Origin of the sequence: Amycolatopsis circi (assembly GCF_003385235.1) — a bacterium.
Lineage (GTDB): Bacteria > Actinomycetota > Actinomycetes > Mycobacteriales > Pseudonocardiaceae > Amycolatopsis > Amycolatopsis circi.
This window is the reverse complement of sequence record NZ_PQIA01000075.1, coordinates 1-45,594: the sequence shown is the minus strand read 5'-3', so window position 1 is coordinate 45,594 and position 45,594 is coordinate 1. Positions and strand designations below refer to the sequence as shown.

The window sequence follows — 45,594 nt, the reverse complement described above, 5'->3', positions numbered from 1 at the left end:
GGGTCGGGCTGTGGGTCAGCTCGGTGCTGATCTACGCGTGGATCCTGCTCGGGGCTTGGCAGACTGTGGCACCGGGGGTGCTGGACCGGGCGCTCGGCGTGGCGTACGACTTCGAGGCGACCTGGGGCGTTTCGCGGCTGACGTTTGAGCTGTTCACAGCCGGGACGTTGGCGGTGCTGATCGGGTTCGGGCTCGTCGGCTACCTCATCGCCCGCAAGCAACCCGCGCCGGTCGCGGAGGTTCGGCAACCGGCTGCTGAGTCAGCTCAGACCTGAGCTGCCCGCGGATCCGGCCCACGGCAAACGGCCGCGCTGAGGGTGCTCGCCCCCAGCCCTCAGCGCGGCCGTTTACCAGACTGACCTTCGAGCCGTTCACCGCCGGAACGTTGGCGGTACTGATCAGGCTCGTCGGCTACTTCATCGCCCGCGCCGGTCGCGGACCTCCCGCAACCGGCCGCCACGACGTAGCCGTCAGACCTTCCGGCCGACCACGCCCGCGACACAGCGGGCCGCGTCGCTCAGCGGCTTCAGCCGAGGACCGTCCTGCCACCATTCGTCGGCGACCGACAAACCGGGGCCGTCCGTGCGGCTCGGCGGGAGCAGCTCCAGGCCGGGCAGCATCGCCTCGATCTCCGCCCGCGTGCGGAACCGGCCCGCGCCGAGCGGTCCGGACACCAGGATCTCCTCGATCCGCTTCGCGACCGCGGTCAGCTCCGGCACCTCGGGGTCGTAGAAATGCGCCATGGCGACGTACGAACCGGGCGCGAGGGCGTCGATGTACTCGCGCATCACCTCGACCGCGCCGTCGCCCTCGTAGTGGTGCATCGTGCCGATGTGCAGCAGCGCGATCGGCTCGGAGAAGTCGAGGCACTCGCGCACCGTTTCGTTCTGCAGCACGGCCTGCGGCTGGAAGATGTCGGCCTCGACCATGTGCGTGAAGTCGTTGTCCTCCAGCAGCGCGCGCCCGTGCGCGAGCACGACCGGGTCGTTGTCGACGTACACCACGTGCGCGTCGCGGTGGTAGCGCTGCACGATCTGATGGGTGTTCTCCGCGGTCGGCAGGCCGGAACCGCAGTCGAGGAACTGCCGGATGTCGGTCTGGCTCGCCAGCATCCGCAGCACGCGGTTGTGGAAACCGCGGTTGCCGCGGGCGATGTGCACCGCCTCGGGGACCGCGGTGCTGATCTTCTCCATCACCGCGCGGTCCACCTCGTAGTGGTGGCTTCCGCCGAGGAACCCGTCGTAGATCCGCGCGATGCTCGGGCGGTCGGGGTCCACCCCCACCGGCACCTGGCTGGGCGACAAGGAGGACGGCGAGCCGGTCATGGACACCTCGCGGAGCAGTCGGTCGGCAGTGACCTACTCAGAGTAGTACTCCGGTGCGTCAGCCGTGCCAGCGGCGAAGGCGCACCGGTCCTGTGCGTGCACGGCGGCCCCGGCGGAGGCGGCACCAGCTTCGGCCGCACGGGCTTCGACCCGGCGAAATTCCGCGTCGTGGTGTTCGACCAACGCGGCTGCGGACGGAGCACGCCGAACGTCGCGGACCCGGCGGTCAGCCTGGAGCACCAGACGACCGGGCACTTGATCGCCGACATGGAGAAGCTGCGCGTCCGCCTCGGCATCGAAAAATGGCTGCTCTACGGCGGTTCCTGGGGTGCGACGCTCGCGCTCGCCTACGCGCAGCGGCATCCGGAACGGGTCAGCGGCATCCTGCTGGTCGCCGCGTTCACGTCGTCGCCGGACGAGATCGATTGGCTCTACCGCGGCGTCCGGCGGCTGCTGCCCGCGCAATGGGAAGCGTTCCGAGCGGGCGCGCCCGACCCGGACGGCGACCTTCTCGCCGGGTACTCGCAGCTCCTCGCCAGCCCGGACCGTGCCGTCCAGCTTCGCGCCGCGCGGGATTGGTGCGCGTGGGAAGACGCGGTGATCTCGCACGAATGGGTCGGCGGCCGCACCGGCCAGTTCAGCGAGGGCACGGACGACGAGCTGATCACGCTCGCACGTCTCTGTGCGCACTACTACGGCCACCACGCCTGGCTCGAAGACGACCAACTGCTGCGCGACATCCGTCTGCTGCACGGGATCCCGGCAGTGCTCATCCACGGCCGGGCCGACCTCAGCGCGCCACTGCGGAAAGCATGGCAGCTCGCCCAGGCCTGGCCGGACGCCGAACTGATCGTGATCGACGACGCAGGACACACCGGAAGTCCCTCGATGGGAACCGCGGTGCTGGAAGCGATCACCCGGTTCGAAGATCGCTGACGCTCAGCGCACCACGCGATACCGAAGACTCGTCCCCAGCTGCACCAGCGACCCCATCCGTCTGCTGCACGGCATTCCGGCAGCGCTCGTCCACGGCCGGGCCGACCTGAGCGCGCCGCTGCGGAAAGCATGGCAGCTCGCCCAGGCTTGGCCGGATGCCGAACTGGTCGTGATCGACGACGCAGGCCACACCGGAAGTCCCTCGATGGGAACCTCGGTGCTGGAAGCGATCACCCGGTTCGAAGATCGCTGACGCTCAACGCACCACGCGATACCGAAGACTCGTCCCCTGCTGCGCCAGCAACTCCAGCCGCACCGGCGGGCCTGGCCGCTCGAACAACCGCACCCCGCCACCGAGCAGCACCGGCATCACCATCACCGCGACCTCGTCCAGCAAACCAGCGTCCACACAAGCCCGCCCGACCGAAGCGCCCAGCACGTTCACCGTCTTCTCCCCCGCCGCCGCCCGCGCAGCCGCGACGCCTTCCTCGAGAGACGAGCAGAACGTCACCCCAGGCACCGCTGCCGGAGCGGCCTGCCGGGTCAGCACCACCTGCGGCCCGTCCCACAAGCCGCCGAAAGCCTTGCCCTCGGCCTCGGTGCCGCGATAAGGGTCGTCGCCGGAGAAGGTCCGGCGGCCGACCAGCAGCGCGCCGACCGGCGCGGCCAGCTCGTCCGCCGCCGCGTCCTCGGTGTAGGGCGCGAGCCAGCCCATGTCCCCGCCGGGTCCGGCGATGAATCCGTCCAGCGACATCGCGGCAGAGTACAGCAGCTTTCCCATGTCATGCCTTCCGTGTCGGTTTCCGAGGTACCGACTCCCGGCGCCCCGAAAACTCATCGGTCAGCCGGACAGCGCGCGCCAAGCCTCCCGGCGTTCCCGCTGCCGTTCCGGGTCCGCGACCGGCGCCGCCGCGACCAGCCGTCGCGTGTAGTCCTCCCGCGGCGAGCCCAGCACCGACGCCACCGGGCCCTCCTCGACCACCTTGCCGTGATGCAGCACGACGACCCGGTCCGCGACCCGCTCCACCACCGCCAGGTCATGGCTGATGAACAGGCACGCGAACGCCAGTTCCCGCTGCAGGTCCGCCAGCAAGTCGAGCACCGAAGCCTGCACCGAGACGTCCAGCGCGCTCGTCGGCTCGTCCGCGATCAGCAGTCGCGGCCGAAGCGCCAGCGCCCGCGCGATGCCGACCCGCTGCCGCTGCCCGCCGGACAGCTCGTGCGGGTACCGGCCGCTCCAGCCCGGATCCAGGCGCACGGCGGCGAGCAGTTCCGCGACCCGCTCCCGGTGCTCGCCGCGTTCGCCGTGCACCACCAGCGGTTCGGCGATGCTCGCGCCGATCGTCGCGCGCGGGTTGAGCGCGGAGGCCGGGTTCTGGAAGACGATCCCGATCTGCCGCCGGATGTCCCGCCGCTGCCGGGCCGACGCTCGCGCGATGTCCACGCCGTCGACTTGCACCGTGCCTCCCGACGGCGCGACCAAACCGGTCAGCACCGACGAGATCGTGCTCTTGCCCGAACCGGATTCGCCGACGAGGCCGAGCACCTCGTCGGTCCCGATCGTCAGGGACACACCGTCGACCGCGCGCACTGGCGGAGCGCCGCCGCCGACCCGGTAGGTCACCGCCAGATCCGTCACCGAGACCAGAGGAGCGGACGTCGGCCGCACCGCGCCAGCAGGAGCGGAACCCAGTGACAGCACCGAATCCAGCAGTTCCCGCGTGTATTCAGCCTGCGGCGAAGCGAACAGCCCGGCGGCGGTGTTCTGCTCGACCACCTGGCCGTCGCGCAGCACCACGACCCGGTCCGCGACGTCCGCGACCACGCCCATGTCGTGCGTCACCAGCAGAATCGCCGTGCCGAGCCGGTCCCGCAGCGACCGCAGCAGCTGCAGGATCCCGGCTTGCACGGTGACGTCCAGCGCGGTCGTCGGCTCGTCCGCAATCAGCAGCTTCGGATCGTGGATCAACGCGATCGCGATGACCACCCGCTGCAACTGCCCGCCGGACAGCTCGTGCGGGTAGGCGCGCAGCACGCGCCGCGCGTCCAGTTCCACGAGTTCCAGCAACTCCCGGGCCCGTTCCCGCGCGGCCGCCCGCGACACCTTGCGATGCGCCCGGACCGCGTCCACGAGCTGAGTGCCGATCCGGAACACCGGGTTCAGCGCGCTCATCGGCTCCTGGAACACCATGCCGATCTCGCCGCCGCGCACCTTGCGCAGCGCCGGACCGTCCACTGTGTACAGATCGCGGCCGTCGAGCACCGCGGACCCGGTCACCGTCGCGGTGCCCGGCAGCAGGCCGAGCAGCGACAGCGCGGTGACCGACTTGCCGGAACCGGATTCCCCGACGAGGGCGACGACCTCGCCGGGGTGCACCTCGAAGCTCACCTCGCGAACCGCGGCAGTGTCGCCGAACCGGATCGAGACGTCGCGCAGGGACAGCAGCTGCTCGGACACGGGATTACTTCGCCAGGCCCATCTGGAGGTAGTTCGGGTACGCCGGGAACGCGCCGATCGCGAAATTGCCGACCTTCGCGCCGTGCAGGAACGAATTGCGCGTGTAGATCAGCGGGACCACCGGCGAGTCCTGCATGATCCGCTTGTCCGCCTTCGCCCACAGCTTCCCGGCCGCGGCCGGGTCGACCGTGCCCTGCGCCTCGGCGATCAGCGCGTCGACCTCGGGCACCGAGTAGCGCGCCTCGTTGTACCCGCCGTTGCCGATCTCCGAGGTGCCGAACAGCGGCTCGATGTTGGCGTTGGCGCTCGGGAAGTCCGGCTGCCACGAACCCAGGGTCAGGTCGTAGGTGCCGTCGTTGCCGGTGACCAGCGTGGTCCACGCCTCGTCGTCGAGCGGGCGCAGCTTCGTGCGGATGCCCGCGCGCTGCAGCGCGGCCTGGATCGCCTGTGCCTTGTCCGCCTCGTTGTTCGCCGTCGACACCGGGAAGTCCAGGTTGTCGATGCCGTTCGGGAAACCCGCCTCGGCGAGCAGTTGCTTCGCCTTCGCGACGTCGCCGGACGGCGGGGCCGGGTAGAGGTCGTACACCTCGCGCCCGGCGATGCCCTCGGTGATCAACGTCGTGGCGATCGGACCGGCGAGATCCGCGCTGCCCGCGGCGGCGACCTGGTAGGCGGTCTTGTCCACGGCGTACTGGAACGCCTGGCGCACCTTGGGATTCGCCAGCGGGCCGCGCTTGGTGTTCAGCGCGAGGTAGGCCAGCGCGCCGGACTTCGACGTGACGAGCTGGTTCTTCGCCGCCGGGTTCGTGCGGATCTGCGCCAGCTGCGCCGGGTTCACGAACGACGAGCCGAACGCGAACGCGTCGTTGCCCTGGCTCGCCAGCAGCCGCTTCGCGACGACGCCGGTGTCCTGGCCCATCTGGATCACGACCGCGTCCGGCAGGCCGGTGCGCGCGAGGTCGGTCTTGGCGTCCCAGTTCGGGTTCCGGACGAACTTGACCTGCACGCCCTTCTGGTACGACTCGACCTGGTACGGGCCGGACGCGACCGGCTTCGTGTCGTAGGTCGCGTCGGTGCCCTTGCCCTTCGGCACCGGGGCGAACGCGGGCATGCTGGCGATCCACGGCCAGTCGCCGTACGGGCGGGCCAGGTGGAACACGACGGTCTTCGGGTCCGGGGTCTCGATCGACGCCAGTTCGCCGCCCTTGAACGGGCCCTTGTAGTCGGGTCCGCCGGCGAGCAGGTTCTTGTGGTAGCCCAGCCCGCCGGAGAACGCCGAATCGAACGACCGCTCGATGCCGTACTTGATCTCGGCGCTGGTGATCGGCGTGCCGTCGGCCATCTTCAGGCCGTCCTTGAGCGTGTACGTCCAGGTCTTGCCGTCCGCGCTCGCCCTGCCGGTGTCGGTCGCGAGGTCCGGCACCACGGTGGCCGGGCCGTCCGCGGAGGTCTTCCACGCGGTGAGCCGCCGGTGGATCAGGCTGATCGTGGTGATCGCCAGGTTCTGGCTCTTCGCCGGGTCGAGGTGCTGCGACGTGGTGTCGCTGAGGATGTAGAGCGTCCCGCCGGACGCCACCGCGACCGCGCCCCCGCCGCCGGACTGCTCGTTCGCGTTGCACGCGGCGAGGAACGCCCCTGCCCCGGTGACCGTGGCGGTGATGCCCAGCGCCTTCAGGAAGCCCCTGCGATCCATGGTTTTTCCGTTCCCTTTCCTGCGAACCGAGACTAAGAACCGAGCCGAGCGCGGGGATCCAGCACCCCGTAGAGCACGTCCACCGCGAAGTTCGCGAGGACGACGAAAAAGGCGGCGAACAGGCTGACGCCCATCAGCACCGGCAGGTCCACCTGGTGCACCGCGTCGACGAGCAGCCCGCCGAGGCCGGGCAGCGCGAACACGCGCTCGGTGATCACCGCGCCGCCGAGCAGCGCGCCGAGGTCGACCGCGAACACCGTCACGACCGGCAGCAACACGTTGCGCAGCGCGTATTTTCCGACGACGGTCCGCTCCGGCAGGCCGACCGCCCGCGCGGTGCGGATGAAGTCCTCGCCCATGATTTCGAGCATCTGGCCGCGCGAGAGCCTCGCGTACACCGCGGCGTTGATGAACGCCAGCACCAGCCACGGCAGCACGAGATGCCACGCCCAGTCGACCGGGCTTTGCGCGAACGTCACGTAACCGCTCACCGGAACCACGTCGAGTGTGAAGCCGAACAGCAGAATTCCCAGCAGCCCCACCAGGTACGCGGGCGCGGACACCCCGGCCAGCGTCACCGTCATCGCGGCCCGGTCGGCGAACTTCCCGCGGCGCAGCGCGGAGAACACGCCGGTCGCGACGCCGGCGATCAGCCAGATCACCGACGCGCCGATCGCCAGCGAAACCGTGATCGGCAGCCGGTCGCCGATGAGCGCCAGCACCGGTTCGTTCTGCTGGAACGAATAGCCGAAGCAGGGTGCCGAGCAGACGATCGCCGTCACGCCGGTCCCGAACGTGCGGCCGGTGAAGATGCCGCCCAGGAAGTCGAAGTACTGCTGGATCCACGGCTTGTCGAAGCCCATGAACTCCCGGGCCAGCGCCAGGTTCTCCGGCGTGCACGGCTTGCCGCACGACATGTACGCCGGGTCGGTGGGCAGCAGGTAGAACACCGCGAAGGTGCCGAAGCTGACCACGAGCAGCACGCCGAGCATGCCCAGCAGGCGGATGCCCACGAAACGCAGGGTGCGGTTCACCGGCGCACCGCCGTCTTCGGGTCGAGCGCGTCGCGCAGCCCGTCGCCGAGCATGTTGAACGCCAGCGTCGCGATGAACAGCGCGGCGCCGGGGAAAATGAGGAACATCGGATCGGTCTGCACCCAGTTGATCGCGTCGCTGATGGAACGGCCCCAGCTCGGCGTGGGCGGCGGAATGCCGACGCCGAGGAACGACAGCGCGGCTTCCAGGCCGATGTTGGCCGGGATGCTCACCGTCGCCAGCACGATGACCGGCGCCCACAGGTTCGGCAGCAGCTCGCGGCGGAACACGTGCGCGCCGCCCGCGCCGAGCGCCCGGGCCGCCTTGACGAAGTCGCGGTTGCGCAGGCTCAGCGTCTGCGCGCGAACCACCCGGGCCACGCGCGGCCAGCCGAACAGGCCGATCACCGCGATCAGCAGCAGCGGCCGCGGGATCGACTGCGGGGCGACCGCGCCGAGCGCGATCATGAAGATCAGCTGCGGGAACCCGAGCAGCACGTCGGTCACCCGGCTCACCACGGTGTCCCACCAGCCGCCGACGTACCCGGCGCTCGCCCCGAGCAGCACGCCCAGCAGCATCGACACCGCGGTCGCGGCGAGTCCGATCAGGAACGACGTGCGCGCGCCGTACGCGACGACCGCGAAGAGGTCCCGTCCGGTCAGCGGTTCGACGCCGAACCAGTGGCTTCCGCTGATGCCGCCGAGGAATCCCGCGCCGGTGCCGTCGGCCGGATTGAGCAGTTCAGTGTGGTACGTGTACGGATCCTGGCCCTCGATCAGGGCGAGCAGAGGAGCCGCGAGAGCGGTGATGACCACCAGCACGATGACGACCGCGCTGGCCTGGGCCCAGCGGTCGTGCCGCAGCGCGCGCCACAGGTTCCGGGAGGCCGGAACGGCCGCCGGAACCGGAGCGCCGCCCGGCGACAGGATGTCGGACAACGGTTCCCTATGCAGATCAGCGTTACTTGACGACGTGACAGTAAAGAACCCGAAGGAAATTCACCACGACGGCGGCGCCCTTCCCGGATCGTGAGACATCGCCGACGTCACACCTCCCCCGGGAGTTCGTGCTGTTCGCGCAGGTCACCGGCGGCCGCGCGGCTCGGGCCAGTCTGCCGTGCGGACAGGCGTCCGGCCAGTGTTGTTTTCACCCGTTCGGAGGCAGTCCCGGGCCAGCAGGCTGACTCCGTTTGTGCCGCCCGCCGCTCGGCATTGGACTGGGCCGCACCTAGCCAGTCTCATGTGGACGGAAGGACCTGCCGATGTCTCGCTGCTCGCGCCGCAAGCTGACCGGAGTGCTGATCGCCGCGATCGCGGCCGCCTTGCTGGTCAGCCCGGCCGCCTCCGCAACGCCCTCGGCGGTCACCGCGGCGGTGAACGGCGGCGACGCGATGTACACCGTGTCACCGGGACCTGGCCGCGAGCCGTATTACTGCTCGGCGGGGTTCGCGATCCTCGTCAAGGACGTCCGGTACCTCCTCACCGCCGGGCACTGCACCGAACACGGGCTCGACTGGAAAGACATCGGCCGCAACGTGGACAGCCACTTCCCGGTGACCGACTACGGCCGCGTCGAGGACCCGTCGGGTTCCGGGCACAGCCGGGTCGACCTCTACGACGGCGGCACCCAGCGGATTCTGCGCGCGGGAACCCCGCAGGTGGGGCAGCTGGTGTGCCGGAGCGGCATGACCACGAAGAAGACGTGCGGGAAAGTCCTCGGCCTCAACCAGACCGTGAACTTCGGCGACGGCAAGCAGGTCGTCGGGACGATCGCCACCGACATCCCGGTCGGGGCGGGCGACAGCGGCGGGCCGTTGTTCTACGCCGGAGTCGGGTACGGGGTGCTGTCCGGCGGGAACGACCAGGTCAGCTTCTTCCAGCCGCTGCCACCCGTGCTCGCCGCTTACGGGGCGACGCTCGCTTGATCGTCGGTCCGTGAAGGAGCACTGAGGGACTCTGAGTCCGTGAAGCTTCCCCTCACCGACTTGCCGAAAGCCGAGTGAGACCGCGGCATTCCAGCCTCGCAGCGGGTGGCTCCGCTGGCGGATCGAGGCGAAGCTGTCACCGGCCGACGGCACGAGGTCCGGCACGGCGACTGTCCGTGAGGGGAACCCTGAGGGACTCAGATTCCCCCAGGGTTCCCCTCACGGACAACCACTGCGCCTCGGCAGCACAGCATCGGGCCATGGCACCGCGGGTGAGGGGCCCAGAACGTCACCCCTGCGCCAGTCCGGCGTGTCCTTCCCGCAGCGCGCGCTTGACGATCTTCCCGCTCGGGTTCTTCGGCAGCGCGTCCACGAACACCACGTACTTCGGGCACTTGTAGCCCGCCAGGTGTCCGCGGGCGTGCGCGAGAATCTCGTCCTCGGTGAGCGTGACGCCCTCGCGCGGCACGATCGCCGCGGTCACCGCCTCGATCCAGTGCGGGTGCGTGACTCCGAACACCGCGACCTCGGCGATCCCGTCGAGCAGGTACAGTGCTTCCTCGACCTCGCGGCTCGCGACGTTCTCGCCGCCGGTCTTGATCATGTCCTTCTTCCGGTCCACCACCGACAGATAGCCCTCGTCGTCGAGCACGCCGAGGTCGCCGGAGTGGAACCAGCCGCCTTTGAAGGCCGCTGCGGTTTTCTCCTCGTCCTCGTAGTAGCCGAGCGTCGCGTGCGGGCTGCGGTGCACGATCTCGCCGACCTCGCCGGGCGGCAGCTCGCGGCCGTCCTCGTCGACGATCCTGGTCTCGACGTTGATCGACGCCCGTCCCGCCGAACCCGCCTTCGCGAGCTGTTCGTGCGGACGCAGGATCGTGGCGAGCGGAGCCATTTCGGTCTGGCCGTAGAAGTTCCACAGCTGCACGTCCGGCAACCGGCGCGAGAGTTCGCGCAGCACTTCGGCGGGCATCGGCGACGCGCCGTAATAGCCCTTCCGCAGGCTGGACAGATCCGTCGTGTCGAACGCCGGGTGCCGCAGCAGCGAGATCCACACCGTCGGCGGCGCGAACAGCTTCGTCGCGCGTTCGCGTTCCACCGCGGCCAGCAGCGCCGCCGGGTCCGGGCCGGGCAGGATCACGCTCGTCGCGCCGAGATAGACGTCGACCGACAGGAAACAGTCCAGCTGCGCGCAGTGGTAGAGCGGCAGCGAATGCACCTCGATGTCGTCGCCGGTCATGCTGCCGTCGATCGCGCACGACACATATTGGGCGATCAAGGACCGGCTCGAAAGCAGCACGCCCTTCGGCCGCGATTCGGTGCCGGAGGTGTACATCAGCCGCAGCGGATCGTCGTCCGCGACGAGCACTGCCGGGGCGGTTTCGTCGCCGGGCTGATCGATCCAGTCCGCGACGCTCTCCCAGTCGCCCTCGCCGCCGATCCGCCCGCGCAGGACATCAGTGCGACCCGAGCGCTTCAACGCCTCGGCCGCGGTGTCGAGCAGCGCGTCCTCGGCGATCAGCCCGGACACTCCGGCGTGGCCGAGGATGAACGCGACTTCTTCCGCGCCGAGCATGAAGTTCACCGGCACCAGCACCACGCCCAGTTTGGCCGTGGCGAACACCAGCACCGCGTACTCCCAGCAGTTGCGGCTGAGCAGCGCGAGCCGGTCGCCCTTCGCGAGGCCGCGTTCGGCGAGCCGGTGCGCGCAGCGGTTGACCGCCGCGTCGAACTCGCGATAGGTCGCGCGGCGCTCCCCGGAGACGATCGCGAGCTTGTCCGGCAGGCGCAACGCGGTGCGCCGCAGGAGATCCCCGACGGAATGCTGGCGGGCGTGCTGGATCGCTTCCGCCGTTTCGGCGCTGAACGGGCTCGGCATAGCGGGAGTCTCATCCACCGGCGCGGCGTGCGCAAGCAGGACCGGCAGCGGCTTGACCTCGGCGCGGTGCGGGCCGACGGCTTGCGCTGTCCCAAGTGGACAGACGACCGGCCAGTCGCGCATCGCGGCACTGCCCGGACAAGCGATCCCCGCCGGAAATCCGCTCAGCCGTCCTTCGCCCACACCCGCACGGCGACCGCGACGGCGATCCCGACGACGCCGAGCACGAGGCCCGCGACCAGCAGTCCGGACGCGATCAGCCCGAGTGCGGCCACCGCGAACAGCCCGAACTCCAGGAAAAACCGCGTCGGCTCCGGGCTGCGCCGCTTGGCCCGCGGCGCGATCACGAGACCCCAGATCGCCGCCGCCAGCGCCGGCCACAGCACGGCGGCCAGGATGTCGAGGAACACGTTCCCGCCGAGCCGCGCGCCGGCGACCGCGAGACCGGCGAGCAGCGCCAGTTCGGTCAGGAAGCGGATGACGAGCACCGCGCCGGGGAAACCGCGCAATTCGGGTCGAGTGGTGGTCACGCCGGGAGCCTAACGGCCGGGCCCGCGCTCCGTGCGCGGAGTCGCGGACCCGGCCGGAATCAGCGTCGCGCCACCATCCGCGACAGGGTCATCAGGATCGCGCCGAACACCAGCAGCGCCGCACCGAACACGGCGAGCCGCGGGGTGCTCACCCCGGTTTTCGCCAGTGCCTGCTGCTTTGGCTGGCTTGCCTCCGGCGCGGAGGTCTGCGTCGGCTGGCTGGTCGTGACCTTCTGCGGGGCCGAGACCCCCGGCGTCACCTTCGCGACTTCGTGGACGCGGGCGGTGAGCGAGTCGGCGTGCTTGGCGTCCGACAGAGATCCCGGCGGGTTCGCCTGCTTGCCGCCCGCCCAGACGAGACCGCTGATGTCCTTCTTCGGCGTGGTCGAAGAAGTCGACGCCGGCGGCTTCGTCGCCGACGAGGTCGGGCTGCTCGAGGAAGTCGGGCTGCTCGAAGTCGTCGTACTCGTCGGCGGCGACGTGGTGGCCGAACTCGTCGGCGTCTTGGTCGGAGTCTTGGTCGCCGAGGAGTTCGGCGGCGCGCTCGTGGTCGGTGTGCTCGACGTCGGCGGCTTCGTCGAGGTGGTCGGCTTAGGCGGCGCCGGTGCCTCGCTCTTCGGGGCCTCGCCGCCGGCGAACTTGATCAACTGCTCCATCGAACCGTTGAACGAGTCCTGGTCACCGGGCTTGTTGCCGGAGTCCGAGTACTGCCAGACCGTGTAGTACCGCCAGCCCGAGGGCATGGGGCCCGCGCTCTGCGCGTACCGGGCGATGAACAGCGGATGCGTGTCGCCGAACGCGTTCGAGTTGCCGGTGCAGGTCTTCCACCAGTCGGTGGTGGTGTAGAGCATCGGCCAGCGCGACGTTTTCGCGTGCAGCCGCTCGGAGAACGACCGCACCCACGACACCATCGCCGACTGCGACAGGCCGAAGCAGGTCGAGCCGTACGGGTTGTATTCGATGTCCAGCATCGGCGGCATGGTGCGGCCGTCCGCGGACCAGCCGCCGCCGTGCGCGACGAAGTAGTCCGCCTGCGTCGCGCCGTCGGACACGTCCGGGCGCGCGAAGTGGTACGCGCCGCGGATCATCCCGACATCGTACGAGCCGTTGTACTGCTGCGCGAAGTACGGGTTTCGGTACCCAGTGCCCTCGGTCGCCTTGACGTACGCGAAGCGCGCGCCGGCGTTCCAGGCGCCCTTCCAGTCCACATTGCCCTGGTGCCCGGACACGTCCATGCCCGGCACCTCGGCAGGCGCTGCGGCCGCCTGGGGCGCGTGCAGCAGCCCCAATGCTCCGACAGCAGCTATCGCTGCCGCCGCCACGACCGCACCCGCCCGAGCCGCTATCCGCCCGGAGCCCGTCATCCTCTACTCCCTCTTCTTTTCCCGCCCTGGGAGCGCTCCGGCCGTCCGCCTCTCTTCCCCAAGAGCGGCACCGGATCACCTGGGCGAGCCCCAGTGTGTGTGACACGCGGGACGCCTGTAAACCACTGGGAGTGATGTGACGCGTGGTACACAAGAGGTTTTCCGAGGTCACCGGGGGTACGACCCTTCCCGGCCGGGATGAAACTCACCCACCCCGGGTCACTCTCGGCAGCAGGCCCGGCACTCGTCGCAGCGGGTGATCAGGCCGCCGGAGCAACGCCGGGAGCCGAACGGCGGACGCCGGGGCCCGCCGCTTTTGTCATCGCGCAAGGGCCGAAAGTCGGTCGGTCGCCGCCCACCGCGACGCGCCCGGGCCGCGCGACACGCCCGGCGCGGCGATCCGTTCACGAACAACTCCCCCGCACCGGAAACCCTTGCCCGCACTGCGGAAACCGGGCGCTACCAGCGCTTTCCGCCCGCTCGCCGGTAATCGCCCGGCCACGCAGCGTCAATCGGGCGGACGTCTTCGCAACATCTTGGCAACCGGCTTGACACCGGCTGTGGTCCGGACCACTCTGCTGGACATTGGTCTACACCATTTGTCATTCAGCCCCGGTCGCCGACGACCGGGCACCGAAAGGACGAGACACGTGAAGCGCTGGCTCATGCTGGCGGCGGGAGCCGCCGCCATCACGCTCGCCACGGCCGGGTGTGCCGGCTCCGGCGGGAGTGAGAACGCCTCGAGCGCTGGGGGCGCGCAAGACGGCAAGCTGACGGTCTGGCTGATGACCGGCTCCGCGCCGGACAGCCTGACCGCCGCCCTGAACAAGGAATTCGAGGCCGCCCACCCCGGCGTCAAGGTCGACTACCAGATCCAGCAGTGGAACGGCATCCAGCAGAAGCTGACCACCGCGCTGGCGAGCGACACGCCGCCGGACGTCATCGAGGTCGGCAACACCCAGACCCCCGCGTTCGCCGCGCAGGGCGTGCTGGCCGACCTTTCCGGCGACGTCAACAACCTCAACGGCGGGCAGTGGCTCGCCGGGCTCAAGGCGTCCGGCCAGTACGACGGCAAAACCGTCGGCGTGCCGTTCTACGCCGCGAACCGCGTCGTCATGTACCGCAAGGACATGTTCGAGCAGGCCGGCATCGCCCAGCCGCCGGCCTCGAACGACGAATGGCTCGCGGACATCGCGAAGCTGAAGGCGAAGTTCGGCGGCGACTCGCAGTTCCAGCCGCTCTACATGCCCGGCCAGAACTGGTACGCGCTGTCGTCGTTCATCTGGGACAACGGCGGCGACATCGCCAAGGGCGAGGGCAAGTCCTTCAAGTCGTCGCTCAACACGCCGGAAGCCAAGGCGGGCCTCGAGTTCTACAAGAAGCTCGTGGACGCCTCCGGCACGACCGCGCCGAAGGACAACGACGAGGCCACCCCGCAGCAGGCCGGCATCTACGCCGCCGGCAAGGTCGCCATGTTCATCGGCACCCCGAACGAGGTGGCGACCGCGGCCAAGACCGACCCGGGCATCACCGCCAAGACCGGCGCGTTCCCGATCCCGTCGAAGACCGCCGGCCAGACCGCGCCGGTGTTCCTCGGCGGCTCGAACCTGGTCGTCCCGCTCAACAGCAAGCACCAGGACCTCGCCAAGGACTACCTGAAGCTGCTGACCAGCACCAAGTACATGACGCAGCTCGCCGCCGGCGGCTACGTGCCGGGCACCTCCACCGACCTCAGCGCGCTCGACAAGGACCCGCTGGGCGCGGTGATGGCGAAGGCCTCGAAGAACGGCCACGCGATGCCGGCCAGCCCGAAGTGGGGCGAGGTCGAATCCGGCCAGAACCCGCTGAAGGACATGCTGACCGCCTACCTGACCGGGAAGAAGACCCTGGACCAGGCCGCGGCCGACGCGAACACCGCTCTCGACAAGATCATCGGCGGATGACCGCGACGAAGGACAAGCCGATGCCGGCGGGGGCCACCCCGCCGGCATCGGCGCGCGTCGGGAAGCCGCGCGGGCGGGGCAGCGGATGGTTCAGCGAGCGGCTCATGCCGTACCTGCTGATCCTGCCCGCGCTCGCCGCCGTGCTGGTGCTGCTCGGCTGGCCCACCGTCCAGATGCTCGGGATCAGCCTCCGCCAGCTCGACCTGCGCGAGCTGGTCACCGGCAAGATGGTGTGGATCGGCTTCAAGAACTACACCGACGTGCTGTCCGACCCCGAGTTCTGGTCCGTCACGATCCGCACGGTCGTCTTCACCGGCACGGTGGTCGCCGCGACGCTGGCGGTGGCGCTGCTCATCGCGGTGCTGATGCGCCACCTGAACCCGGTGCTGCGGATCCTCCTGCAGGTCTCGCTGGTGCTCGCCTGGGCGGTGCCGGTCATCGCCACCACCACGGTGTTCCAGTGGATGTTCGACCAGCAGTACGGCATCCTCAACAAAACGCTGGACCGGCTGGGCTTCCACTCGTTCATCGGGTACTCGTGGTTCTCCAGCGGCACGAGCACGCTCGCGGTGATCGGGCTGCTGGTGCTCTGGCAGGCCGTGCCGTTCGTCGCGTTCACGCTCTACGCGGGCCTGATCGGCGTGCCGCGCGAGCAGTACGAGGCGGCGGGCATCGACGGCGCCGGGCCGTGGCAGACGTTCCGCGCGGTCAGCTGGCCCGCGATCCGGCCGATCCTGACCATGGTGACGTTCCTGTCGATCCTGTGGGACTTCAACATGTTCGCCCAGGTGTGGGCCATCCGCCAGGGCGGCCCGGACGGCGCGAGCACCACGCTCGCGATCCTGCAGTACCTCAAGGGCATCGCGGGCAGCCACTTCGGCTCCGCCTCCGCCATCGCCACCATCATGCTGGTGCTGCTCCTGCTGGTCACCGGCCGGTACGTGCAGCTGCTGGTCCGGACGAAGGACGGGGAGATCGCATGAGGAAGTCCCTGCCCGCCCGGGTGCTGGTGTCGATCGCCGGCCTTCTCGTGGCGCTGCTGTTCCTCTTCCCGACGTACTGGATGTTCACGACGTCGCTGAAAACCCCCGGCGACGTGCTGTCGTCGAAGTACGACCTGATCCCGACCTCGGCGACGCTGTCGAACTTCGCGTCGGCGCTCACCAAGCCCGGGTTCGTCACGTACCTGAGCAACAGCTTGATCGTGACGCTCGGCGCGGTGCTGGCCGCGCTGGTCGTGGGCGTGCTGGCGGCGATCCCGCTGGCCCGCTTCCGGTTCCGCGGCCGCAAAGGGTTCCTGCTGCTGATCCTGGTCGCGCAGCTGGCCCCTCTGTCGGCGCTGTTCATCCCGATGTACCTGCTGATGCGCGACACCGGGCTGCTGAACACGCTGCCGTCGCTGCTGCTGATGTACTTCGCGACGTCGCTGCCGTTCACCGTGTGGATGCTCTACGGGTTCGTCAACGGCATCCCGTACGACCTCGAAGAGGCCGCGATGATCGACGGCTGCAGCCGGGCCGGCGCGTTCCGCCGGGTCACGCTGCCGCTGCTCGGACCCGGCCTGGTGACCACGTCGGTGTTCAGCTTCATCACGGCGTGGAACGAATTCCTGTTCGCCCTGGTGTTCATGCGGGACCAGTCGAAGCAGACGCTGCCGGTGTGGCTGTCGTCGTTCAAGACGGCGTTTTCGATCGACTGGGGCGGCGTCATGGCCGCGTCGGTGATCTACGCGATCCCCGCGGTGATCTTCTTCCTGATCGTGCAACGGAAACTCGTGTCCGGCATGACCGCCGGCGCGGTGAAGGGATGACGGTGGCCGAGCTGTCTCAACCCCGCAGGCTCGCCGAAGCCGTTCTGCTGCCCGGATTCGCCAGCACGACCGCGCCGGACTGGGTGCGCCGACGGCTCGCCGAGGGTCTCGGCGGCGTGATCCTGTTCGGCCGCAACGTGGTCGACGACGAGCAGGTCGCCGCGCTCGCCTCCGCGCTGCGGTCCGAGCGGGACGACGTGGTCGTCGGGATCGACGAGGAAGGCGGCGACGTCACGCGCCTCGACGTCGGCAAGGGCTCGTTCGTGCCCGGCCCGCTCGCGCTGGGCGCGGCCGGGGACCCGGAGCTGACCGCGTCCGTCGCGGCCGCTCTCGGCGAGCGGCTGGCGGCGTGCGGCGTCACGGTCAACCTCGCGCCGTGCGCGGACCTCACGCTCGCCGCGCAGGACCCGGGCATCGGCGTGCGGGCGTTCGGTTCGGATCCGGTGGCGGCTTCGCCGCACGTCGCGGCGTTCGTCACCGGCATGCAGAAGTACGGCGTCGCCGCGTGCGCGAAACACTTCCCCGGACACGGCGCGGCGACCGAGGATTCGCACCTCTCGCTGCCGGTGCTGCCGCGGACCGCGGCCGAGCTGCGGGAAGTCGAACTGGTCCCGTTCGCCGCGGCGATCGAGGCGGGCGTCCGGTCGGTCATGTCCGGGCACCTCGTGGTCCGGGAATGGGGCGAGGAACCGGCGACGTTCAACCGGACCGCGCTCGTCGACGTCCTGCGCGGCGAACTGGGGTTCACCGGGGCGGTCATCACCGACGCGCTGGAGATGGGGGCGGTCTCCGGGGCGTACGGGCGGCACGACGGTATCGGCGAGGCTTCGGTCCGCGCTCTCCTGGGCGGCGCGGACGCGCTTTGCCTCGGCGGGGCCGCGTTCGACGCGGAGACGCTGGACCGGACCGCGGAGGCGATCGTCGCGGCGGTGGCCGAGGGACGGCTTTCCTTGGAGCGGCTGGCCGAGGCCGCTGCCCGGACGGCTTCGCTGGGCACCTCCCCGGCTCCCGCGACGGTGCGGCCGGTGGACTACTCGCTCGGTCTGTCCGCCGCGCGGGCTGCTTTGCGGGTCACCGGGACGCCGAGGCTTGCTGGCTCGTCGCTGGTGGTGGACGTGCAGACCGAGCCGGGTATCGCGGCCGGACCGATGCCTTGGGGGCTGGGGGCTCACCTGGCGGAGCTGGTTCCGGGCACCCGGACGCTGTCCGTCTCCCCCGACGACGTCTCGACGGTCTTGGCGGCGGCTTCGGCAGTCGAGAGCGTCGTGGTGGTGACCCGGGAAGCGCACCGGCATCCGGCGGTGCGAGAGTTCCTGGCCGGTCTGTCCACTGTGGACTACATCCGGGTCGAGACCGGGGTTCCCGGGCCCGAGACCGGGCCGGGGCCGAGGATCGACACGTTCAGCGGTTCCTACGTGAGCCTGCGGGCCGCGGCGGAGCACCTGGCTCGTTCCTGACGCCGTCCGTGAGGGGAACCCTGCGGGACTCTGATTCCCGCAGGGTTCCCCTCACGGACCGGAACCGGTCCGTCACGTCCGAGACAAGGGCTCCGGGCAGAGGGACAGCTCGGCCCAGACAGTCTTCCCTCCGGGCAGCGGCGTCTGGCCCCAGCGGTCGGCGATAGCGTCGATCAGCGCCAACCCGCGTCCTCCGCCGGCGTAGCCTTCCCGGCACCGGGCGAGGTCCGGCAGAGAGTCGGAGACCTCGAGCAGGATCCGGTCTCCGCGCAGCGACAGAGTCAGCTCGCACGGCGGGCGGGCGTGCCGCATCGCGTTGCAGGCCATCTCGTCGAGCACCAGGCGCACGTCGTCCAGCGCGTCCGCTCCGGCGTACGGAAGATAGCGACGCACGAACGCCGCGGCCCGCTCCCGGATCCGCCGCAGGATCGCGAAATCCTGGTCCAACGCCAAGCGCAGACGTGCCGCTCTCGCCGGCAAGCGACTGTGCTGAACCTCGTCCACGCTCACGCTTGACCTCCTCCTCGGCCTGCCTTGTGCCCGCCCTCGAAGGCGAAGCTGCTCCCCCAGCGAGCCCCCTGCCCGAATGGCCGTCGTCGGTCTCTCTTGTCCGAGAACAGCTGGTACCCGCCGACCGGAGAGGACAAACCAGAATGGCGGCGAACGAGATCCGGATTGCCCGTTGTCAGGTTTCCGGGCTCATTGCCGTGCCGGAGCCGCGTGCCCGTTGCCCCTGCCTCGACGTCGTCCTGCCCCAGGCCCATCAGTTTAGCCAGCCCGGACGCGGGTATCCGGCGTTCATCACCTCGCGAGCAGGCTTTTTCACGAACGCCTGGGCAGAAAAGAGGCAATAGACATGAGCGATACCGCCGGAAACAAGGCCGAAGAGATCAAGGGAAAGGCCAAGGAAGCGCTCGGCGACGCCACCGGGAACGAGCAGTGGCAGGCCGAGGGGAAAGCGGAGAAGGCGAAGGGCGCCCTCAAGCAGGCGGGAGAAAAGGTCAAAGACGCCGTCAAGGGCGTGAAGGACTGACCTCGCCACCACGACGGCGGCCGGGACTTCGGTTCCGGCCGCCGTTCTGTCACGAGGCTCGCCGGGTGCGGCGTCCCTCCTCGACCTCGCCGCCCGCGCCGACACGCTGAGGCGCTGGCCGTCAGTTTGCCGGTCCGGTTTCGCGGGCCGGTAAAGTTCGGCGGTGCGCTGCCTGGTGGCGGCCAGGGAAAAGAGGAGGCCGCGGTGACCGAGGTGGGCACGAGAGACGCCGAAGACTGGGAAGCGGACCGGATCGCGTTCTGCGCCGAACCGGTCGTCGAGGGCTGGGCCCGCAGCGGCGTGGCCGCCGAAGGGCCGCTGGCGCAGCGGTTCGGCGCGCTCGCGGTACTGCTGCTCGGCACGGACTCCCTGCACGAAGCGATGGAGCGCGTGGTGTCCGCCGCGCTGCGGATCGTCCCGGAGGCCGATCTGGCCAGCATCACCCTGCGCTCGGCCGACGGCGGGTTCCACACCCCGGTCAGCACGGACCCGGCCGCCGAGGAGCTGGACCGCGTCCAGTACCAGACCGGCGAAGGACCGTGCCTGGAGGCCGCGCTGCAGGGACGGCCCGGGCACGCGCTGGCCAACAACCTCCCGCATTCGGAGGCGTTCCCCGAATTCGGCAGGCGCGCCGGGGAGTTCGGGTTCGGCTCCCTGCTGGCCGCGACCCTGCTGCCGGATCTCAAATCCGACCTGCCGCCCGGCGCGATCAACCTCTACAGCCGCCGGGCCGGAGCCTTCGACGACGACGCCGTCGACAACGCGCTCGTCCTGGCTTCCCACGCCTCGCTCGCCCTCTCCGGATCCGCCGCGCACACCGCGGCCGCGCTCAAGGAAATCCATCTCAAGCGCGCCGTCGACAGCCGGGACCTCATCGGCCAGGCCAAGGGCATCCTGATGAACCGCCGCGGGATCTCGGCCGACGCGGCGTTCGACATCCTGCGCCGCACGTCCCAGGACCTCAACGTCAAACTCGTCGACCTCGCGCACACGGTGACCCAGCGGCACCAGGAACTCGACGTCTGAACCCGGACGGGGCGCGTGAATTCCCGACGAACGGGTAGCCGGTGACCAGGGTTGGTCTTCGGCGCGCAGGAGACCCGGCTCCAGGCTCCGCCGGTCGAGACTCGCGGCCGGCGGAGCCGCTTGGGGCGCTGCCCGGCGAAAAGACGTTTGCGTCCCGCTGCGGGCGAGTATCCGGGGAGCTTGCGCGAAGGCAGGCTTAGCGGCTGGCGGAAAGCACCGGAGCGCGTCTCGCCGAGATGGCTTTGCGCACCGAGCGGCACCGAGTGAAGACCCGGGAAATGGCAGCCGCGCAACCGGATTGCCGCGCTGTCCGCCTCGGCTGCGGCGGACTGTCCTTTGCGACTAGCGGGTTTGGCCGCCCTGCTCATGGTCAACCGGCTGGTCCGCTCGGCCGGCGCGGCGCTGCGCCTTGAGAACCTCTTGGCTCATTTCACCGGAGCGGTCGCCGAAAACACTCACCGGCAACGAGATTCCGGTCAGCACGCCGCGGGCACCAGTCACCTCCCGTCGAGTTCCCCGTGCCGCCCGGCGAGCGTCCGGGCCAAGTCGACCAGCTTCACGTTCAGCTCCTGAGACGTCCGGCGCAGCAGGTCGAACGCCTCGTCGGCGGTGAGGCCCTCCCGGTTCATCAAGATGCCCTTGGCCTGGCCGATGACGTCCCGCGTGTCGAGGGCACGGGCGAACTGGGCGCGGCGCACGTCGGCCAGCTTCCTCAGGTGCGTGTTCGCCAGTGCCAGCGACGCGTGCGACGCCAGCAGCACCGCGGCGCGGCGGTCGGACTCGGTCAGGCCGTCCAGGCTGCGGGAGTAAACGGTCAAGGCTCCTGCCAACCGGTCCGGGCCGGGACCTTCCGGGAGCCGGGCGGAAAACACGGCGCGGCAGCCGAGCGCGGTCGCGGCGGCGGTGAACCGGGGCCACCGGGTCTCGGCGGTCAGGTCCGAGCTGGCGACCCAACCCGGTCCGTCCGCGCGAGCCGCTTCCACACAGGGGCCTTCGCCGCCGCGGTATTGGATCCGGTCGAGTTCGGCGGCTGCTTTGCCGGTCCGCGCCGCAGTGCCGAACCGGCCGTCGGACGCGAGCACCGTCACGCTGACCAGGTCCGCGCCCGCGACGACTGCCGCGGCCGCGTCGACGACCTGTTGCAGCGCGTCGGTCGCCGACCTCGCGGACATCCTGGCGAGCGAGGCGAACTGGCCCAGGGCATCCCGGTCCGGCTCGCCGGGCGGCGAGACAGGTCCGGCTTTCGGCGAGGTGCCTTCCCGGCCGGTGGTCGAGAGGCTTGTTTTCGCCACCCCGTTTTCGCTTTCCTGCTCGTTCGCCGTCCGAACGAAGCTCCGGCTGCCGGAAAAACGAAGCCGCGGGGACGTGTCCCGGTACAGCGTCGCCGACGGCGGTTCGCCGTAGGCAGCCCGGTAGTGCGCAGCGAACACGCTGGGGGCGTAGCCCCATCGGGCAGCAATTCGGGCGACCGTGTCCTGCTCGGGCACCGCAGCCCGCAATTCCGCCCGGGCCCGGTCGAGGCGAGCCCGGCGCAGGTACGCCATCGGGGTGCTGCCGAGATGTCTTCGGAAGGCCAGTTGCACTGCCCTGGCCGAAACCCGCGCCGCCGCCGCGATGTCCGCGATGTCGACCGGCCGGTCGAGGTTGGCTTCGATGAACGCGATCGCGCGGCGGAGCGTCTGCGAATGGGCGTCGAGCCCGTCTCCGGCCCGCTCGTCGGACGCCGTGTGCGGGAACGCGTTCAGCACGGCCACAGCGAGATAGCGGGACACCGTCGCCACGGCAAGCGGATTCTCCCCGACGCCGGGCACGCCGAGGACGTCGTCGCGCAGATGTGCGACGACAGACCGCAGATGCTGCGCCGCACTGGCGTCGACCGGCCGGTGGCCGAGCAGCCGCACCGGCCGGTCGACGCCGGCGCCCTGGCTCAGCAGAGCCGGATCGAACATCGTGACGCTGTACTTCGCTCGCACGACCCGGCCGGTGTAACGCCGGTCCGGAGACGAGAAGGACACCAAATCCCCCGGCCCGAACGTCGCCGTTTCCGCCCAGCCGTCCACGCGGTGGTCCTCGATCGTGCCCGATTCCAAGTCGCACAGGCAGATGGCTCCCAGCGGCTCGACGTCGTAGCTCATCTCGAACGACAGGTCGAGCCGGTCGGCGCTCAGCCCGTCCACCGCGTGCCGGCTGAGGTGCGTGCCCGCGTGCCCGGTGTCGCTGCCGATCCGCATCGGCGCGTACGCACTGCTCAGGAACGCCTCAGTCCGAGCGAGATCGTCGCTGTCGAATGCCAGCGAACTCACCGAACCGCTCGCCGTGAACGGTTGCGGCGCTCCCCCGAGCGCCTCCCCCAACGAGGCGGCCCGCCGGACGGCGGCATCGGGATCGGCACCGTCCAAAACGGACCCCGCCCGCTCCGGGTCCGCCACCAGCACGCAGTCGCGATCGCGAGCGAACGAGACCAGCGTCCGCGCCAGCCAGCCGGTCAACGAGCCGACACTCCGCAGATCGACCAAGAGGCGCGTTCCGGACGAGACGCCGCTGCCCGCGGCGTGCAGAGCCTCGACGAGCTGCGCCGGGCTCGTCGCCGCCAACTGGTCCGGCACCGTCAGCACCACGGCGTCCCCGACCTGCCGAGGGGTGATCTTCAGGTCCGTCACGGCAGCCGCACGCCCGCGTTTCGCACGGAGAAGGACCCGGCGATGTTCGGGTCGGACTTGTCTGTGCCTCGCTGCGGTGAACGAGATGTTCGGCACTCGGCGGTCGCCACACGCACTCCTTGGAGCGGGCTGGACCGGGCGCCGGGCACGCCACAGCCAGCGGGTTGTGGACGCTGCCTGCTTAACGCACCGAGGAAAAAGCTTACCCGGGACGATCTTCCTCAGAAGCACGGCACGCCCGGCGCGTTTGTTCCCCGGTCCGCCCGGGTAGCCGGAGAACTCGGCAAGACTCCGCAGAATCTCCGAGGAAAGGCGACATGGCTGCTGCAGCGCATTACGTCGAGGTCAACGCCCCCGCCCAGGCCTGCTACGACTGGTGGCGGCCCCTGACGCGGCTGCCGGAACTGTTCTCCGACGTCCGCTCGGTCGAGGCGGTGGAGGGCGACGAGACGCGCACCCGCTGGAAGGTCGACGGCCCGGCGGGGTCCACAGTGGAATGGGAGGCCCGGATCGCCGAGGACGCGCCGCCGCGCAAAATCGCGTGGACCACTGTGGACGACGCGGATCCGGACGTGCGCAACTCCGGCGTAGTCCGATTCGACGACAAGGGCGACGGCCGCACCGGCGTCGAGATCTCCCTGGAGTACGAGCCCCCGGCGGGCAAACTGGGAGAAGCGGTCGCGTCGCTGCTGGCCGCGAGGCAGAAGAAGGTCGAGCGGGCCGCCGAGCAGTTCCGGACCGTCATCGAAGCCCGCTGAGCACCCTTCGGAAGGGCATCTCCCTGACCACGGTCTCGCGCGCCTTCACCGTCAGTCCCGGCGCGGTTCTCGGCTATCTGGCCGACTTCGGGAATGCCGAGGGATGGGACCCCGGGACGGGGCGCTGCGTCCGCGACGACGCATTCCCGCGCACAATCGGCTGGCAAACGGGCTAAGCCGTCCCGAATGACAGACATGGCCTTTGTCACGTTTAACCGGGCCAGAATCGAAAACAACCTGGTACACCGCAGCGCATTCCGAATCGAGAGTTCCACGAAACCGGCGCGGTGCCGACGCGCCCGCAGCCGGTCGCGGTTCTCTTCCGGCCGTAGGGATAAATCCCGGTCGGCCGCACACCAGTCGTTCGCGCCGGGCGGCGGCGAGTCGCTTCCTGATCGCATTGCTTAGGCCTGGTCAGGGTCGAGTTCATGGCGGGAGGGGATGGCGGTGGCACCGGACGCAGTGCGTCATGGCGGGCAGCAGCCACCGTCTCCGGGCCCGAGGCAGGAACAACTGCGCGTCCTCCTGATCGAGGACGACGACGGCGACGCGCTGCTGGTCGAGGAGATGCTTCTCGACGTCGCGGAGATCGCCGAAAACGTGACCCTGGAACGAGTGTCGACCGTGGCTGGCGCTCTCCCCGGACCCGACTGGCCGACTGTGTCCTGCTGGACATGCAACTGCCGGACGCGGCCGGTCTCGACGGGCTGGAACGGATTCTCGCCGAGGCGCCCACGACAGCGGTGGTGGTGCCGGCCGGTCGGCAGGACGACAAAGCAGGCATCGCCGCGGTGGGCGCGGGCACCCAGGATTATCTGGCTCGGGGGTGACCATGGCTTCTCCCAGGACACACCGATGGCGCGGCCTTGCGGTGCGGGTACTCTTCTACGCCGCTTGGTGGGCTCTCTACACGTTCGTGCTCCGGCCTCTGCTGCCGAACGGCGACATCGTGGGCATCGTGATCATCATCGTGCTGTCGCTGGGCATCTTGGCCGTGCCGGTCATCTCTGTGCTCTATCGCCGGAAACGCCGCCGATGACCAGCCCAGCCCCGATGTCAAGCTCACTATTTTCCTTGTAGGGCACGGATTCTTCGCTGGAATACCGGAACACGGGCATCGGATCCCTTGCACTGACCCGGCCAAAGCCGTTCGTTCCCGCGTAAACGGCGTGCCGCAAGGGAAGCTGGGACCATAGACTCATGTTCGACGGATTCACGACCGAGACGGTCGACGGTGCCGGTTGCCCCGTTTTCGTGCGGCACGCGGGAAGCGGGCCGCCGGTCTTGCTGTTGCACGGGCATCCCCGCACTTCCGCGACCTGGCATTGGGTCGCACCTCAGTTGGTGGAGCGCGGATTCACCGTCGTATGCGCCGACCTCCCCGGATACGGCCGGTCCGGGAAGCCGGAACCCGCCGAGGACCACGAGCCGCACTCCAAACGGGCAAGCGCACGCCGGCTGCTGGCGGTGATGCGCGCGCTCGGCCACGAACAGTTCGCCGTGGTCGGGCACGACCGGGGCAGCTACCTCGCCCTCCGCATGGCCCTCGACCACCCGGACCGGGTGCTCCGGGCGGTGCTGGCCGACTGCCTGCCGATCAGCGAGCACCTCGGCCGGCTCACTCCGCAATTCGCGACCTCGTGGTGGCACTGGTTCTTCTTCGCTCAGCTCAAAACCCCGGAGCGCGTGATCAACGCCGACCCGGACTCGTGGTACCACGGCGACCCCGAAAAGATGGGCCGCGAAAACCACGCCGAATGGCGCGCGGCGACCCGAGATCCAGAGGTGGTCCGAGGCATGCTGGAGGACTACCGCGCCGGCCTGACCATCGACTACCGAGACGAACTCGCCGACCGCGCCGCCGGCCGCACGCTCAAGCAGCCGGTGCTCGTCCTGTGGTCCCTGCGCGACGACCTGGAAGACCTCTACGGCGATCCCCTGCGAATCTGGCGAGACTGGGCCGAAGACGTGCGAGGGCACGGCATCGACTCCGGTCACCACATGGCCGAACTGGCACCCGACGCGGTGTCCGCCTCCGTCGCGGACTTCCTCGAACCGCTCAAAACGGAATGAGACTGCGACTCGCGGAGCCCTCCGATAGCTGACCTGGCGGTCGTCAGCACTTTCTTCCGGCCGGGATGCACTTCGCAGAGTGGCAACAGCATAAACTCCCTGAGCACCAAAGCTTCTGAGCCAGCGGACGCTGTCTCTCCCGCGTCGAAAACGAAGTTCGCCCGAACCGCCGGTTCGTTTTCGAACGGGAGGTCCGATCCGGATTGCACCTCCCGATGGGCACTCCCCCCCGCTTAAGATCGTCGGTCGAATCATCGCACTCGCACCGAATTGGTCTGCACCTCACGATACCTGTGCGATGCCAATTGCAGCGAACTCCTCGCCTCACTACGAAATCCGCAACCGCGCCTGCCCGACCCCGCCTCATGGGGTCCTTTACCGACCAGAGAGGTCCAGTCCACTGCTGTTGCTCCGCCGGGGTGACATAAAGGTGCATTTCAGTCTTTTCGATCATGTTGCTGTCACGAAGCAAGCGTCGGCGGCGATGAAGCCGTTTGCATGATCGTGTTCCGCCGCGCCGTCTGGTGCCGTGCAGGGCCTGTAGACCTCGGGTCCGATGTGTTTCCGGCGCGGTTCGTGCTGCACTCATTTCGTTCGAGGGGAAGAATATGAGGCACAGATCTGCGTTGGCGGTTTCCGCCGTGACTTTGGGGGCGCTGGTGGTCGCTGTACCGCACGCGGCGTCCGCCGCGCCGCGCACCGTCGCGCCGCCGATGACGGCGTGGACGCCGCCTTCTACAGTGAACAAAACCCCGACCGGCGGCCAGCCGCCGACCGCGAACTGGCGACCGGGCTACCGGCCGGGCGCGGCCGCGGCTGCGGTGTCGGCGTGCGGGGCGCAGGAAACCGGGTTGCTGCCGCAGTATCCGTTGGAGCGGTTCAAGATTTCGGACCGGATGGAAGCGCTGGTCAATACCCACGACGGGAACCTGAGCCTCACGCAACGGCAGCTGACGGTCAAGGGCACCGGGGAAAACCTGTCCCTGTCGCAGGTGTACAACAACCAGCGTCCGGGCACCGGCAGCTTCGGCGCCGGCTGGACGCTCAGCCACGGCCAGGACGTCGGCCTGACCTTCACCGGCGCGGACGTCGTGCTGCACGGCGATTCCGGTTACTGCGCCACGTTTACGCACCAGGCTGACGGCAGCTACACCCCGGCGCCCGGCGTGCATGCCGAACTCACCAAAGCTCCCGGCGGGAAATACCTGCTGACGTTCAACGGCTCCAACGAAACCTGGACGTTCAGCCCCGCGGGCTGGCTGACCTCGGAGTCCGACCGCAACGGCAACACCGTCACCCCGCGCTACAACTCCGACGGCACCACCGCCTCGATCACCGACACCCAGGGCCGGGTCACGACCTTCGGCTACGCCAACGGTCTCGTCTCGGCGATCACCGACCCGACCGGCACCACGGCGGCGACCTACCGCTACAACAACGCCGCCCAGCTGACCGACTTCACCGACCGCTCCGGCGCCTCGATGCACCTGACCTGGACGCCAACGGGCGATCTCGCGTCGATCCAGGACCCCAACGGCGCCGCCTACAGCTTCGCCTACGACGCCTCCCACCGGGTCACCGAGGTGAAATTCCCGCGCCAGTCGGGGCAGGTCAAAACCACGTTCGGCTACGGCAGCGGGCAGACCACCGAGACCGACCCGAACGCGCACTCCGCGACCTACAAATACGACGTCCAAGGTCGCCAGACCTCGGCCACCGACGCGCTCGGACACCAGCAGCAAGCGTCCTGGACCGCCAACGGCGACGTCCAGACCACGACCGACGGGCTGAACAACAACACCACCAACAGCTACGACCCGCTCAACAACCTGATCGGCACCCAGTTGCCGACCGGCGCGAAGACCGGCGTCGGCTACACCGATACGGCGCACCCGCACCTGCCGACCACGGTCACCGACCCGGCCGGAGACAAGATCTCCCGCGGCTACGACAACGCCGGGAACGTCACGAAGATCCGCTCCGACGGCCTGAACGCCGACCTGCAGATCCTCACCTACACCCAGCCCTTCGGACAGGTCTCGACCAGCGTCGACGGCAACGGACACGTCACCCGCTACGACTACGACACCGCCGGAAACCTCGCCGCCGTCACCCCGCCCACCCCGCTGGGCGCCACCCGCTACACCTACGACTCGCTGTCGCGCGTCGCGTCGGTGACCGACGGGCGCGGGATTCGGCTGGACTACGGCTACGACAAACTCGACCGGGTCGTGTCCGTCACCCGCCACCGCGACGGCGTCGTCCTGCAGGCCGCGGCCTACGACAACAACGGCAGCCTCACCCGCCGCGACACCGCCACCGCCACCCACGTCTTCGGCTACGACACCGGCGGCCAGCTGCTGTCCGACACCCGCAGCGACGACGCGAGCCCTGACGAGCACGTCGCCTACGGCTACGACCTCGCCGGGAACCTCACCTCGACCACCGACCCCAGCGGCCAAAACGTCTACGGTTACGACGCGGCGAACCGGCTCACCTCCTTGGCGGACCCGTTCGGGCAGACCACGACATTCGGCTACGACAACGCCGACCGCCGCACCAGCACCACCTGGCCCGGAGCCGGAACCCAGACCAACGGCTACGACAACTCCGGCCGCCAAACCAGCCTGACGGTCAAGAACGCCGCTGGCACCCAGTTGCTGCAGACCACCTACAGCTACACCCGCTCGAACGGCGCGGACTCCGACCAGATGCAGTCCAAAACCGACGCCACCGGCACCACCACCTACGCCTACGACACCCTGCAGCGCCTCACGACGGCTGCGGCCACGAACTATGCCTACGACAACGCCGGCAACATGACCAAGCTCGGTGCCACCACTTTCACCTACAACGCCGCGGACGAACTCGTCAACGACGGCCGCGCGCGCAGCTACGACGCCGCCGGCAATCTCACCGGCTCTGCCAATCCCAGCGAAACCAATAACTACAGCGACACCGGCCAGTTTGTCTCCGGTAGCGACGCCGCCGGCAACAGCTTCGCCGCCAGCTACGACACGCTCGACCAAACCCAGCCGCACCAGCTCGCCTACACCACCGGCGGCGGCACCACGACCGACCGGTTCACCACCACCGCACTCGGCCTGACCCAAACCATTCACAACGGTGCCCGCACCAGCCTCGCCCGCGACCCCAAAGGCGCGATAGTCACCCAGAAAACCGGTGCGGGGGCACGTTACAACGTCGTCACCGACTACCAGGGCAGCGTCGTCGCCCTGATCTCCACCACTGGCGCCGTCGCAGCGACCTACCGCTACGACCCCTACGGCGGCAGCACCGCCACCGGACCCAACGCCGGAGACAACCCGTTCCACTACCTCGGCCAATACCAGTACGGCGTCGACATGCTCCTGGGCTACCGCTGGTACTTCCCCGGCTGGGGCCGCTTCCTCACCCCCGACCCCACCGCACAAGAAACCAACCACTACGCCTACGCCAACAACGACCCCATCAACAACAGCGACCCCACCGGCGCCTACTCCCTGGTGAACTTGGGAACAGATATTGGCAGTGCGGTCGGCGGGCGGGCGGCAGCTGGCCTCACCGGTGCTGCTTGCTTCGCAACCGGCGGCATCGGTTGCATCATCGCGGGTGTGGCGTATGGTTCGCTGATTGGCGGACTTGGCGGTGGCGCCGGCGCACTGATCGGCGGAGGCAATTCCGGTGAAGTTCGGGACGGTTTCATTAGTGGTGCTGTCGGCGGCATCTTCGGATCGGTCTTAGGTGGCGTGAGCGGCAAGATAACGAAGTCTCTGACTCGTCGATAGGAATAAGCGCGGCCAGTAAGCGCAGCACTGATGGCCACACACCGTGAACCTTGAGAGGCGGCATAATGGAACGCCCTGAGCCCACAATGGAAGAAAAAAAGAAGTATATGTGGAAATGTGCAGTCATTCTCATGGTGATTGTTGCTGCTTTCTTCTATTTTGCGCTTCAGATTCCGCCGAACTGGCCGGTACTGATCATTCTGGCGGTTTTTGGAACAGTGGTGATGGGCTTCGCCTTGAGGTTCGTGCTGCGCAAGACTCATAAGTGACCAGATAAGCAAGTTCGCGGTTTACGCGTACTCCTGCTCTCGGCTTCGCTGAAGGCGGGAGTACGCGTTCTTCGCCGAGCTCGACCGCCTCAGCATCGGCGACTACCTGGGCCAAGGACAGACAAGACACTTCACCGCCGCCGACGGCGACTTCATCCTGCAGAACTACTGGAGCAACACCGCGATCCGCTTCCTCCTCGTCGGGCACCCGAACGGACCGCTGAATTCCCTGAACTGGCAAGTGTTCCTCAGCCCGCCGTCCGGGCAACGGCTGCACCCCGGCCACTATCGCCACGCCACCAGCTCCCCCGGCGCGACCGAGACCGCCCCCGGGCTCTACCTGGACGGCGAAGGACGCGGCTGCGGCAACGCATACGGAGACGTCGCCATCCACAGCATCAGCTTCGACACCGCAGGCACCGCCATGCTTAGCTAGGACGAGGCCGGGCAGGCTCCGGCGGCGGGACGCGTCAGGCGAGCGGCGTGTCGTCCAGCGCCTTCGCGAGATCACCCGGGGTGTCGTAGAGGGCGACGGCACCAGCCTCCCGGAGTTCGTCGTCTCCGAAGCCGCCGGAGCGGACGACGATCGCGGGCATTCCGGCTCGTTTCGCCGCTTCGACATCCCATACCGAATCGCCGACCATCACCGCTGACGCGTCGGGCGGCGCGCCCAGCTTCTTCAGTGCCGTATGCAGGAGGTCCGGGGCTGGCTTGGACGCCTCGACGTCGGCGCTGGTGGTCCAGTCGTCGGCGAGGTCGCGGGCGTCGAGCTTGTCCAGGAAGATGTCCGCATGGCGCTGCTGTGCCGAACTGGCGAGCACCAGCCGGTGGCCGCGCTCCTTGATGGCCACGAGCAGATCGCGGGCGCCTGGCAGCGGCGTCATCTCCTCGATCAGCGCGTCGACCTCCTTGCCTTGCTGCTCCCGGGCCCGCTCGCCCGCCCGGCGCTCCAACTCCTCGCCGCCGACCGCGGTGACGAGCTGGTCGCCGCCCATCCCGATCAGCCGGTGCAGCCGCCAAACCGGGTACACCGCGTCTACCGACCGCAGCGCCCGGTACCAGGCGAGGGCGTGCTGGTAATTGGAATCTATGAGCGTGCCGTCGATGTCCAGGACGGCGATGGGGGAAACAACCACATTCCCTGGTTACCCACTGCCGTGGCGGCTAATCGCACTCGTCAGTGGAACAGGCACAGCCGCAGCCCGGGACAGGCCAGCGCCGGAGCGGCTGCTCGCCCGGCTTCAGCGCGCCGAGAGCGGCGAGTTACGCAGCCGCGCCAAGCGTCTGGCTTGCAGCCGCGGCCCGGTGAATGTCACCACAGCGGCCAAGCTGAAACCGGCCACCGTCCACAAAGACCCCGGGTCCCCAGGGACACGAGATCGATCGCGGCTACGGAGGCGAGCATCGCCGTCATCCCCAGCCGGTTCTTCCGCGCATCGCGCAGGCTGCGCTCGGCGAATGCGACAGCGAGCCGGTACTCGACCGGATCGTCGGGGATCCGGCCGAACTCCGCGGCGCGCGAGGCCAGCCGCACCTGGCGCAGCGACACCGCGTCGCCGACCAGCTCCCGCGCCAGGCGCAACTGCGCCCGCGACATCGTACGCACCGCCCAGCACCCCATGACCGCGCACGCTCCGCCCGCCACCGCTGCGAGCCACCACGGAACCGTAGTCAGCGCTCCAAGCAGCACCGCGCCCACAAGCCCGACGACGACCCCGCCTGCCACCGAACGGCCCCCAGATCTCGGCTGTCTCCCCCACCACCCTCATTCTCCGCCACCGCGCATCTCGCCGCAGCCGGTCTCTCCCGCACCCGACCTGCACGAGGCGTACCTCCGAGGTACCGTCGAAGCGGAAGAGAACACATGTTCGAAGGAGTGTGCTGATGGACCAGGTCCAGCCCAACCCCGAGAAGGACCCCGACGACTGGACGACCGGGGACGAGCCGATGACCGGGCCGCAACAGTCATACCTGGACACCCTCGCCCAGGAAGCGGGCGAAACAGTCCCGGACAACCTCTCGAAGGCGGATGCGTCCCGGCTGATCGACCAGTTGCAGGAGCGCACCGGTCGCGACTGAGCCTCGCCCGGTGACCGTCGCCGCGTGTCTTGAATTCATCGGGTTCGACGAATTCGCCGCCGAATGCGCGGACAACTTCGGCAGCCGACCGACGAGCGCCGGACGTTTCACAGCACCGAACAGAGATACACGCCCGTCAGCGCGGCAGTACCCGGAATCGTCAGCACCGCGGCCAATGCCCGCGCTTTGTCCCCGCGCCACAGATAGGCGGCGGCGATGCACGTCACCAGTGCCAGCAAGGTCGGCAGGGTGAACGGCAAAAAGTACATCGTCACCATCAAGAACACCGAGAACACGGCGGACAACACCACGCACAGAAAAGCCGGACCGACGAACTTCGCCAGCCGCGCCCGCTCGAACCAGCATCCATCGCTGCCTCCCCCTCCCCAGAGTAGAGCGCTCAGCAGCCAAGTTCTCGACCCGGGCCGCCCCCAGCAGAGGGCGCTGGGCCGCCGCGTCCCGGTTACCGGCGCCCGCACCGGGTATGTCCGGCGGCATGGAGACGTTGCTCGGGATCTACCTCAACGACCAGCTGGCCATGGGTCTGGCGTGGCGAGAACTGGCGCGCCGGGCCGCTCGCAACAACCGGGGCACCGAGTTCGAGGTGCCGCTACGCGAACTGGCGTCGGCGATCGCCGAAGACGTGGAGACGTTCCGCGGCGTCATGCTGGCTCTGCAGGTGCGGGCGAACTCGGTCAAGGCCGCGTTCGCGGTCGCGGCCGAGCGGCTCGGGCGGTTCAAGCCGAACGGCCGGATCGCCTCGTACTCGCCGCTGAGCCGGTTCTGGGAACTTGAAGCGCTGGCCATGGGGATCGAGGGCAAGAAAATCCTCTGGACCACGCTGCGGGACACGGCGAACCTGGGCAAGCGACTGCCCGACGTGGACTTCGAAGGGCTCCTCGTCCGCGCGGACCGGCAACGCTCGCTGCTGGAGCCTGCGCGGGTACGGGCAGGCGAGGAGGCGTTCGCCCGACGCTGAGCTGCGACTTCGCAGCCGGAAAGCACACCGGCTTTCAGCTCCGCGAGGGCGTCCGGTCGCGTGCCCCCGGGGCTCCGTTGAGCCGATGCCGCTCGTGGATGTAGACCGCTTGGCCGATCGCGCCCAGCATCATCCCGAACGACCCGACGATGAACAGCCAGATCGCGAGCACCTCGGTCGCGTTCGACAGGAACAGCACACTTCCGACGAAAAAGATCACGTTGCCGATCACCCCGTCCGAACGGTTTTTCGCCCTCGTCACCAAGGAAACCGAAGCCCACCACGGAAATGTCAGCGCCGGGATCGCCGCGGCCGCCCGCTGGGCTGCCGCCAACCTGCCCGTGTACGCGATCAACCTGATTCTCACCACACCGACCGAGCTGTGGGCCTTGCGCTACCCGGACACGCACGACCTCTACGTGCTGCAGCGTTGCCCCGGCGGACCGCACGGCAACCGCCATCTCGAACACACCAGCACCGCCGGGCGAATCCGGGCCCGGTCCAGCAGCCTCGTCGACCGTCGCGCCGTCGTCGTCGCCAGCGAACGGATGGACGAGGACCCTGCCTGGCAGAACCTCCGGTCCGGCGAACTCCTGCACGTCGGCCCGGACCAGACCGCGACCCGGCGGATCGTGCTGGACCACCCGCCCCGGCACCCGCTCACCCTCGACGACCTCGGCTCCCACGCCGCTGCGTCACAGCAAGGCCAGTGACCCCGCCGCAACGACTGCAGCGCGACGTCCGATGTCAGGCCGCTTCGTCGGCCAGGTCGAGGGTGTAAGCGACCCGGTCCAGCCCAGGCCCGTCGTAGTCCGGAAGCACTTCGGAAACCTCGAACCCGAGCCGGGCGTGATAAGCGCGCGAAGCGGTGTTCTGCGGGCTCGTGATGCATTTGACCTTCCGCACCCCCGATTCCCGCACCCGGCCGAAGAACCACTCGTACAGCGACCGGCCGATCCCCTGCCCGTGCAGTTCCGGGTCGACGCCGACGAAGTGGATGTAGGCGGTGTCCGGGTCGGTTTGCGAGACGAAGCCGATCAGGAACGCCGCCAGCGTCCCGTCCGGACGCTCGACCAGGCGGCTCGTCGTGGTGAAATGCTGAAAATACAGGCGCGGCACCAGCAACGCCCGCTCCTTCGCCCCGGCTTCGCCCTTCAACCCGCCCCACCACGGCCCCAGCGCGGCAAGCACGCGGGCGTGGTCGTCTTCGGTCGGCTGGCGGAAAGTCAGGTCGGCACTCATGCCCCGACCCTCTCGTTTCCGCGCCCGCCGAGCAACCTGGTTACCGGCGAGGGTCGACGTGGATCTTCGGCGCCCCGGGCGGACGCTCCCCGCCGAGAACCGCCGCGACCTCGCCCAACCCGACCGTCGCCGCCACCAGCGGCCGCGGATCGACCTCTCCGGCCGCGTACGCGTCGATCGCCTGCGCCAAGCCCGGCGACCCGCTCAGCACGCCGATCGCGGTGACGTCCTTCAACGCCAACATCCGCGTGTCAAGCAGGCTCGGCCGACCCGACAGTCCGATGTAGACAATCCGGCCCGCCGGTTCGACGACCTCGGCCGCGAGTGCGGGAGCCGCAGGATCGCCGGTCGCGTCGACCACCGCGTCGAACGGCGGCTTCGGAACGCTCGTCCCGGCGGAGAAACCCAAGCTCCGCGCGAATTCCACCGACCACGGCGTGGCGCCCACCAGATGCACCTCGCTGCCCGCGGCCTGGAGGAACAGCGCGGTGAGCAATCCGATCGTCCCCGGTCCGAGAACGAGCACTCGCTCCCCCGCGGCCGCCCGCGCCGCACGGCACGCGTTGCCGCCCGGTTCGACCAGCGCACCCGCGACGGGATCCAACGTCTCCGGCAGTTCGTGCAGCGAACGCACCGGCACCGCGAGGCGTTCGGCCAGCGCTCCGGCCCGGCCGCCGCGGATGCCGACCTCCTGCCGGTTCCCGCACACGTGCTGATGACCGCCCCGGCAGCGCCGGCAGTCCCCGCAGCCGAGCATCGTGTCGCCGGTGACCCGGCGGCCGATCCACGCGGGGTGCACCCCGGGGCCCGCCTCGGACACCGTGCCGCACCATTCGTGGCCGAGCCGCATCGGGTACCGGGCGTGGCCGTCGGCGAGGTACTGCATCTCGCCGGTGAAGAATTCGACGTCGGTGCCGCACACCCCGGCCCGCTCCACGTCGACGACGACCTCGCCGACCCCGGCGACCGGATCCGGCACCTCGGCCGGACCGGCCTCCCCCGGCCCGGTCACCACGAACGCCCGCATGGCTCCGATCGTAGCGGCGCTCAGCCGGTCACGCGCTCGCGCAGAAAGGCCGCCGTCGCCGGATCGGCGGGGTAGAACGACTCGATCACCAGCTCGGCGACCGTCACGTCCAGCGGAGTCCCGAACGTCGCGACCGTGCTGAAGAACGTCAGCTCCAGATCCCCGTGCCGGTAGCGCAGCGGCACGAAAATGTCCCCCGGGCCGGGAATCTCCACCTCGGGGACCTCGTCGGCGCAGGGATAGCCCAGCAGCTCCTCCAGCAGCTCGGCCAGCCCGGCGTCCGCCGTCTGCTCGACCTGGCGGCGCAAGCGGCCCAGCAGATGCGCCCGCCATTCCCCTAGGTTCAGCACCCGCGGCGCCATCCCGTCCGGGTGCAGCGTCGCGCGCAGGACGTTCACCGGCCCGGTCAGCAGCTCCGGCGCGATGCCCTCGGTGAGCACGCCGAGGCTGAGGTTGGCGTCGACGAGATTCCAGCCGCGGTCGACTACCGCCGCCGGGTACGGGTCGTGTCCGGCGAGCAGGCGCCGGACGGCCTCGCGGATCACGGTCATCTCCGGCGCTCCGATGTCGGACTCGCCGTAGGCCGGCGCGTAGCCCGCGGCGAGCAGCAGGCGGTTGCGTTCGCGCAGCGGGATGTCGAGGTGCTCGCCCAGCCGCAGCACCATGTCCCGGCTCGGCTTGGACCGGCCGGTCTCCACGAAGCTCAGGTGGCGCGTCGAGATGTCCGCCGAGATCGCGAGGTCGAGCTGGCTGATGCGGCGGCGGTCGCGCCATTCCCGGAGCAGTTCGCCGACCGGGGCCTTCACCGTAGTCGTCACCCGCCCGACGCTACGGCCTCGCCCGCCCGCGGACCATTACCCCCGGGGTAACGGCGCGTGCACCACCAGCGCCTCGGCGAGCGGTTTGCGGTCGAGTTCGGGCACCTCGCAGTCCGGCGCGGGATAGCCGACCGGGAACAGGATGTACGGCCGTTCGGTGACCGGGCGCTCGAAGACCTCGTTGAGGAAGCCCATCGGGTTCGGCGTGTGGGTGAGCGTCGCCAGGCCCATCGTGTGCAGCGCGGTGATGAGCATGCCGCACGCGATGCCGACGCTCTCGTTGACGTAGTAGTTCTTCCGCAGCGAACCGTCCGGCAGCGGCGTGCTCTTCTGCGCGAACGCGACCACCAGCCACGGTGCGACCTCAAGGAACTCCTTGTGCTCGTCGGTTTCGAGCCGGGCCAGCGCCGCGTGCCAGTCCGGCGCGTTGCGCTCCCGGTAGAACTTCCGCTCCTCGACCTCGGCCGCCTCGCGCACGGCGTGCTTCACATCCGGGTCGGCGGTGGCGACGAACGTCCACGGCTGGTGGTGCGCCCCGCTCGGGGCGGTGTTCGCGATACGCACCGCGGTCTCGATCGCTTCGAGCGGCACCGGGTCCGGGGAGAACCAGCGGACCGACCGGCGCCGGTCGAGCAGCCGGTACAGCTCCTGCCCGCGCGCGAGGCTTTCCTCCGGGGACAGCCGCGGCGGCGCGTACGGGACGAACGGGTGCTTGTGCCGGGTCATGCTCCGACCCTGCCGCGTCGGCGGTCATCGGTCCAGTTCACATTTCTGGTGAAGGACATAAGCTGGGCTGATGTCTCCCTCGTTGCGCCAGCTCGAGTATCTGGTCGCGGTCGCGGACACCGGCGGCCTCACCGCGGCAGCGGAGCGCTGCCACGTGTCGCAGTCGGCGGTGTCGCTGGCGATCGCGTCGCTGGAGCGGACTTTGGGCGTGCAGCTCATCCTCCGCGGCCCCGGCCGGACGACCGCGCTGACCGACGCCGGCCGCCAAGTCGTCGGCGAGGCCCGCGCGGTGCTCACCTCGGTCGCCGAACTCGGCACCGCTGCCCGCGACTTCGGCCAGGACCTCGCCGGACGCCTGAGTTTCGGCTGCTACGCGCCTCTCGCGCCGCTGCACGTTCCCGCCGCGCTGGCGACCTTCCGCACCCGGCATCCGGAAGTCGACGTGACCTTCGTCGAGGGCACCCTGCCGGACCTGCAGCACCTCCTGCTGGACGGCCGTTGCGACCTGGCCGTGCTGTACCGGCAGGATCTCGTGCCGGGGATCGCGGTGGACAAGCTGTACGACCAGCCGCCGAGCGCGCTCCTCCCGCCGGACCATCCCCTGGCGCGCCGCAAGACGGTTTCGTTGCGCGCCTTGGCCGGCGAGCCGTTCATCCTGCTGGACGTACCGCCGTCGGAACGCTATTTCCGGGACGTCTTCGCCTCCGTCGGCCTGCCGATGCCCGTTGCGCACCGCACAACGAGCTTCGAACTGGCGCGGGCGTTGGTCGCTCGGGGGCTCGGTTACACGCTGTCGGTGCAGCGGCCGCCGTTGGAACTTTCCGTCGAGGGGACGCCGTTCGCCGTGCGTCCGCTGCGTGAACGAGTCCCGACTACGCCGGTTGTGCTGGCCCGCGCGGAAGGTGCTCGGCTTACCCGGCGTGCGGAGACGTTCCGGGCCTTTTGCCGGGAGTTTTTCAGCCCTGGAGCGTGAGACTGCGCGGCTCGTGGCCGAGATGCTCGGTCAGCACGGGGCTTGTCTCAGCGAAATGACCCTGGCGAGCCGCCCGGGACATCGTGAGTTTCATCCGGAGTCGCTCGCGGGCTCGGCTACACGCTCTCGGTGCAGCGGTCGCCGTTGGAGCTTTCGTTCCGAAGGAACGCCGTTCGCCGTCCGTCCACTGCTGACCCGGCGCGCGGAAACGTTCCGCGCCTTCTGCCGAGAGTTTTTCAGTCCTGGAGCGTAAGACTGCGCGGCTCGCGACCGAGAAGCTCCGCCAGCACCGGACTCGTCTCGGCGAAGTGGCCTCGACGGGCTGCGTGGAAGAACGCGAGCTTCATCCGCCCGATCGCCTCCGGCTCGTCCGCGATCCACTCCTCGTCGTCCACGACCACGCGTTTCACCTCGCGCCCGCTGACTCGCGAGGCGATCTCGGCGACGTCGTCGAACGTCACCGCCTGCCGCGCGATCAAAGTCACCGGTCCGTCGAACGCCCGGTCCCCGGCGAGAAGCACCGCCGCCGCTTCGGCTGCGTCGGCTCGGTCGGTCCAGGAGACCGGGCCGTCCGCCGGAGCTTTGATCACCCCGTCCTCCCGCCAGTTCCCGAGCAGCCAACCGAGGCTGTGCGCATAGAAACCGTTGCGCAGCGCCGTCCACGAGGCCCCGGACTCAGCCAGGATCCGCTCGGTCCCGGCGTGCTCCGGCCCCGGAGGAAAAGGAGTGTCCATTCGGGAATTCTGGTGACTGGTGTACAGAATCCGTTGCGCCCCAGCCGCTACAGCCGCCTCGATGCCCGCGCGATGCAAACTGACCCCGTCCGCGTGCGGGTCGTTCGAGGACACCAGCAACACTTTTTCGGCTCCTTCAAAGGAATGTCGCAGCGCCGCCGGATCCTCATAGGAACCCTGCCGCACCCGCACGCCTCGGTCGGCGAAGTGCTGTGCCTTAGCGACATCCCGGACGCTGACGCCGATCTCCTCCGCCGGGATCAGCTTGAGAAGGTGCTCCACTGTCGCCCCGTTGAGCGCGCCGGTTGCCCCTGTGATGACGATCATGTCCGAATTCCCCTCAATGCTTTCGCAGCAACGGCAACAGAATGTCGTCCACGAGATGCTGCACGAATTGGTCGTCGCACCGCTCTCCGGCAAAAACGATCCGATGCACGATCACCCCTGGCGCGACCTCGGCGAACAATGCCGCCGCACCAGGTGCCAGTTCCTTGCCCGGCAATCGATCCGCCATCGCCGCTTGGTCGCGGCGCAGAATCCGGCGCATCTCGTCAGCGAGCCGGGGATCGCTGCGCATGCCCGCGAACAGCGCGCCCAGCATGCCGATCTCCTGCTCTGCGATCTCGCGCGCCAGCCACCGCACGACGGTCAGCAGGTTCTCCCGCAGTCCCCCGGCCCCGGGCTCGGGCGGAGCGGAGCCCTGCCGCTGCTCCACCTCCGCCGCGACGAGGGCCGCTTTGTCGCGGTACCGCCGGTAAATCGTCGTCTTGGCAACGCCTGCCCGCGCCGCGATCGCCTCGATGGACAGCTGGTCGTAGCCGACCTCAGTCAGCAGCACCAAGGCTGCCTCGTGAATCGCGGCGTCCCTCCGGACATCACGCGGCCTGCCGACGACTGGCGACTCCGACACGCGAACCTACCTTCGATACGCTACCGTTTCGTATCGAAACTACGCCTGACCTGGGGCACGCGTCAACTGGGCCACGGCAGGACGGTCAACGCAGGCCATTGTCCTTGCCAGCGCTGGGCTTTCGCCTCGTAACTGCTCCGCGGCGCGTGCCCGGGATTGGGCCGCACGACGAGGTTGAACAGGTCGGCGAACCCGTGCGGCGCGTAGACCTGCCACTCCCCTCCGCTGTCCAGCCGAATCCCGAGACAGGGCGTCGTGGACGGAAAGGAATCGATGGCCGCTTCGGTAGACGGATACGGCGCGCAAGGAACGCCGAAGCGGTCCTCGTACCAGAGATGCACCCGCGCCTCGTTGCGGATTTCCACCGTGACCGGGAGATCCCCGAACCTCCGGGCGCCCTCCTCGATGACCGAGTTTTCCGCTTCCCAGCTGAGATCCGAGTCGTCGAAGTAGAACAGGTCGTAGTCCTTGATGCCCTCGGCGGGCGGGCGTCCGGTCACCACGTTCCACACGGTCTGGCAGAGGCATCCTGCGGTCAGGTACCAGCCGGGAAGAGCCAGCTCCGCCGCGCGGGCGAGCACTTCCGGCACCAGTTCGTTGCGGGTCACGATCTCGCGGAATTTCTCCAGTTGCCTGTCGATCGCCAGGCGGCCGTAGTCCATGCCCCGGTTTAGCACGGCCAGCCGGTTACCTCCCGGGTAATCGACCAGCCGCGTCCGTTCGGACAAGCTTGGCCCTACCGAAACCGGGACACCGAAAACCCGGACGACACAAGGAGAATCCCGCGATGACCACCACCGCACCGACCGCCGCCGACCTCGCCCGCCGTTACGTCGACGTCTGGAACGAGACCGACCCCCAGCGGCGGCGCCAGCTCGTCTCGGAGGTCTTCGCGCCGGGCGCGACCTACACCGATCCCCTCGGCGCGGTCGCCGGACAGGACGAGATCGACGGGTTCATCGGCGGCGCGCAGGCGCAGTTCGCCGGATTGGTCTTCAGCCTGCCCGCGGAGCCGGACGCGCACCACGATCTCGCGCGGTTCCAGTGGCACCTGTCGGCCCCGGGCGCCCCGGAGCCGATCGCGATCGGGTTCGACGTCGTCGAGATCGCCGACGGCCGGATCGCCAAGGTGCACGGCTTCCTGGACAAGATTCCGGGCTGATCCGCCGAAAACGCCGGGATGTGGTCTTGACCACAGACACGAGGTTCAGACCACCCGGGAGGTCTGAACCTCGACCGGCGCGCACGCCACGCCGAAAGAACGGCGTGGCCCTCCCCACTCTGTCCGTACCCCGAGGGGCGCCTGAGAGTTTCACCCGCGTGGATACGCGGGCTTGCACCGTCGGCGGCACCGGCTGGTGGTCCCCTGCCGATGCGCTTTCCAGAGGCGTCTCGTCCGCGCGGTCCAGGGTGCCTGAGAGGTTCCGGGGAGGACTTGCTCCTTCGGCGCCGGACCGGGGATGCCGGTCCGGTCTCTCCCGCGCGGGTTCGTCGATCGCGCGCCCAGTCTAGCGCGGAGGAAGATCAGCCGGTGCGGCGGGCGTTGCGGCGCTGGGTCAGCTCGTCCGGCACGACGGCCTCGACCACTCCGCCGTCGGCGCGCTCGGCCGGGAACTCGTGGATCGTGCCGCTGATCTCCTGCATCGCCCCGCTGACCGCGATGCCGAACACGCCCTGGCCGCCCTGGAGCAGATCCACGATCTCCTCCGGCGACGTGCATTCATACACCGTGGTGCCGTCGGAGAACAGCGTGACCTTCGCCAGGTCGCGCACCCCGCGCACGCGCAGGTGGTCCACCGCCACCCGGATGTTCTGCAGCGAGACCCCGGTGTCCAGCAGGCGCTTCACGACCTTGAGGACCAGGATGTCCTTGAACGAGTACAGCCGCTGCGACCCCGAACCGTGCGCCGTCCGGATGCTGGGCGCGACCAGCTTCGTGCGCGCCCAGTAGTCCAGCTGGCGGTAGGTGATCCCGGCGATCTGGCAGGCCGCGGGACCGCGGTAGCCGACCAGCTCGTCGGGCAGGGAGGCGTCGGGGAACAGCTCGCCCTGCTCGCCGTCGGCGACAGGTCCGGCAGGTATCTCCGGACGACCAGCCTCGACCACCGCAAGCCTCCCCTCGCCCGGCCTCGCGGCGGGCGTTCGACAGGCCGGTCGAGCCCAGGAACGGGATCGGCCGGGGAAAACTGCCACGAGCGCGCCGGGTCGGCGAATCACATCGTGGCGATTTACCGCCTTTGACGGTAAGGCTGCGCCGCGACCCGGTCAACGCGACGCGCGGCGGACCTCGAGGCCGTGTCGAGGCTTTGGCCCGTTCGCCGTACGGGATTGCCATTTTTTACTCAGCGGAGTAACTTGTTACTCATGCAAGTAAACATCGACACGCAAGCCGAACTCGGCCTGAGCGTCACCGAGGCCACCACCCGGGCGCAGATCATCGGCGCGACCATCGCCACCATCGCCGACCACGGGTACGCGCGCACCACCTTCGCGCGCATCAAGGAGCGGGCCGGGCTCAGCAGCACCCGGCTGATCTCGTACCACTTCACCAACAAGGCCGGCCTCATGCAGGCGGTGCTGAGCACGGTGTCCGAGACCAAATCGGAATACCTGCGCCGGCGCAGCGAGGGCGTCGACCCGGCGGACCGGCCGGCGAACCTGCGCGCGTACATCGAAACGTCGGTCGCGTTCCTGCGCGACTACCCGCAATGCGAGCGGGTGCTGGTCGAGATGGCCGCGCACGCCGACGACCGCGACGGCTGGGCGATGACCGGCGTCATGGTCGGGCAATTGCGCACCGGCGCGCTGCAGCGCCAACTGGAACAAGGCCGCGAAGAGGGGGCGTTCGGCGACATTTCGCCGGAAATCGTGGCGCTGTCGATCGCGCAGGCCGTCGACGGGGTCGCGACCGCCTACGCCGCGAATCCTGAAGTGGACCTGGACCGCTACGGCCGGGAGCTGGCCGACCTGTTCGCCCGCGCCACCGCACGGTGAGCGAGCGCCCGGCGGGACACCGCCGGCAGGGGCGATCAGGTGTCGGCGCCGCGGAAGTCTTCCGGGGACACGGAGTCGAGGAACTCGCGGAACTTCTCGACCTCGTCCTCCTGCTCGTCCGGGATGATCAGGCCGGCTTCCTCGAGCACCGCGTCGACCGCGTGGATCGGGACGCCGATCCGCAGCGCCAGCGCGACCGAATCGCTCGGGCGGGCCGAGACCCGGATGTCGCCGTCGAAGACCAGTTCGGCGAAGAACGTGCCTTCTTTGAGATCGGTGATCACGACCTGCTCGAGCTCGCGCCCGAGCGCGCCGATGACCTCTTTGAGCAGATCGTGGGTGAGCGGCCGGGCGGGCCGGACGCCTTGCTGTTCCAGGGCGATCGCGGTGGCTTCGACCGAGCCGATCCAGATCGGCAGGTACCGCTCGCCCTCGGTCTCCCGCAGCAACAAGATCGGCTGATTGGCGGGCAGTTCGACCCGCACTCCGACGACGCGCATCTCGCTCATCGGGCTTCGCCTCCCTCTCGTGCACACGGGCCGCAGCGCTGGCGACGGCTGACGACCGTTGTCTCCGACGCTACCCGTCATCCGGGCGCTGTGCTCGCTCGCAGCGGACATTCTCGGTTCGTGGTCTCGCGAACCGTCTCTCACGGTACGGCATCCCGGCGCTGAGGTTCAGTCATTGACAAGTGAGAGAAACCGCGTCTCGGGCATACGCCGTCAATCGCCGGCGACGCCGCGGATGCCGGCCTTGACGAGCAAGGTGTGCAGCGTGACCGACAGCGCGGCCAGTTCGCGCACGACCTGGTCCGCGCGGGCTTTCGCGTCCGCGTCCCGATGCCGGTACGCCGGGGTCACGATCTGCTCCAGCAGGCCGACCTCGCGGTCGGCCGCGGCGCGGAACGCGCGCAGATGCCTCGGCTCGAGCCCGAATTCGGTCATCGCCTTGACCGTGCGGGCGATCAGCACCGATTCCGGGCCGAAAAAACCCGCCGCGCCGGGACGCAGCAGGCCGTACTGGCACAGCTCGGCCAGCGTCGCGTCGTCGATTCCCGCTTGCTCCAGCAGGTCTTCCTGGGTGAGCCGGGTGTCCGGCCCGGTCTCGAAGTCCGCCGCCGCGGGCAGTCCGGCGGGATCGCTCCCGTCGCCGAGCGGCACGAGCCGCCGCGGCAGCTGGGGCGCCGCCGGGACCGGCACGGGCGGTTGCGCGCCCGCGTCGGCCGCGTCGAGCTGCTCCTTGATGACCTTCAGCGGGAGGTAGTGGTCGCGCTGCGCGGACAGCACGTACCGCAGGCGTTCCACGTCCGCGGGCGCGAACTGCCGGTACCCCGAGGGCGTGCGGCCCGGGCGGACCAGGCCCTCCGCCTCGAGGAAACGGATCTTGGAAATCGTGACATCGGGGAAGTCCCCGCGCAGCTGCGCGAGCACCGCCCCGATGCTCAACCCGTCCCGCCGGGCCTCCTGACGACCGGGCTGCCCGGCCGCCGTCACTGCGCCCCCTGGCCCCCGTGCCCCGGGCCGGTCAGGAAGACCAGGCGGAACTTGCCGATCTGCACCTCGTCGCCGCCGGCGAGGACGGCCTGGTCGACCGGCTCGCGGTTGACGTAGGTGCCGTTCAGGCTGCCGACGTCGATCACGACGAACTCCCCGCCCTCGCGCCGGAATTCCGCGTGGCGGCGGGAAACCGTGACGTCGTCGAGGAAGATGTCGCTGTCGGGGTGCCGTCCCGCGCTGGTGGTGTCGCGGTCGAGCAGGAAGCGGGAGCCCGCGTTGGGCCCGCGCTTCACGACCAGGAGGGCGGAACCCGGCGGAAGGGCGTCGACGCCCTGCACCGGTGCCTCGGCGGCCGGCGCGGACTCCTGCTGGCCTTCCATGTCGGCCAGGAAATCGGCCCGGAAGACAGAGGTCCGCTCCGGAGACTGCTCCGGGGGAACGCCGGGCCCGTCGTTCGTGCTCACCTGAGCTCTCCTCTACGCATGAAGTGTTGCCATCGACCAAGAACGTGCAGCTGTCAACGTACCGTGCCCGACCGGCCCGGAACCCTCGGGCTCCCCTTGAGGCTCCGGCGCCGGGCGGAGCGGCTCAGCCCTTGATGAGCGCCTGGTACGCCTCGGCCTCGAGCAGCGCCTCGAGACCGGCCGGGTCGTCGAGCCGGATCTCCACGAGCCAGCCCTCGCCGTAGGGGTCGGAGTTGACGAGTTCCGGCGAATCGGCGACCGCGGAGTTGACCGCCACGATCTCGCCGTCGACCGGCGCGAACAGCTCCGAGACGCTCTTCGTGGACTCGACCTCGCCGAAGGCGTCCCCCGCCCCGACCTGCTTGCCGACCTCGGGCAGCTCGACGAACACGACGTCGCCGAGCTGGTCCTGCGCGTATTCGGTGATGCCCACCCGCACGAGCGACCCCTCGCGGGTCGCGACCCACTCGTGCTCCTCGGTGTAGCGCAGTTCTTCCGGAGTGGTCAACGCCGCTCCCCTTCCTGGTCCTGGCTTTCGTGCCGACAATCTTCCATCACCGGGTGCGCAGCGCGCGAGCCGCCTGCACGACGTAAAGCGCGCCGGACCAGACATACAGGACGCCGCCCCAGACCATGAACGCGTACGCGATCGGCCGCGCGACCGCGGCGACGTCCGAGCCGCCCTGGGTGAGCAGCAGGAACGGGAAGGCGTACATCAGGACGAAGGTCGCGCCCTTGCCGATGTAGGTGACCTCGGGCGGCGCGAACCCGCCGCGGCGCAGCACCAGCACGCACACGCCGAGGACGAGTTCGCGCAGCACCAGCGGGACGACGACCCACCACGGGATGATGTCGCGGATCAGGAACGCGACGAGCGTGGCGAGGATGTAGAGCCGGTCCGCGGCGGGGTCGAGCAGCTGCCCGAGCCGCGACATCTGGTCCAGCCAGCGGGCGAGCTTGCCGTCGAGCCAGTCGGTGAGCGCGGAGAAGATCAGCAGGGCCAGCGCCCAGCCGTCCTCTTTCGGGCCGAGCAGCAGCCAGAGGAACACCGGGACGCCCGCCAGCCGCAGCAGCGACAGCAGGTTGGGGACGGTGAGCGCCTGTCGCCACAGGGAGGGCTCGGTCTTGGGCTCGTCGGGGACCGTGGTCACGCGGCCAGCCTAGAGCGGCCGGGATCGCGGCGTTTGTCCTGGCG

The 45,594-nt window shown here is 69.4% G+C and carries 49 protein-coding genes, 1 pseudogene and 1 riboswitch; of the genes and pseudogenes, 22 read left to right on the top strand and 28 right to left on the bottom strand.

The window, feature by feature from the left end; translation table 11 throughout:
* Positions 1 to 275 (top strand): annotated as a pseudogene (locus D0D37_RS28000) (hypothetical protein); the annotation flags it as partial.
* A gap of 195 nt (positions 276 to 470) precedes the next feature.
* Here the strand turns inward: D0D37_RS28000 and D0D37_RS27995 are convergent.
* Positions 471 to 1,325 carry an SAM-dependent methyltransferase gene (locus D0D37_RS27995; protein ID WP_116203574.1) on the bottom strand — a complete coding sequence of 285 codons (855 nt, stop codon included), beginning with the start codon at positions 1,323 to 1,325 and terminating at the stop codon, positions 471 to 473.
* A 96-nt stretch (positions 1,326 to 1,421) separates the two neighbouring features.
* Here D0D37_RS27995 and D0D37_RS27990 point away from each other — a divergent pair, with 96 nt between their 5' ends.
* Complete coding sequence (locus D0D37_RS27990; RefSeq protein ID WP_244223699.1) at positions 1,422 to 2,261, top strand: alpha/beta fold hydrolase; 840 nt, start codon at positions 1,422 to 1,424, stop codon at positions 2,259 to 2,261.
* Between the two features lie 256 nt (positions 2,262 to 2,517).
* Here D0D37_RS27990 and D0D37_RS27980 read toward each other — a convergent pair whose 3' ends face one another.
* The 5 genes from D0D37_RS27980 to D0D37_RS27960 are packed head-to-tail and all read right to left on the bottom strand — an operon-like array spanning position 2,518 to position 8,384.
* A complete protein-coding gene (locus tag D0D37_RS27980) occupies positions 2,518 to 3,042 on the bottom strand; it encodes a dihydrofolate reductase family protein (protein ID WP_116203573.1) in 525 nt (174 codons plus the stop codon).
* A gap of 60 nt (positions 3,043 to 3,102) precedes the next feature.
* Entirely contained in the window at positions 3,103 to 4,719 is a 1,617-nt protein-coding gene (locus tag D0D37_RS27975) for a dipeptide ABC transporter ATP-binding protein (protein WP_116203572.1), read from the bottom strand.
* A 4-nt stretch (positions 4,720 to 4,723) separates the two neighbouring features.
* Positions 4,724 to 6,412 (bottom strand): ABC transporter substrate-binding protein, encoded by a 1,689-nt coding sequence (locus D0D37_RS27970; protein ID WP_116203571.1) that lies wholly within the window; start codon positions 6,410 to 6,412, stop codon positions 4,724 to 4,726.
* A gap of 32 nt (positions 6,413 to 6,444) precedes the next feature.
* Entirely contained in the window at positions 6,445 to 7,446 is a 1,002-nt protein-coding gene (locus D0D37_RS27965; protein ID WP_244223698.1) for an ABC transporter permease, read from the bottom strand.
* Entirely contained in the window at positions 7,443 to 8,384 is a 942-nt protein-coding gene (locus D0D37_RS27960; protein WP_116203570.1) for an ABC transporter permease, read from the bottom strand. Before D0D37_RS27960 ends, D0D37_RS27965 begins: the two co-directional genes overlap by 4 nt.
* 323 nt (positions 8,385 to 8,707) lie before the next feature.
* On the opposite strand from D0D37_RS27960, the gene D0D37_RS27955 reads away from it, so the two are divergent.
* Positions 8,708 to 9,370, top strand: a complete 663-nt coding sequence (locus D0D37_RS27955) for a S1 family peptidase (RefSeq protein ID WP_116203569.1) — start codon at positions 8,708 to 8,710, stop codon at positions 9,368 to 9,370.
* Positions 9,371 to 9,659: 289 nt separating this feature from the next.
* On the opposite strand, the gene D0D37_RS27950 is transcribed toward D0D37_RS27955, so the two are convergent.
* From D0D37_RS27950 to D0D37_RS48660, 3 genes are read right to left on the bottom strand one after another with little or no spacing between them, the layout of a single operon-like run.
* Positions 9,660 to 11,369: an acyl-CoA synthetase gene (locus tag D0D37_RS27950; protein ID WP_244223697.1), complete on the bottom strand. Its 1,710-nt coding sequence runs from the start codon at positions 11,367 to 11,369 to the stop codon at positions 9,660 to 9,662.
* Between the two features lie 41 nt (positions 11,370 to 11,410).
* On the bottom strand, positions 11,411 to 11,776 hold the full coding sequence (locus tag D0D37_RS27945) for a YrdB family protein (RefSeq protein ID WP_116203568.1): 366 nt from the start codon (positions 11,774 to 11,776) through the stop codon (positions 11,411 to 11,413).
* A 59-nt stretch (positions 11,777 to 11,835) separates the two neighbouring features.
* Positions 11,836 to 13,140: a GH25 family lysozyme gene (locus D0D37_RS48660; protein ID WP_116203567.1), complete on the bottom strand. Its 1,305-nt coding sequence runs from the start codon at positions 13,138 to 13,140 to the stop codon at positions 11,836 to 11,838.
* Between the two features lie 650 nt (positions 13,141 to 13,790).
* Between D0D37_RS48660 and D0D37_RS27935 the strand changes: the two genes are divergently transcribed.
* From D0D37_RS27935 to D0D37_RS27920, 4 genes are read left to right on the top strand one after another with little or no spacing between them, the layout of a single operon-like run.
* Positions 13,791 to 15,083 (top strand): sugar ABC transporter substrate-binding protein, encoded by a 1,293-nt coding sequence (locus D0D37_RS27935; RefSeq protein ID WP_116203566.1) that lies wholly within the window; start codon positions 13,791 to 13,793, stop codon positions 15,081 to 15,083.
* Positions 15,080 to 16,066, top strand: a complete 987-nt coding sequence (locus tag D0D37_RS27930; RefSeq protein ID WP_116203565.1) for a carbohydrate ABC transporter permease — start codon at positions 15,080 to 15,082, stop codon at positions 16,064 to 16,066. The genes D0D37_RS27935 and D0D37_RS27930 overlap by 4 nt, the downstream gene beginning before the upstream one ends.
* On the top strand, positions 16,063 to 16,893 hold the full coding sequence (locus D0D37_RS27925; RefSeq protein WP_116203564.1) for a carbohydrate ABC transporter permease: 831 nt from the start codon (positions 16,063 to 16,065) through the stop codon (positions 16,891 to 16,893). The genes D0D37_RS27930 and D0D37_RS27925 overlap by 4 nt, the downstream gene beginning before the upstream one ends.
* Entirely contained in the window at positions 16,890 to 18,350 is a 1,461-nt protein-coding gene (locus tag D0D37_RS27920; protein WP_116203563.1) for a glycoside hydrolase family 3 protein, read from the top strand. The genes D0D37_RS27925 and D0D37_RS27920 overlap by 4 nt, the downstream gene beginning before the upstream one ends.
* A gap of 72 nt (positions 18,351 to 18,422) precedes the next feature.
* Here the strand turns inward: D0D37_RS27920 and D0D37_RS27915 are convergent, their stop codons facing one another.
* Positions 18,423 to 18,860 (bottom strand): ATP-binding protein, encoded by a 438-nt coding sequence (locus D0D37_RS27915; RefSeq protein WP_116203562.1) that lies wholly within the window; start codon positions 18,858 to 18,860, stop codon positions 18,423 to 18,425.
* A 346-nt stretch (positions 18,861 to 19,206) separates the two neighbouring features.
* Here D0D37_RS27915 and D0D37_RS27910 point away from each other — a divergent pair, with 346 nt between their 5' ends.
* Entirely contained in the window at positions 19,207 to 19,383 is a 177-nt protein-coding gene (locus D0D37_RS27910; RefSeq protein ID WP_116203561.1) for a CsbD family protein, read from the top strand.
* 204 nt (positions 19,384 to 19,587) lie between these two features.
* Positions 19,588 to 20,409, top strand: a complete 822-nt coding sequence (locus tag D0D37_RS27905; protein WP_244223696.1) for a GAF and ANTAR domain-containing protein — start codon at positions 19,588 to 19,590, stop codon at positions 20,407 to 20,409.
* 497 nt (positions 20,410 to 20,906) lie between these two features.
* Here the strand turns inward: D0D37_RS27905 and D0D37_RS47515 are convergent, their stop codons facing one another.
* Entirely contained in the window at positions 20,907 to 23,069 is a 2,163-nt protein-coding gene (locus tag D0D37_RS47515; protein WP_208720172.1) for an ANTAR domain-containing protein, read from the bottom strand.
* Positions 23,070 to 23,386: 317 nt separating this feature from the next.
* On the opposite strand from D0D37_RS47515, the gene D0D37_RS27890 reads away from it, so the two are divergent.
* The 7 genes from D0D37_RS27890 (at position 23,387) to D0D37_RS27865 (ending at position 30,393) form a co-directional block, all read left to right on the top strand.
* Positions 23,387 to 23,827 (top strand): SRPBCC family protein, encoded by a 441-nt coding sequence (locus D0D37_RS27890; protein ID WP_116203560.1) that lies wholly within the window; start codon positions 23,387 to 23,389, stop codon positions 23,825 to 23,827.
* 674 nt (positions 23,828 to 24,501) lie between these two features.
* On the top strand, positions 24,502 to 24,657 hold the full coding sequence (locus tag D0D37_RS48125) for a response regulator (protein ID WP_244223695.1): 156 nt from the start codon (positions 24,502 to 24,504) through the stop codon (positions 24,655 to 24,657).
* Positions 24,658 to 24,659: 2 nt separating this feature from the next.
* On the top strand, positions 24,660 to 24,866 hold the full coding sequence (locus D0D37_RS46885) for a hypothetical protein (RefSeq protein WP_162834509.1): 207 nt from the start codon (positions 24,660 to 24,662) through the stop codon (positions 24,864 to 24,866).
* 161 nt (positions 24,867 to 25,027) lie between these two features.
* Entirely contained in the window at positions 25,028 to 25,900 is an 873-nt protein-coding gene (locus D0D37_RS27875) for an alpha/beta fold hydrolase (RefSeq protein ID WP_116203559.1), read from the top strand.
* 641 nt (positions 25,901 to 26,541) lie between these two features.
* Complete coding sequence (locus tag D0D37_RS27870) at positions 26,542 to 29,688, top strand: RHS repeat-associated core domain-containing protein (protein WP_244223694.1); 3,147 nt, start codon at positions 26,542 to 26,544, stop codon at positions 29,686 to 29,688.
* Positions 29,689 to 29,753: 65 nt separating this feature from the next.
* Positions 29,754 to 29,957: a hypothetical protein gene (locus D0D37_RS46880; protein ID WP_162834508.1), complete on the top strand. Its 204-nt coding sequence runs from the start codon at positions 29,754 to 29,756 to the stop codon at positions 29,955 to 29,957.
* Between the two features lie 241 nt (positions 29,958 to 30,198).
* Positions 30,199 to 30,393 (top strand): hypothetical protein, encoded by a 195-nt coding sequence (locus D0D37_RS27865; RefSeq protein ID WP_116203557.1) that lies wholly within the window; start codon positions 30,199 to 30,201, stop codon positions 30,391 to 30,393.
* 34 nt (positions 30,394 to 30,427) lie between these two features.
* Here D0D37_RS27865 and D0D37_RS27860 read toward each other — a convergent pair whose 3' ends face one another.
* Both D0D37_RS27860 and D0D37_RS27855 read right to left on the bottom strand, forming a co-directional pair.
* Entirely contained in the window at positions 30,428 to 31,093 is a 666-nt protein-coding gene (locus D0D37_RS27860; RefSeq protein ID WP_116203556.1) for an HAD family hydrolase, read from the bottom strand.
* A 176-nt stretch (positions 31,094 to 31,269) separates the two neighbouring features.
* Positions 31,270 to 31,563, bottom strand: a complete 294-nt coding sequence (locus tag D0D37_RS27855) for a hypothetical protein (protein ID WP_162834507.1) — start codon at positions 31,561 to 31,563, stop codon at positions 31,270 to 31,272.
* 278 nt (positions 31,564 to 31,841) lie between these two features.
* On the opposite strand from D0D37_RS27855, the gene D0D37_RS27850 reads away from it, so the two are divergent.
* Entirely contained in the window at positions 31,842 to 32,036 is a 195-nt protein-coding gene (locus tag D0D37_RS27850) for a DUF3072 domain-containing protein (RefSeq protein ID WP_162834506.1), read from the top strand.
* Between the two features lie 107 nt (positions 32,037 to 32,143).
* Here the strand turns inward: D0D37_RS27850 and D0D37_RS27845 are convergent, their stop codons facing one another.
* Positions 32,144 to 32,344, bottom strand: coding sequence for a hypothetical protein (locus D0D37_RS27845; protein WP_162834505.1), 201 nt, complete (start codon positions 32,342 to 32,344; stop codon positions 32,144 to 32,146).
* Positions 32,345 to 32,532: 188 nt separating this feature from the next.
* Between D0D37_RS27845 and D0D37_RS27840 the strand changes: the two genes are divergently transcribed.
* Positions 32,533 to 33,015 (top strand): hypothetical protein, encoded by a 483-nt coding sequence (locus tag D0D37_RS27840; RefSeq protein WP_116203575.1) that lies wholly within the window; start codon positions 32,533 to 32,535, stop codon positions 33,013 to 33,015.
* 34 nt (positions 33,016 to 33,049) lie between these two features.
* Here D0D37_RS27840 and D0D37_RS27835 read toward each other — a convergent pair whose 3' ends face one another.
* Positions 33,050 to 33,235, bottom strand: a complete 186-nt coding sequence (locus tag D0D37_RS27835) for a YrhK family protein (RefSeq protein WP_244223693.1) — start codon at positions 33,233 to 33,235, stop codon at positions 33,050 to 33,052.
* Position 33,236: 1 nt separating this feature from the next.
* Here D0D37_RS27835 and D0D37_RS27830 point away from each other — a divergent pair, with 1 nt between their 5' ends.
* Positions 33,237 to 33,728 carry a class II glutamine amidotransferase domain-containing protein gene (locus tag D0D37_RS27830; RefSeq protein WP_244223692.1) on the top strand — a complete coding sequence of 164 codons (492 nt, stop codon included), beginning with the start codon at positions 33,237 to 33,239 and terminating at the stop codon, positions 33,726 to 33,728.
* Between the two features lie 34 nt (positions 33,729 to 33,762).
* Here the strand turns inward: D0D37_RS27830 and D0D37_RS27825 are convergent, their stop codons facing one another.
* The 4 genes from D0D37_RS27825 to D0D37_RS27810 are packed head-to-tail and all read right to left on the bottom strand — an operon-like array spanning position 33,763 to position 36,828.
* Positions 33,763 to 34,407 (bottom strand): GNAT family N-acetyltransferase, encoded by a 645-nt coding sequence (locus D0D37_RS27825; RefSeq protein WP_279630337.1) that lies wholly within the window; start codon positions 34,405 to 34,407, stop codon positions 33,763 to 33,765.
* Positions 34,298 to 35,284 carry a zinc-dependent alcohol dehydrogenase gene (locus D0D37_RS27820; protein ID WP_116203551.1) on the bottom strand — a complete coding sequence of 329 codons (987 nt, stop codon included), beginning with the start codon at positions 35,282 to 35,284 and terminating at the stop codon, positions 34,298 to 34,300. The genes D0D37_RS27825 and D0D37_RS27820 overlap by 110 nt, the downstream gene beginning before the upstream one ends.
* Positions 35,285 to 35,304: 20 nt before the next feature.
* The gene (locus tag D0D37_RS27815) at positions 35,305 to 36,102 is read right to left on the bottom strand and encodes a helix-turn-helix domain-containing protein (protein WP_116203550.1); all 798 of its coding nucleotides are present in this window, start codon (positions 36,100 to 36,102) and stop codon (positions 35,305 to 35,307) included.
* Between the two features lie 36 nt (positions 36,103 to 36,138).
* Positions 36,139 to 36,828 carry a nitroreductase family protein gene (locus D0D37_RS27810; protein WP_116203549.1) on the bottom strand — a complete coding sequence of 230 codons (690 nt, stop codon included), beginning with the start codon at positions 36,826 to 36,828 and terminating at the stop codon, positions 36,139 to 36,141.
* Between the two features lie 70 nt (positions 36,829 to 36,898).
* On the opposite strand from D0D37_RS27810, the gene D0D37_RS27805 reads away from it, so the two are divergent.
* Positions 36,899 to 37,801 (top strand): LysR family transcriptional regulator, encoded by a 903-nt coding sequence (locus D0D37_RS27805; protein WP_116203548.1) that lies wholly within the window; start codon positions 36,899 to 36,901, stop codon positions 37,799 to 37,801.
* Positions 37,802 to 38,037: 236 nt separating this feature from the next.
* Here D0D37_RS27805 and D0D37_RS27795 read toward each other — a convergent pair whose 3' ends face one another.
* The 3 genes from D0D37_RS27795 to D0D37_RS27785 all read right to left on the bottom strand — a co-directional run bounded on the left by D0D37_RS27795 (position 38,038) and on the right by D0D37_RS27785 (position 40,107).
* Positions 38,038 to 38,862, bottom strand: coding sequence for an NmrA family NAD(P)-binding protein (locus D0D37_RS27795; RefSeq protein ID WP_116203547.1), 825 nt, complete (start codon positions 38,860 to 38,862; stop codon positions 38,038 to 38,040).
* Between the two features lie 13 nt (positions 38,863 to 38,875).
* Positions 38,876 to 39,445 (bottom strand): TetR/AcrR family transcriptional regulator, encoded by a 570-nt coding sequence (locus D0D37_RS27790; protein WP_116203546.1) that lies wholly within the window; start codon positions 39,443 to 39,445, stop codon positions 38,876 to 38,878.
* A 62-nt stretch (positions 39,446 to 39,507) separates the two neighbouring features.
* The gene (locus D0D37_RS27785; RefSeq protein WP_116203545.1) at positions 39,508 to 40,107 is read right to left on the bottom strand and encodes a nucleotidyltransferase family protein; all 600 of its coding nucleotides are present in this window, start codon (positions 40,105 to 40,107) and stop codon (positions 39,508 to 39,510) included.
* Positions 40,108 to 40,232: 125 nt separating this feature from the next.
* Here D0D37_RS27785 and D0D37_RS27780 point away from each other — a divergent pair, with 125 nt between their 5' ends.
* Positions 40,233 to 40,607 (top strand): nuclear transport factor 2 family protein, encoded by a 375-nt coding sequence (locus tag D0D37_RS27780; RefSeq protein WP_116203544.1) that lies wholly within the window; start codon positions 40,233 to 40,235, stop codon positions 40,605 to 40,607.
* Positions 40,608 to 40,836: 229 nt separating this feature from the next.
* Positions 40,837 to 40,936: riboswitch (glycine riboswitch) on the bottom strand.
* 33 nt (positions 40,937 to 40,969) lie between these two features.
* Here D0D37_RS27780 and D0D37_RS27775 read toward each other — a convergent pair.
* Entirely contained in the window at positions 40,970 to 41,551 is a 582-nt protein-coding gene (locus D0D37_RS27775; RefSeq protein ID WP_116203543.1) for a MerR family transcriptional regulator, read from the bottom strand.
* 258 nt (positions 41,552 to 41,809) lie between these two features.
* Between D0D37_RS27775 and D0D37_RS27770 the strand changes: the two genes are divergently transcribed.
* On the top strand, positions 41,810 to 42,439 hold the full coding sequence (locus tag D0D37_RS27770) for a TetR/AcrR family transcriptional regulator (protein WP_116203542.1): 630 nt from the start codon (positions 41,810 to 41,812) through the stop codon (positions 42,437 to 42,439).
* 35 nt (positions 42,440 to 42,474) lie between these two features.
* Here the strand turns inward: D0D37_RS27770 and D0D37_RS27765 are convergent, their stop codons facing one another.
* The 5 genes from D0D37_RS27765 to clsA all read right to left on the bottom strand — a co-directional run bounded on the left by D0D37_RS27765 (position 42,475) and on the right by clsA (position 45,550).
* Complete coding sequence (locus D0D37_RS27765) at positions 42,475 to 42,948, bottom strand: bifunctional nuclease family protein (protein WP_009078856.1); 474 nt, start codon at positions 42,946 to 42,948, stop codon at positions 42,475 to 42,477.
* A 213-nt stretch (positions 42,949 to 43,161) separates the two neighbouring features.
* Entirely contained in the window at positions 43,162 to 43,932 is a 771-nt protein-coding gene (gene ftsR, locus D0D37_RS27760; RefSeq protein WP_162834504.1) for a transcriptional regulator FtsR, read from the bottom strand.
* Complete coding sequence (gene garA / locus D0D37_RS27755; RefSeq protein ID WP_009078859.1) at positions 43,929 to 44,399, bottom strand: glycogen accumulation regulator GarA; 471 nt, start codon at positions 44,397 to 44,399, stop codon at positions 43,929 to 43,931. The genes ftsR and garA overlap by 4 nt, the downstream gene beginning before the upstream one ends.
* A 124-nt stretch (positions 44,400 to 44,523) precedes the next feature.
* Positions 44,524 to 44,907 (bottom strand): glycine cleavage system protein GcvH, encoded by a 384-nt coding sequence (gcvH, locus tag D0D37_RS27750; protein WP_116203540.1) that lies wholly within the window; start codon positions 44,905 to 44,907, stop codon positions 44,524 to 44,526.
* Between the two features lie 46 nt (positions 44,908 to 44,953).
* On the bottom strand, positions 44,954 to 45,550 hold the full coding sequence (gene clsA, locus D0D37_RS27745; RefSeq protein WP_116203539.1) for a cardiolipin synthase ClsA: 597 nt from the start codon (positions 45,548 to 45,550) through the stop codon (positions 44,954 to 44,956).
* Positions 45,551 to 45,594: the final 44 nt, after the last annotated feature.

What these genes read in the sequence shown, in the direction of transcription:
- D0D37_RS27785 (WP_116203545.1), bottom strand. Translation starts at nt 40,107, where the DNA reads ATGGACTACGGCCGCCTGGCGATCGACAGGCAACTGGAGAAATTCCGC.
- D0D37_RS27850 (WP_162834506.1), top strand. Translation starts at nt 31,842, where the DNA reads ATGGACCAGGTCCAGCCCAACCCCGAGAAGGACCCCGACGACTGGACG.
- D0D37_RS27810 (WP_116203549.1), bottom strand. Translation starts at nt 36,828, where the DNA reads ATGACCCGGCACAAGCACCCGTTCGTCCCGTACGCGCCGCCGCGGCTG.
- D0D37_RS27980 (WP_116203573.1), bottom strand. Translation starts at nt 3,042, where the DNA reads ATGGGAAAGCTGCTGTACTCTGCCGCGATGTCGCTGGACGGATTCATC.
- D0D37_RS27930 (WP_116203565.1), top strand. Translation starts at nt 15,080, where the DNA reads ATGACCGCGACGAAGGACAAGCCGATGCCGGCGGGGGCCACCCCGCCG.
- D0D37_RS27795 (WP_116203547.1), bottom strand. Translation starts at nt 38,862, where the DNA reads ATGATCGTCATCACAGGGGCAACCGGCGCGCTCAACGGGGCGACAGTG.
- D0D37_RS46880 (WP_162834508.1), top strand. Translation starts at nt 29,754, where the DNA reads ATGGAACGCCCTGAGCCCACAATGGAAGAAAAAAAGAAGTATATGTGG.
- D0D37_RS27970 (WP_116203571.1), bottom strand. Translation starts at nt 6,412, where the DNA reads ATGGATCGCAGGGGCTTCCTGAAGGCGCTGGGCATCACCGCCACGGTC.
- D0D37_RS27910 (WP_116203561.1), top strand. Translation starts at nt 19,207, where the DNA reads ATGAGCGATACCGCCGGAAACAAGGCCGAAGAGATCAAGGGAAAGGCC.
- D0D37_RS27770 (WP_116203542.1), top strand. Translation starts at nt 41,810, where the DNA reads ATGCAAGTAAACATCGACACGCAAGCCGAACTCGGCCTGAGCGTCACC.
- D0D37_RS48125 (WP_244223695.1), top strand. Translation starts at nt 24,502, where the DNA reads ATGCAACTGCCGGACGCGGCCGGTCTCGACGGGCTGGAACGGATTCTC.
- D0D37_RS27995 (WP_116203574.1), bottom strand. Translation starts at nt 1,325, where the DNA reads ATGACCGGCTCGCCGTCCTCCTTGTCGCCCAGCCAGGTGCCGGTGGGG.
- D0D37_RS48660 (WP_116203567.1), bottom strand. Translation starts at nt 13,140, where the DNA reads ATGACGGGCTCCGGGCGGATAGCGGCTCGGGCGGGTGCGGTCGTGGCG.
- D0D37_RS27875 (WP_116203559.1), top strand. Translation starts at nt 25,028, where the DNA reads ATGTTCGACGGATTCACGACCGAGACGGTCGACGGTGCCGGTTGCCCC.
- D0D37_RS27890 (WP_116203560.1), top strand. Translation starts at nt 23,387, where the DNA reads ATGGCTGCTGCAGCGCATTACGTCGAGGTCAACGCCCCCGCCCAGGCC.
- D0D37_RS27765 (WP_009078856.1), bottom strand. Translation starts at nt 42,948, where the DNA reads ATGAGCGAGATGCGCGTCGTCGGAGTGCGGGTCGAACTGCCCGCCAAT.
- D0D37_RS27950 (WP_244223697.1), bottom strand. Translation starts at nt 11,369, where the DNA reads ATGCGCGACTGGCCGGTCGTCTGTCCACTTGGGACAGCGCAAGCCGTC.
- D0D37_RS27840 (WP_116203575.1), top strand. Translation starts at nt 32,533, where the DNA reads ATGGAGACGTTGCTCGGGATCTACCTCAACGACCAGCTGGCCATGGGT.
- D0D37_RS27920 (WP_116203563.1), top strand. Translation starts at nt 16,890, where the DNA reads ATGACGGTGGCCGAGCTGTCTCAACCCCGCAGGCTCGCCGAAGCCGTT.
- D0D37_RS27805 (WP_116203548.1), top strand. Translation starts at nt 36,899, where the DNA reads ATGTCTCCCTCGTTGCGCCAGCTCGAGTATCTGGTCGCGGTCGCGGAC.
- D0D37_RS46885 (WP_162834509.1), top strand. Translation starts at nt 24,660, where the DNA reads ATGGCTTCTCCCAGGACACACCGATGGCGCGGCCTTGCGGTGCGGGTA.
- D0D37_RS27780 (WP_116203544.1), top strand. Translation starts at nt 40,233, where the DNA reads ATGACCACCACCGCACCGACCGCCGCCGACCTCGCCCGCCGTTACGTC.
- D0D37_RS27925 (WP_116203564.1), top strand. Translation starts at nt 16,063, where the DNA reads ATGAGGAAGTCCCTGCCCGCCCGGGTGCTGGTGTCGATCGCCGGCCTT.
- D0D37_RS27820 (WP_116203551.1), bottom strand. Translation starts at nt 35,284, where the DNA reads ATGCGGGCGTTCGTGGTGACCGGGCCGGGGGAGGCCGGTCCGGCCGAG.
- D0D37_RS27955 (WP_116203569.1), top strand. Translation starts at nt 8,708, where the DNA reads ATGTCTCGCTGCTCGCGCCGCAAGCTGACCGGAGTGCTGATCGCCGCG.